The sequence below is a fragment of the Candidatus Nitrosopumilus sp. bin_7KS genome (assembly GCF_054095835.1).
This window is the reverse complement of sequence record NZ_JBSWSO010000010.1, coordinates 1-52,064: the sequence shown is the minus strand read 5'-3', so window position 1 is coordinate 52,064 and position 52,064 is coordinate 1. Positions and strand designations below refer to the sequence as shown.

Annotated in this window: 60 protein-coding genes; 19 read left to right on the top strand and 41 right to left on the bottom strand. The window is 33.1% G+C overall.

Translation table 11 applies throughout. The annotated features are described in order from the left end of the window. Positions 1–179: 179 nt before the first annotated feature. From ACW9W4_RS10470 to ACW9W4_RS10445, 6 genes are all read right to left on the bottom strand, one after another. Entirely contained in the window at positions 180–350 is a 171-nt protein-coding gene (locus ACW9W4_RS10470; protein ID WP_457762401.1) for a hypothetical protein, read from the bottom strand. Positions 351–385: 35 nt separating this feature from the next. Continuing rightward, positions 386–712 (bottom strand): hypothetical protein, encoded by a 327-nt coding sequence (locus ACW9W4_RS10465; protein ID WP_457762400.1) that lies wholly within the window; start codon positions 710–712, stop codon positions 386–388. A gap of 15 nt (positions 713–727) precedes the next feature. After that, complete coding sequence (locus ACW9W4_RS10460) at positions 728–2,683, bottom strand: hypothetical protein (RefSeq protein WP_457762399.1); 1,956 nt, start codon at positions 2,681–2,683, stop codon at positions 728–730. Positions 2,684–2,791: 108 nt separating this feature from the next. Then, entirely contained in the window at positions 2,792–3,133 is a 342-nt protein-coding gene (locus ACW9W4_RS10455; protein WP_457762398.1) for a hypothetical protein, read from the bottom strand. Positions 3,134–3,363: 230 nt separating this feature from the next. Then, entirely contained in the window at positions 3,364–3,984 is a 621-nt protein-coding gene (locus ACW9W4_RS10450) for a transcriptional regulator (RefSeq protein WP_457762397.1), read from the bottom strand. A gap of 51 nt (positions 3,985–4,035) precedes the next feature. Then, a complete protein-coding gene (locus tag ACW9W4_RS10445) occupies positions 4,036–4,641 on the bottom strand; it encodes a response regulator transcription factor (RefSeq protein ID WP_457762396.1) in 606 nt (201 codons plus the stop codon). Positions 4,642–5,138: 497 nt separating this feature from the next. On the opposite strand from ACW9W4_RS10445, the gene ACW9W4_RS10440 reads away from it, so the two are divergent. Continuing rightward, positions 5,139–5,483 (top strand): phosphomannose isomerase type II C-terminal cupin domain, encoded by a 345-nt coding sequence (locus ACW9W4_RS10440; RefSeq protein WP_457762395.1) that lies wholly within the window; start codon positions 5,139–5,141, stop codon positions 5,481–5,483. A gap of 1 nt (position 5,484) precedes the next feature. Here the strand turns inward: ACW9W4_RS10440 and ACW9W4_RS10435 are convergent, their stop codons facing one another. The 14 genes from ACW9W4_RS10435 to ACW9W4_RS10370 form a co-directional block, all read right to left on the bottom strand. After that, positions 5,485–6,630 carry a glycosyltransferase gene (locus ACW9W4_RS10435; RefSeq protein ID WP_457762394.1) on the bottom strand — a complete coding sequence of 382 codons (1,146 nt, stop codon included), beginning with the start codon at positions 6,628–6,630 and terminating at the stop codon, positions 5,485–5,487. Between the two features lie 45 nt (positions 6,631–6,675). Further along, positions 6,676–8,145, bottom strand: a complete 1,470-nt coding sequence (locus ACW9W4_RS10430) for an ArnT family glycosyltransferase (protein ID WP_457762393.1) — start codon at positions 8,143–8,145, stop codon at positions 6,676–6,678. 298 nt (positions 8,146–8,443) lie between these two features. Next, complete coding sequence (locus tag ACW9W4_RS10425; RefSeq protein WP_457762392.1) at positions 8,444–8,596, bottom strand: hypothetical protein; 153 nt, start codon at positions 8,594–8,596, stop codon at positions 8,444–8,446. A gap of 9 nt (positions 8,597–8,605) precedes the next feature. Then, on the bottom strand, positions 8,606–9,433 hold the full coding sequence (locus ACW9W4_RS10420; protein WP_457762391.1) for a hypothetical protein: 828 nt from the start codon (positions 9,431–9,433) through the stop codon (positions 8,606–8,608). After that, positions 9,423–10,367 (bottom strand): hypothetical protein, encoded by a 945-nt coding sequence (locus tag ACW9W4_RS10415; RefSeq protein WP_457762390.1) that lies wholly within the window; start codon positions 10,365–10,367, stop codon positions 9,423–9,425. Before ACW9W4_RS10415 ends, ACW9W4_RS10420 begins: the two co-directional genes overlap by 11 nt. 88 nt (positions 10,368–10,455) lie before the next feature. After that, entirely contained in the window at positions 10,456–11,376 is a 921-nt protein-coding gene (locus ACW9W4_RS10410) for a hypothetical protein (protein ID WP_457762389.1), read from the bottom strand. 3 nt (positions 11,377–11,379) lie between these two features. Continuing rightward, positions 11,380–13,893 carry a serpin family protein gene (locus tag ACW9W4_RS10405; protein ID WP_457762388.1) on the bottom strand — a complete coding sequence of 838 codons (2,514 nt, stop codon included), beginning with the start codon at positions 13,891–13,893 and terminating at the stop codon, positions 11,380–11,382. A gap of 58 nt (positions 13,894–13,951) precedes the next feature. Next, positions 13,952–14,374: a hypothetical protein gene (locus tag ACW9W4_RS10400; protein WP_457762387.1), complete on the bottom strand. Its 423-nt coding sequence runs from the start codon at positions 14,372–14,374 to the stop codon at positions 13,952–13,954. A gap of 51 nt (positions 14,375–14,425) precedes the next feature. Next, on the bottom strand, positions 14,426–16,036 hold the full coding sequence (locus tag ACW9W4_RS10395; RefSeq protein WP_457762386.1) for a hypothetical protein: 1,611 nt from the start codon (positions 16,034–16,036) through the stop codon (positions 14,426–14,428). Further along, positions 16,033–16,524, bottom strand: coding sequence for a hypothetical protein (locus ACW9W4_RS10390; RefSeq protein ID WP_457762385.1), 492 nt, complete (start codon positions 16,522–16,524; stop codon positions 16,033–16,035). Before ACW9W4_RS10390 ends, ACW9W4_RS10395 begins: the two co-directional genes overlap by 4 nt. Then, positions 16,514–16,669: a hypothetical protein gene (locus ACW9W4_RS10385; RefSeq protein WP_457762384.1), complete on the bottom strand. Its 156-nt coding sequence runs from the start codon at positions 16,667–16,669 to the stop codon at positions 16,514–16,516. The genes ACW9W4_RS10390 and ACW9W4_RS10385 overlap by 11 nt, the downstream gene beginning before the upstream one ends. An 84-nt stretch (positions 16,670–16,753) precedes the next feature. After that, complete coding sequence (locus tag ACW9W4_RS10380) at positions 16,754–17,059, bottom strand: hypothetical protein (protein ID WP_457762383.1); 306 nt, start codon at positions 17,057–17,059, stop codon at positions 16,754–16,756. Between the two features lie 3 nt (positions 17,060–17,062). After that, on the bottom strand, positions 17,063–18,553 hold the full coding sequence (locus ACW9W4_RS10375; RefSeq protein WP_457762382.1) for a hypothetical protein: 1,491 nt from the start codon (positions 18,551–18,553) through the stop codon (positions 17,063–17,065). Next, a complete protein-coding gene (locus ACW9W4_RS10370) occupies positions 18,550–18,915 on the bottom strand; it encodes a hypothetical protein (RefSeq protein ID WP_457762381.1) in 366 nt (121 codons plus the stop codon). Before ACW9W4_RS10370 ends, ACW9W4_RS10375 begins: the two co-directional genes overlap by 4 nt. Before the next feature lie 235 nt (positions 18,916–19,150). On the opposite strand from ACW9W4_RS10370, the gene ACW9W4_RS10365 reads away from it, so the two are divergent. Continuing rightward, on the top strand, positions 19,151–20,437 hold the full coding sequence (locus ACW9W4_RS10365) for a hypothetical protein (protein WP_457762380.1): 1,287 nt from the start codon (positions 19,151–19,153) through the stop codon (positions 20,435–20,437). A 349-nt stretch (positions 20,438–20,786) separates the two neighbouring features. Here the strand turns inward: ACW9W4_RS10365 and ACW9W4_RS10360 are convergent, their stop codons facing one another. After that, on the bottom strand, positions 20,787–20,927 hold the full coding sequence (locus tag ACW9W4_RS10360) for a hypothetical protein (RefSeq protein ID WP_457762379.1): 141 nt from the start codon (positions 20,925–20,927) through the stop codon (positions 20,787–20,789). Between the two features lie 528 nt (positions 20,928–21,455). Here ACW9W4_RS10360 and ACW9W4_RS10355 point away from each other — a divergent pair. From ACW9W4_RS10355 to ACW9W4_RS10345, 3 genes are all read left to right on the top strand, one after another. Then, a complete protein-coding gene (locus ACW9W4_RS10355) occupies positions 21,456–22,061 on the top strand; it encodes a response regulator (RefSeq protein ID WP_457762378.1) in 606 nt (201 codons plus the stop codon). A 22-nt stretch (positions 22,062–22,083) separates the two neighbouring features. Beyond that, complete coding sequence (locus ACW9W4_RS10350) at positions 22,084–22,719, top strand: transcriptional regulator (protein ID WP_457762377.1); 636 nt, start codon at positions 22,084–22,086, stop codon at positions 22,717–22,719. 162 nt (positions 22,720–22,881) lie between these two features. After that, the gene (locus ACW9W4_RS10345) at positions 22,882–23,256 is read left to right on the top strand and encodes a response regulator (protein ID WP_457762376.1); all 375 of its coding nucleotides are present in this window, start codon (positions 22,882–22,884) and stop codon (positions 23,254–23,256) included. Here the strand turns inward: ACW9W4_RS10345 and ACW9W4_RS10340 are convergent. The 7 genes from ACW9W4_RS10340 to ACW9W4_RS10310 all read right to left on the bottom strand — a co-directional run bounded on the left by ACW9W4_RS10340 (position 23,241) and on the right by ACW9W4_RS10310 (position 27,986). Further along, entirely contained in the window at positions 23,241–23,660 is a 420-nt protein-coding gene (locus tag ACW9W4_RS10340; protein ID WP_457762375.1) for a hypothetical protein, read from the bottom strand. The two genes, ACW9W4_RS10345 and ACW9W4_RS10340, sit on opposite strands and share 16 nt — an antisense overlap. Next, positions 23,657–23,974 carry a hypothetical protein gene (locus ACW9W4_RS10335; protein WP_457762374.1) on the bottom strand — a complete coding sequence of 106 codons (318 nt, stop codon included), beginning with the start codon at positions 23,972–23,974 and terminating at the stop codon, positions 23,657–23,659. Before ACW9W4_RS10335 ends, ACW9W4_RS10340 begins: the two co-directional genes overlap by 4 nt. Continuing rightward, the gene (locus tag ACW9W4_RS10330; RefSeq protein ID WP_457762373.1) at positions 23,964–24,389 is read right to left on the bottom strand and encodes a hypothetical protein; all 426 of its coding nucleotides are present in this window, start codon (positions 24,387–24,389) and stop codon (positions 23,964–23,966) included. The genes ACW9W4_RS10335 and ACW9W4_RS10330 overlap by 11 nt, the downstream gene beginning before the upstream one ends. Further along, a complete protein-coding gene (locus ACW9W4_RS10325; RefSeq protein WP_457762372.1) occupies positions 24,386–24,646 on the bottom strand; it encodes a hypothetical protein in 261 nt (86 codons plus the stop codon). Before ACW9W4_RS10325 ends, ACW9W4_RS10330 begins: the two co-directional genes overlap by 4 nt. Positions 24,647–24,650: 4 nt before the next feature. Beyond that, entirely contained in the window at positions 24,651–25,358 is a 708-nt protein-coding gene (locus ACW9W4_RS10320) for a cupredoxin domain-containing protein (protein ID WP_457762371.1), read from the bottom strand. Next, complete coding sequence (locus ACW9W4_RS10315; protein WP_457762370.1) at positions 25,355–26,338, bottom strand: hypothetical protein; 984 nt, start codon at positions 26,336–26,338, stop codon at positions 25,355–25,357. Before ACW9W4_RS10315 ends, ACW9W4_RS10320 begins: the two co-directional genes overlap by 4 nt. A 265-nt stretch (positions 26,339–26,603) precedes the next feature. Further along, a complete protein-coding gene (locus ACW9W4_RS10310) occupies positions 26,604–27,986 on the bottom strand; it encodes a hypothetical protein (RefSeq protein WP_457762369.1) in 1,383 nt (460 codons plus the stop codon). Positions 27,987–28,198: 212 nt separating this feature from the next. Here ACW9W4_RS10310 and ACW9W4_RS10305 point away from each other — a divergent pair, with 212 nt between their 5' ends. Next, positions 28,199–28,972: a DUF6775 family putative metallopeptidase gene (locus ACW9W4_RS10305; protein ID WP_457762368.1), complete on the top strand. Its 774-nt coding sequence runs from the start codon at positions 28,199–28,201 to the stop codon at positions 28,970–28,972. On the opposite strand, the gene ACW9W4_RS10300 is transcribed toward ACW9W4_RS10305, so the two are convergent. After that, positions 28,954–29,859: a malate dehydrogenase gene (locus tag ACW9W4_RS10300; RefSeq protein ID WP_457762402.1), complete on the bottom strand. Its 906-nt coding sequence runs from the start codon at positions 29,857–29,859 to the stop codon at positions 28,954–28,956. The genes ACW9W4_RS10305 and ACW9W4_RS10300 overlap by 19 nt on opposite strands. After that, the gene (locus tag ACW9W4_RS10295; RefSeq protein ID WP_457762367.1) at positions 29,853–30,194 is read right to left on the bottom strand and encodes an HPF/RaiA family ribosome-associated protein; all 342 of its coding nucleotides are present in this window, start codon (positions 30,192–30,194) and stop codon (positions 29,853–29,855) included. Before ACW9W4_RS10295 ends, ACW9W4_RS10300 begins: the two co-directional genes overlap by 7 nt. A gap of 111 nt (positions 30,195–30,305) precedes the next feature. Between ACW9W4_RS10295 and ACW9W4_RS10290 the strand changes: the two genes are divergently transcribed. Next, a complete protein-coding gene (locus ACW9W4_RS10290) occupies positions 30,306–31,160 on the top strand; it encodes a CBS domain-containing protein (RefSeq protein ID WP_457762366.1) in 855 nt (284 codons plus the stop codon). Positions 31,161–31,162: 2 nt separating this feature from the next. Here ACW9W4_RS10290 and ACW9W4_RS10285 read toward each other — a convergent pair whose 3' ends face one another. Both ACW9W4_RS10285 and ACW9W4_RS10280 read right to left on the bottom strand, forming a co-directional pair. Next, positions 31,163–31,585, bottom strand: a complete 423-nt coding sequence (locus tag ACW9W4_RS10285; protein ID WP_457762365.1) for a universal stress protein — start codon at positions 31,583–31,585, stop codon at positions 31,163–31,165. Next, on the bottom strand, positions 31,582–32,013 hold the full coding sequence (locus ACW9W4_RS10280; RefSeq protein ID WP_457762364.1) for a universal stress protein: 432 nt from the start codon (positions 32,011–32,013) through the stop codon (positions 31,582–31,584). Before ACW9W4_RS10280 ends, ACW9W4_RS10285 begins: the two co-directional genes overlap by 4 nt. Positions 32,014–32,205: 192 nt before the next feature. Here ACW9W4_RS10280 and ACW9W4_RS10275 point away from each other — a divergent pair, with 192 nt between their 5' ends. The 4 genes from ACW9W4_RS10275 to ACW9W4_RS10260 are packed head-to-tail and all read left to right on the top strand — an operon-like array spanning position 32,206 to position 35,274. Next, positions 32,206–33,498 carry an APC family permease gene (locus ACW9W4_RS10275; protein WP_457762363.1) on the top strand — a complete coding sequence of 431 codons (1,293 nt, stop codon included), beginning with the start codon at positions 32,206–32,208 and terminating at the stop codon, positions 33,496–33,498. A 52-nt stretch (positions 33,499–33,550) separates the two neighbouring features. Further along, positions 33,551–34,552 carry a thioredoxin-disulfide reductase gene (gene trxB / locus ACW9W4_RS10270; protein ID WP_457762362.1) on the top strand — a complete coding sequence of 334 codons (1,002 nt, stop codon included), beginning with the start codon at positions 33,551–33,553 and terminating at the stop codon, positions 34,550–34,552. Then, entirely contained in the window at positions 34,552–34,767 is a 216-nt protein-coding gene (locus tag ACW9W4_RS10265) for a hypothetical protein (protein ID WP_457762361.1), read from the top strand. Before trxB ends, ACW9W4_RS10265 begins: the two co-directional genes overlap by 1 nt. Positions 34,768–34,800: 33 nt before the next feature. Beyond that, the gene (locus ACW9W4_RS10260; protein WP_457762360.1) at positions 34,801–35,274 is read left to right on the top strand and encodes a hypothetical protein; all 474 of its coding nucleotides are present in this window, start codon (positions 34,801–34,803) and stop codon (positions 35,272–35,274) included. Here ACW9W4_RS10260 and ACW9W4_RS10255 read toward each other — a convergent pair whose 3' ends face one another. The 4 genes from ACW9W4_RS10255 to serB all read right to left on the bottom strand — a co-directional run bounded on the left by ACW9W4_RS10255 (position 35,275) and on the right by serB (position 38,012). Next, complete coding sequence (locus tag ACW9W4_RS10255; RefSeq protein ID WP_457762359.1) at positions 35,275–36,267, bottom strand: cysteine synthase family protein; 993 nt, start codon at positions 36,265–36,267, stop codon at positions 35,275–35,277. An 8-nt stretch (positions 36,268–36,275) separates the two neighbouring features. Then, positions 36,276–36,512, bottom strand: a complete 237-nt coding sequence (locus tag ACW9W4_RS10250; RefSeq protein ID WP_457762358.1) for a sulfurtransferase TusA family protein — start codon at positions 36,510–36,512, stop codon at positions 36,276–36,278. A gap of 89 nt (positions 36,513–36,601) precedes the next feature. Beyond that, entirely contained in the window at positions 36,602–37,327 is a 726-nt protein-coding gene (cofE, locus tag ACW9W4_RS10245; RefSeq protein ID WP_457762357.1) for a coenzyme F420-0:L-glutamate ligase, read from the bottom strand. 34 nt (positions 37,328–37,361) lie between these two features. Next, positions 37,362–38,012 carry a phosphoserine phosphatase SerB gene (gene serB, locus ACW9W4_RS10240; protein ID WP_457762356.1) on the bottom strand — a complete coding sequence of 217 codons (651 nt, stop codon included), beginning with the start codon at positions 38,010–38,012 and terminating at the stop codon, positions 37,362–37,364. A 103-nt stretch (positions 38,013–38,115) separates the two neighbouring features. Between serB and ACW9W4_RS10235 the strand changes: the two genes are divergently transcribed. The 3 genes from ACW9W4_RS10235 (at position 38,116) to egtB (ending at position 41,275) form a co-directional block, all read left to right on the top strand. Continuing rightward, positions 38,116–38,406, top strand: coding sequence for a hypothetical protein (locus ACW9W4_RS10235; protein ID WP_457762355.1), 291 nt, complete (start codon positions 38,116–38,118; stop codon positions 38,404–38,406). A gap of 68 nt (positions 38,407–38,474) precedes the next feature. Beyond that, positions 38,475–39,917, top strand: a complete 1,443-nt coding sequence (gene proS / locus ACW9W4_RS10230; RefSeq protein ID WP_457762354.1) for a proline--tRNA ligase — start codon at positions 38,475–38,477, stop codon at positions 39,915–39,917. 47 nt (positions 39,918–39,964) lie between these two features. Continuing rightward, positions 39,965–41,275: an ergothioneine biosynthesis protein EgtB gene (egtB, locus tag ACW9W4_RS10225; RefSeq protein WP_457762353.1), complete on the top strand. Its 1,311-nt coding sequence runs from the start codon at positions 39,965–39,967 to the stop codon at positions 41,273–41,275. Here egtB and egtD read toward each other — a convergent pair. Further along, positions 41,272–42,294: an L-histidine N(alpha)-methyltransferase gene (gene egtD, locus ACW9W4_RS10220; RefSeq protein WP_457762352.1), complete on the bottom strand. Its 1,023-nt coding sequence runs from the start codon at positions 42,292–42,294 to the stop codon at positions 41,272–41,274. The two genes, egtB and egtD, sit on opposite strands and share 4 nt — an antisense overlap. A gap of 95 nt (positions 42,295–42,389) precedes the next feature. On the opposite strand from egtD, the gene ACW9W4_RS10215 reads away from it, so the two are divergent. Then, complete coding sequence (locus ACW9W4_RS10215; protein ID WP_457762351.1) at positions 42,390–43,355, top strand: oligopeptide/dipeptide ABC transporter ATP-binding protein; 966 nt, start codon at positions 42,390–42,392, stop codon at positions 43,353–43,355. Here the strand turns inward: ACW9W4_RS10215 and ACW9W4_RS10210 are convergent. Then, positions 43,352–46,876, bottom strand: a complete 3,525-nt coding sequence (locus ACW9W4_RS10210; RefSeq protein WP_457762350.1) for a chromosome segregation SMC family protein — start codon at positions 46,874–46,876, stop codon at positions 43,352–43,354. The genes ACW9W4_RS10215 and ACW9W4_RS10210 overlap by 4 nt on opposite strands. Positions 46,877–47,057: 181 nt before the next feature. Between ACW9W4_RS10210 and ACW9W4_RS10205 the strand changes: the two genes are divergently transcribed. Further along, complete coding sequence (locus ACW9W4_RS10205; RefSeq protein ID WP_457762349.1) at positions 47,058–47,795, top strand: carbon-nitrogen hydrolase family protein; 738 nt, start codon at positions 47,058–47,060, stop codon at positions 47,793–47,795. Here ACW9W4_RS10205 and ACW9W4_RS10200 read toward each other — a convergent pair whose 3' ends face one another. Then, positions 47,796–48,890, bottom strand: coding sequence for an inositol-3-phosphate synthase (locus ACW9W4_RS10200; protein ID WP_457762348.1), 1,095 nt, complete (start codon positions 48,888–48,890; stop codon positions 47,796–47,798). 106 nt (positions 48,891–48,996) lie between these two features. On the opposite strand from ACW9W4_RS10200, the gene ACW9W4_RS10195 reads away from it, so the two are divergent. The 3 genes from ACW9W4_RS10195 to ACW9W4_RS10185 are packed head-to-tail and all read left to right on the top strand — an operon-like array spanning position 48,997 to position 51,360. Then, complete coding sequence (locus tag ACW9W4_RS10195; RefSeq protein WP_457762347.1) at positions 48,997–49,938, top strand: deoxyhypusine synthase; 942 nt, start codon at positions 48,997–48,999, stop codon at positions 49,936–49,938. 43 nt (positions 49,939–49,981) lie between these two features. Then, positions 49,982–50,695 (top strand): proteasome assembly chaperone family protein, encoded by a 714-nt coding sequence (locus ACW9W4_RS10190; protein WP_457762346.1) that lies wholly within the window; start codon positions 49,982–49,984, stop codon positions 50,693–50,695. A 44-nt stretch (positions 50,696–50,739) separates the two neighbouring features. Next, the gene (locus ACW9W4_RS10185; RefSeq protein ID WP_457762345.1) at positions 50,740–51,360 is read left to right on the top strand and encodes a LysE family transporter; all 621 of its coding nucleotides are present in this window, start codon (positions 50,740–50,742) and stop codon (positions 51,358–51,360) included. On the opposite strand, the gene ACW9W4_RS10180 is transcribed toward ACW9W4_RS10185, so the two are convergent. Next, positions 51,357–51,545, bottom strand: a complete 189-nt coding sequence (locus ACW9W4_RS10180) for a hypothetical protein (RefSeq protein ID WP_457762344.1) — start codon at positions 51,543–51,545, stop codon at positions 51,357–51,359. The genes ACW9W4_RS10185 and ACW9W4_RS10180 overlap by 4 nt on opposite strands. A 31-nt stretch (positions 51,546–51,576) precedes the next feature. Then, positions 51,577–52,064, bottom strand: a 488-nt coding sequence (locus tag ACW9W4_RS10175; RefSeq protein WP_457762343.1) for a DNA-binding protein, incomplete at its 5' end; no start/stop codon positions are given.

Genomic DNA, 52,064 nt, shown 5'->3' with positions numbered 1-52,064 from the left:
GTGATCTAATGAAAAATGAGCCATAACGCCTGCAATTTTTTTCAATTTTGTTTTCATCAAAACTTGACTAATTTTGCCAGCCATAGTAACTAATATGAAAATAGATATTCATAGTGTTCTACACTACCTCAAGGGAAAAGCCCAATGAATATTGGGACAATATTGTATCCCAAAAACATCTAGGAATCATTTTCAGGGTTTTGAGAATTTTTGTTATTTCTTTTGTTAATGATTTTTTTAATTAAAATCATAATTACAATAATTCCAATACCCGCTCCAAGTAGCAAATGAATTGGTTCATAGTTGGACTGGAATTCTGCTGTGAAAAAAAGAGAAATTATATCAATCATTTCTTCACCATTGGTTCATGCATCATTATCTTAAACTAGATTCCAATTCCAACGTCACCCAATATTCTAAAATAATAATCCATGCCATCCTGCGAATATCTGAATTTAGTGTATCCATCAGATGAATCAAGTATTGCATAAAATGACTTTTGATCAGAGCAGTATAATTCGATAATTTTGCAAATAGTCTGCGCGTGAATTCCGGTAATTTGAGATGATTTTGATATTTCTTTTTGTATTAACTCTCGAATTTCTCGGTCTGTCAATAACGAGGTATTTTCTGGTGAAGATATCGCAATAACTACAATTGCAATTATTATTGCAGACGAAATACCTACACCTAATAAAACCTTAGAATTCATATCAATTGTTATCTATCAAGAAAATGCCAACCCCAAGTTAAGTAATTTAGAGGCAGTGATTGGACTTGTACAAATAGGAGAGTTATCAGAGTATTTGAAAAGCAATTCATATCCATCTTTGCAGTAATTATCATCAGAGACATCACCCTCAGGATTTACATTGATTTCAACATCTGCAACTTGGGAAACAGAGTTCATTCCAGTACCTATAGATATGAGTGCCACATATTGTCCAGTTTCTTGTGGAATCCAAGACAGTCCAACATTAAGAGTCTGATTTGAATTTAATGTGCCTGTCACCCATTTTGAAGGCTGGACTGTAATGTTATCATTATTTTTTATTTCAACCATGTATATGAAATTCTGTGAAGCATCATCAAAATTTGTAATGTCTGCTGCAACTTGTAATACTTGTTTTGATTTAATCTCATCAAACTTGTGGCCAAATGAATTAACTAGATCAACATCATCAAGATGTATTTTATTTGAATGTTCATGAAATGATACTTTGACAGGATTTGTTTTCTTTTCTTCAGTTATCAGTATAGGAGAGATCAGTGTTTCATTCAGATAATTCCAATCCACATCAATGCCAGGATTGTTCTCATAGCCTTTGACTATTTTTAATATTGAATTTTTTAGTTCCAGTTCAATGGAGGCCAGTTCATTAATCATCTCACTACTAATTTTTTCTGTGTTAGAATCAGATATTGCCCTTATTTCTGAAATAAGTCTAGTTACATCTTCCTTTGTGAGGGTTTCACCAATTTTGTAGTCTTTGATAATTTCTTGCATTTTTTGTTTTGCAGATAATTTCTCATCCTTGAGTTTATCATCATATTTTGTCTCCAATGTGCTCTTTTTGAGGTCAAATTCGGCATTAATTTGGAGAATTTTTTGATTTATTTCATATATTTCATCATGTGTGATTTTTTGTTTGTCTTTGCCAAGAACATACTCTGTAATGGTATGGACCTCTGCAATATTATCATCAATCATTTCTGTTGCAATAGATTCCAAAACACATTGGTATTTGGATGATTCAATATTGTAAATTACTCGGTAGCCTAAATCACAGTTTGTTCCAGGATTTACTTTTACATTTGAAACAGATGAAATGGCATCAGAGAGATTTTCATCGTGAACTATAATTCCCTTAATTCCATTATGAATCCATTTTTTAACAATAGATTCATCAACACAGGAAAAAGTCTCAGAAGTTACTCTAGATACCAATACCAAGCCATCAGCACATTGTGTATCCATATTTATTTCTGAATTTAGTTTTGATACATCATCTGAATTTGCCAATATGTAATTGGGTTGTAATTTATAATCGCTATACAAGTTACCCAACTTTGATTGTGTTGCAGCTGACATGTGTACTTGTCCTGTAGAGTTGAAGACTTGTTGTTCTGCATAATCTGCCAAATTATGTTTGACATTAAACTGTGAATTCATCTCTATTAATTCAATTTTTGGGGCAGATGCTATTTTGTGATATGCTTTTGTTGCCTCTTGCATTGTTCCGCCATTCATCAAAATGTTATTCATTGCAGTTCTTCCTGCATTTACCTTTTGTTCTTTAAATTCAAACTGATCCCAAAATACGCCTTGTACATAATCAGGTCTATTACTTACAAAATTATTAAATACATTTCTTGAAGAGAATCTTTCCCACTGTCTTTCCCATTCATCAAGATCCTGAGTTAATTGTTTGATTGACATCTCGCGCATTTTTTCTAGATTTTCTTGTGCTTGGTTCATCTCGTATTCTTTTTGTTTTAATTCCTCAATCATTTTTTTAGTCTGTCCTATCTTTTTGAGAATGTCTTGAGCTAAGGGGTTATTTTGAAGATCTTTTGAAAGGCTGGTCTGCTCTCCAGTATTTGCCGAATCTGCAAAAACAGGATTCATGATAAAAAATAGTGCAAAAATAGCTACAATTCCAAGAATAGCCAAACCACCCATGAAGGATCGATCGAATTTATGTATATAACAGGCGCTGATGATTTATCAGTAAAAATTTCAGTTTTACGCATAAGGTGTGAGATGATGAATATAGAAATAATTACAATATCAGTTAAAGTTCAATATCACTTGTTCGGCTGAGATGATTTCATCTTCTGCATAAGCAATTATGTAAAGAAGGGCATTACCATTTGCAAACGATGCAACATCATATAGGATTATTTCATCAATAGTGGTATTTTCTGAAAAATTAGGCATGCAGCTTACACATCCAACTTTATAATTAGACACCGAATCATCATGATTCCAGTTTATTTTTACAGTTGCAGTTTGCCCATCAACATCTAGAACATTTGTAACTATTTCATCAAGAGGTTCTGCAAATGCAGGCTGCATCACAAAAAAGAATGCAAATATAGCACTAATTCCAAAAATCCCCCAACTATTCATAAATTACTGTTTGAGTTTATCTATATAACAAGCACGTATAATTTATCAGTAAAAATTTCAGTTTTATTCATAAGTCTAAAGTAAAAGTCTAGTTTGTATTTTTTACTCAAATTTAATTTCAAAACTATGTTCCAAAATAGATTGGAATTCAGTCAAATCATATTGAAAATTATGTTATAAGAAAAAATAATCGTATATTTCCAGACAAATTATAAATACAGTTTTGTTTCTTATTTGCCGTAAACTGTTTGAAGTACAGTGCTATTTTCAATAACTTCATGTGTAAACTGTACGTTCACAGATACTTTGTTACTGAAATCAATATTCACATTATCAAACAGAGATTTGTATTTGTCAACGGTTCTTCGATTTTCTGTAAATTCATGTCCTGATTGTAGTAACAATCCTTGTTTGATTAAAGAATTGATTTTTCTATATCCTGATGTTTTAGGAATGTCCAATTTCTCTAGAATCTCTGCAATAGTCCATGGCTCTCCAATTGATGCGTTGAGAATCTTGGACATCTCATCATCGCTGAATGCCTTTAGAATGGATTGAGTGAGTGTAGGATCCGCTATTGTAAATCTGTTTTCAGATTTGTCTTTCTTAGATTTAATAGTACAAATCCCTTCAAGGAATTTCTTCTCTAAACCTTTAGCACCTGCCCCAAAAAATTCCCGTAAAACAGTGTCTAGTTTTTTAAAATCATTCATGGATTCCGTAATTGATATGCCATATTTTTCAAACAATCTATTTTGAATACTGCGATATGTTGTATCTCCCAAATGAACACAAATCATCCTTTCAAGGGACGTTGCAAAAAAAGTATCTACATCAGTCACGATATTCATCTCTTAATACTTTCATATTAATATTCATGCAAATCAGGACTGTTTTTTCAGTCAATCTTGTACAATCTCCGACAATTTACGAATATGGCTAGTATCGTTTTGTACAACCAACTCCAGTGCCCTTTGCATTTCATCTTGGTAGGATTGAATATTTTTTTTGGTGTTTACAATGTTGCATTCTTCAATGACAGGCAACTGTTTGAAGTTTCTATATTGAGGGTAGGTCACAGTACACGTGTACGAATTAATGTCATCTTTGAACTTGTATTGAATTTCAAATGGTGCAACAAAATAATTCTCCTCCAGAAAAATATCTGTGATGATCTGTTTTATTTCATGAGTGTCAAATGGCTTGTTAATTATTGGAACATGCAACAAATCAAAAAGATCAGAGTCACCTGCATCCATATTTCCTGTAACTACAACAAGTTTGGCATCAGGGTTCAAGTCCTTGATTGTTTCAACCACATAAGCCCCGTCATATTTTGGCATCTGCAAGTCAGTAAATACGATATCTGGCTTGTATTTTTTATAAAGCGGTGCTGCATCTTTTCCACTGTCAGCAGTTGCAAGGACATTCACATTAATCACACTCAATAATTCACAAAATACATCTACAATATCTTGATCATCATCAATAACAATGCAACTAGTCATTCCAGATATTCCTTGAATTCATTTTCATATTATATTCCCTTCATACTTTATATTATTATATTATTGTACTATTTCCCAATTTTGGGATTTTGTATAAAATCATGTCTGTCTATTTAATTACATTTTGATAAATATCACAATATCATAGAATATTTATTGAAATATTCATTTGATGAAAACCCTTTTTATGAATCTGAGGTGTCGATATCGATAAAAAAGATTGTTTCGTGTAAGGAATGCCTTTCAAGTGATGTTCTTTGTTGGTTTCATACAGAATCATTAAAAGAAAGTATTATCACAGATGTTCAAAACTGGATTAACGATAGTAAAGGGATTCAGAAAAAAGAAGTTTCTTAATTATTCTTTATCGATTATTTTATTTAAAGCGAAAAAGAATGAATCTTCCAAGATGTGGATTTTTAGTAGATTGTATAATCGCAGGATCTACAAAAACAAGATTCAAATGAAATATAACATTAAAAGGAATACGATTTTTGATGGAAATTAGCGATTTAGACAAGAAAATTAACAAGCCGTGGGGGTTTTTCGAGAAATTAACAGATAATGAGAAAACCACAGTCAAGATAATTTCAATTAATGCAGGTAACAGAACCAGTTTGCAGTTTCATGAGCATAGATCTGAAAAATGGTATGTTCTAAGCGGTGAAGGATATGCCATGAATCCAGATAAAAGAAAAATAATACAAGGTGACAAATTATTTGTTTCAAAAACTACCATTCATAGATTAGAAGCGAAAACAGATATGAAAATACTTGAAATATCTTTTGGAGATTTTGATGAATTAGATATCAAACGATTAGAAGACGATTATAATAGATAGACTAACTCCAAACTTTTTCTTGGAATGTCCATTTTTTGTTCAGTATAAAATTACTAAATGCTGCAGTTCCAACTGCCAATACTAATGAAATTGGATATATCACACTCAGCTCATCTACAAGATAATACACCATTCCAAGCTGTACTAACGCACCAATGGAACTAAATCCTGTAAACTTTCCATATTGAATTAAAGTTCTCTTCGTAGAAAAATCTCGATCCTCAAAAGTCCAATACTTGTTTAGAACAAAATTACTGGTAATTGAAAAAATAATTCCCATCATAGTAGCATGAAGATACCACATATCAGCATTCAAAGAAAATACCATTGATGCAAGATAGTTTATTCCAAGTCCTGACGCTCCAACTGTAAAGAATCTTGCAGCCTTTGAGAGAAATCTTACTGATGTGCGTTTTTCTTCTTTTCTTACTTGTCGTCCATACTTGTATAATTTCCAGACTGATTTACAATAATCTAGAATAGTAGATGCTCCAAGTTTGCTGTCCCCATATTGTCTGTCTGTAAACGTATAGGGCACTTCTTGAATTTTTACACCCTTTGTTTTTACCAAAATCTCTAGTAACATCTTGTATCCTATTGCGTCAAATTTCAATCCAGAAATAATATTTTTCCTGAATAAGAAAAATCCAGACATTGGATCTTTTGATGAAATCCCCAATCCTTTCTTTGCAATGCTTGTTGCAACTTTACTCATGAGTTTTCTCTTAAATGGCCAGCCCTGAATAGAGCCGCCCTTTACATATCTCGAGGCAATTACAATGTCACAACGGGTCTGCCTCAACGTATCTATCATTTTGGGTATTATGTGGGGCGGATGAGAAAAGTCTGAATCCATCACTACAATTGTACTGCCAGTTGCCTGCTGAATTCCGCTTAGTATTGCAGAGCTCAAGCCATCTTTTGCCTTTCTTTTGATTACATTAATTGTATGAGTTGTTTTTTCTTTTATTGAATGAAAATAGTCTTCAGCTATCTTTGCTGTCAAATCAGGTGAATTGTCATCCACTACAATTATTTCAGCCGTTAGATTACTCGGAATTGATTTTTGAATGCGCTCTAAAATTTCCTGAATGTTCTTTGATTCATTATATGTTGGTACAATAATAGATATTTCTGCTGACTGCAATAGAATGATTCTCAGCACTTTGGATTAAAATGTTTAATGTGAAATTTAGTTGCCTTCATCCCATTGACCTGCTCTGACATCAATTAAGAATCCTTCCTGATACACTTTCATGCCTGTATGGGGATAAACCAGATCATCATAGTCATTTATTTTTCCCTCAAAATATTTTATTGATTGAGTGTTGTTGTATACTCTTTTGATTTTTTCACCTCTGTTTTGATCCATTACAAAATGTTGATCTGCAATAACTGTGATGTTTTCAGTCTCTATAGGATAGAACAAAACTGATGAGTAATCTAATGGAACGTTATCAACAGTAAATACATCATACAGAATCCACGAATACACAGGTCCTGCCAAGATTGTACTCTGTTCATTTTGATTTTCTAAGACAAATGATAGTGCTTCAAACTGATTATATGATATGTCGTTTGTTATGACAAGCATTGTACTTGTAAATCCAAATGCTAGAATTATTCCAATTATACTATAATGGATGGTTTTAGCTTTCAGGTATCTTATCTTCTTTGGCAAATCCAATAACCAAATGCTTGCAGCAATACACATGATTGGAATGACTGGAATCCAATGAAAGTATTGTTTGAATCCAACTAAAGATAAAAATGAAACAAATGGAACAAACCAAAACAAAACAAATTTGTTTTTTGTAATCGCACCATAAATTATGCCTGCAATACCAATTGTAAACAACACTGGATCAATAAAAAGAAAATATCCAACAATTTCAAAAATACTATTACTTCTTTGACTTTGCCACAATACGTCTTTAATCCACAAATCAAATTGATCTAAAAATATGCTGTTTGCAGGCCACAATAGTGGAATCAACAATACAGGAATTATCCAAATTAGCATGTGTGACAACTTTCTTTCCTTTTGGAAAATTAACCAGATTACAAGAGGGATGAAAACAAATGCCGGAACTTTGGTAAATATTGCCAGCCCTAACATTATTCCTGAAAGTGGAGCAAGCCACAACTTACCTTGCGCTTTTGCAAAATAGATTGCAAGTAAAATTGATGCAAGTAAAAATGGCAATAAAATAGAATCAAGTAAGATTCTATCAAATATCCAAGTGTATGGCATCACTGCAAATAGTGTTGAAGATAATAATGCCACAACACTACCAAATTTCTCTCGGCTAATCTGATATACAAGTAAAGTACTCACAACTGCAATTATTCCCATGAACAGTCTAGGAATGAGGTAAAGATTTTGAAGTGATTCTGGATCAGTTGTTGTGACTGGCGGATAATTTGTAATTTGTAATACTCCTGCTAAAACTATCTGACCAAAATATGGATGATCATAAAGATAACTCTCTTGTGGATTTCCAGTATCCATCATATTCATTGCTCTTCTCATATAGATTCCCTCATCAAAGAAGATGTCAGGAAATCCTACCGGATTTACAAGATGGATTACTGCTGCAAGCATGAAGGGAATTAAAATATAATATTTTCTCTCCATTTTTCTAAATTCTTTTTGATGCATAAATTAGTTGCAATTGATGTCTATTTTTGGTGTTGCGCGGTCTTGTTCTTAATGTAAAATTGCAACAAGGGCAATGTTTCCCGTCCCAAGTCACAAAAATCTCACACACTGTACATCTTTTTTGTCCGGCATGATAACGATTAGCACCGTATGGCTTGATTGCTTTGTGTTGATTACAGATTCCTTTACAAGTCACAATATTATGAAAAAAAATACCATGTATGAACTACCCGTATTTTGAATTAAATAAGTTGGTTTTGCGAGCTTGTTTATTTCAGCGATCCGAACAAAACAGGATCTAGTCCTCAATGGATATTACTTTGCCATCAAGGCACCAACCAGATTCTAGTTTTTCCAAGACATCTGCAAATCCTCCAACAGAAACATTATCTCCAGAACATCCAATGATATATGGAGACGGACTGCCAAACGCATCAAATTTTATCTGCATGTCTAGTTTTCATTTTAATTTCCAATCACATGTATGTTCATCAAAATAATATTCGTTACTTGGTGCAGGACCTGACTTACATTTTGATGGAAATGGTGCAGGTTCTGGTTCAGTCAAAACGGCCCCATCTTGTGCAGAAAGGAGAATTTTGCCGTCAGTTGCGTTGATGTGATATTGATATTCATTGTTTTTTACCAGAAAAACCAACCAGATGTATTGCCCGTCATGGTATTCATTAAAACGATTCATGTGTAGTTCTCTTTCCTCGAGCGTATTAGGATCTATCTCAAATGCAAATCCGTTGTTTCTTATTTTAAGCAGCGTTGCACGTGAATCATATTTTTTTAAATCTTCTTCTATCAGATCTCTTTGCTCTGCCGCGTAGAATATGGCAAGAGATTTTGATATTAGTTTTGGTGAGTGTTCAGGTGTTGGTTCGAATTTAATTTCAGATGGTGGTTCATACATGCCTTGACTTACAGGAGTGAATTCCCATTTCAACATTTCATTAATTACAGTTTTATCAAGTTGTCCAGTTTTTGTGCAATAATCAACTAGTGGAAAAATCTGATTTCCCCAAGGAGGATAGCGTACAGAAAAGTCTTCTTGCAGCGTTATCTTTTCTTTTTGATGTTCCGTAAGCCAATATGCATACCTTTGACAATTATCCAGGGTCAAAACAGGATTTCCAGTACCAATCTCTGCCAAAGGAGAACGTGGTCCAAACACAGGATAATATTTGTCATAATCATACAAGTCGACTTGAGACAAAACCCCAATTGTGATTCCAACAGATATAATTATAATTCCAACAATTATCAAAAGTCTAGTTTTCATTTGCCAATCCCTTACATTCATGCGATGTTATAGTGTTGATAAAATAATCAGAATAGCCTTCATGGTATACTATTTCATACTTCACATAAGGTATCTGTGAAATTATCTTTTTTTCAGGTTCAGAATCTTTGAAGAATTTATGCAAGTCAATTGTAATTTTGTCATCATTTAGTTGTATATCACAAATGCTATAACCTAATCCCAAAATATTTGATTTAATATCTTCAAATAAAGATTGTGTCAATATAATATTTCTAGTCCATTCTCGCTCAACCAGTTTCTGTTTGGTAGATTCCGTTACACATGCAGGAGTATCGTCATGTTTGAAAGCCAATTCAAAATCATCTTTGCAGATTACCTCATCAAAAAATAATCCAGACTCTATCTGCTTTAGTGGGGCAGGATAGGTTACATCAAGCCAGTCAAGGCCTGAATTATCTCGTCCTACCTTGTCCATAAACTCTGACAGACATGCATCATAGACGTATGTGCTGTTGTGCAGTTGCGAGCGTTCAGGCCATGGCTCACCCCACCTCTGCTGTGGAGACAGTGCGCCAATAGTCACTAAAGTTTCAATTACTTGTTTTTGGTCAAATGGGACTGTTTCATCTACATACCTTGCATACAACACATCTCCCTCTAATGCGCGTATTCTTTGACTGAATGATTCATCATATGCATTGAGAAATACTGCAGTCTCAAAGATCCCGGTGTCTGGACCGGTCTCTACTGCATTTGGATTACGGACATCAACATCAGTGTTAGCCCAGAGATATACCGGTACTGATTCTGTTTTTTGCGGGTCTGCATTCATGTCAGGATCAATTACCCTTACTGTTCTAACATCGACGGATGAATAACACCTGTCGGGGAGATGTATCTCGCCCACAGTATAATCATTTGATTGCGCAAAAGCCAGATTGCCAGCAAGCATCAAAGAGAAGACGAGGAAAACCACATGAGGAATCATAATGTATGAAATCCTATTCTATCATTGAAAAGTGCTTCTGATGTTTTGGACTTTATTGAAGCGATTCTGCAACCAAGATCAACTCATCTAACGGCAAGGAAGTCTTTAGCATGTAGTTTATTCCGTTTTCATCAATGAATTTAATTTTCGTTTCAGTGGAAGTTGATTTTTGGATAAATGTTCCATCAGCAAAGTTTGCAGTTTGCATTCCACAGTCAGGACAAGAGTCAACTGCATTTGCCAGAATTTCGTTAACTCTGATCAGTTGTGGTTGTAACGAAGGGTTTGACTCTATTACACTATCATAATCTTCTTGGATTCTCTGCTCTGCAGTCCCAAGGGTTTCCAACTTTTCTGCATCCAAAATATTTCTCTCATCGATTTGATAGATGAAAATTGCGCCATCACTTATCAATTCAGGGATATTCCAGTTTAGAATTTCTTTATGATGATACACAATGTACGATTCAGAAGGGGTGCCTGACTGCGAGCATACATGAGAATACCCGTTAGGCAAATATGCAGGAGTTTTGAAAAATGGTGCAGTTTCTTTGTTTTGTTCAAGTGTCATACAGTTTGCACTAGTCTTTAGTATTGAATCATCTTCTGCAATCCATCCCAAATCAGCATCAATTCCTTTTAAATCAAGAATTTGTTTTGACAAATCTTCGGTATAGGAATAATATTGATACACGTTCCAATGAGAGTGATCATCTTTAGTTTGATCAATCCATGCATGAAAGGTATCATTCAACATGGCTTCAATCATTTCCTGTTTTTTTGTCTCCATCCACTCTCCTCCCTTGTATTCATAGAACTGAATTGATGTTTCAGGTAGGCATGGAGCATGACGATTTTTTTCTTTGTTAAAGCAAGGTGCAACGTCTGCAAATGGGGTTTGAAGTAGAATAAGAAATGATCCAACTGAGAGGATTGTAATTATCCCAATAATTATCAAAAGCCTAGCTTTCATTTTCTACTTTGTAGGATCCATTACTCTGCCCATAAACAAAATATTGTCAGTTTCATTGTCCTGAATTATGAAAATAAAAGGATGATCTGCCCTGAATGTCTGCCCACCAGACTCATCTGTAACTATCACAGTAGCTCCTGCAGCTTCTGTGCCTTTTTCATTTACTTCAACAAACGCTTTGTGGATTGCCTGCGACACGTACAGACTCTTGTAGCCAGTGATTCCGCTAAGATCTGCATGAACTGGATTAAATACAGTAGGCATGCCCATGTCAGGAAGATGTTCTTTTAGATTGTACTCGGTTTCCAAAGTAAACTTTGGGATGTGAATGTTGATTCCCCTGTTTACTGTAGGAAAGTCTGTCCACATCTTTAGGTTATCAACTGTAATGGACTCTTCAACTGCTCTAAGATCATCCATCTCATTTGGCAGAATAACCAATAGGGACAAGGTGCCATTTCTGTATGGCAGTTCTATCATTTCCATTGTTTCAGTAACAGCATAGTTGACTTGCATCTTGTGAGGAAAAGTCATCATTTGTACGTTCACAGAATTGTCCTTGTCCACCATAAATTCAGAGTCGTATGTATCTTCAGAATCAAAGGGATACTCCCATAATCCCTTAAAGTATATTGCATTTGTAATTACCATTTTTGTGTCAGAACCAGTAGAGCCTGGTTTGAGAATATCGGGAATTTTTCCTTGTGTTTTCTCATCAACCCACCCGTTGATTTTGTTTATCCCATCATTTGATGCAAAATTTACAGTGTCAACTGTGCTGTCATAAAATGTTGTTGCAACATCAATGTATTCTGCAAGTGGTTCAAAGTTTTCTGCAAGCCACAATGCATTTGCAATGGACATAGAAGTGTCAGTGTTGCTTTTTTCGTTAATTGATTGGTGTAATGACAGATATCCTGATCTTCTTATCTGTTCATCTTCTGGAAAGCCAAAGACGTTTTGAATTTCTTGGGAAGTATTTTGACGTGCACCTTCATACAGTATGGAAAACGCAGCAGAGATGCTTGTAGGTGAAAAGAAGACATTACTTGTGCTGTCATGCTGTGTGAGGTCTGAGTAAAAGTCAATGGCAAACTGATTGTTTACAGAGGAAATATCCACAGGTTCCAAGTATACGGTTGGCGCTTCTCGATTTACAGAAACAAGAAGAGGTGCATCCCATCCCCTCTCCTTTAGTTTCTCGCGAGTTTCAGTAGTCACGCACATCGGAGTTCCGTCATATTTTTTTATTAAAAGTAGAGTTTCTTTGCATTCTATTTCAGAAATAGGAACACCTGACTTGAATTGCTTTAGCGGTGATTTTATATTTTTCAAAACCATATCACCATGAATGGTTTCAATTATGTTTGTAGTGTCAGCATACAGCAACTCACATTTGTTTCCTTGAACATAGTCTACTGTTTCTTTAAATTCTACCGCATTGTTTTGCAGATTTATTTTCTCAACGGTGTGATAAAACACTCTTGAATATGTATCATGATGATATGAACAGCCACTGGTAATTACATCACCAACATTCACTATGGCAAGAGCAGTCATCTCAGGTTTATCATGTACTGCATATTGAGTATCCATAGTATTATCCAAAGTGATATTGACGGAGCTATTATCACGTATGACTATGTCGTGTATGAAGTTTTGACTGTCTAAATTTGCTCTAAATATTTGAAATCTTACGTCAGAAAAATAACCATGTTTGATTATAGGTTTGCCTGAATTGAAACTCCCATCCAATGGAACTACATTGATAGATATTTTTGCATCAGTATTTGATTCATCATAGAATGTATAATTGCCAACCCTGTCTAGGACTTGGTATCTTATGTCATTAAACGGAATGGAAATTGATTCATAGACTGCATCTTGGTTTGAAATAGTTGTTTTAAAACTGGTGTTGTGCCATCGTATCGTGTTGTTTATTCCAAGAGATACTGTTGTTTCAGTAGGACGGAAAGTCATTTCTTCTCCTGTCTCATCAACGGATGTCAAAAATACAGTTGGTTGAAAAGCAGATTTGTGTGCACACTCATAATTTTGGGAATGTTGGATCTTTATGCATGTATATGGATTGACGGATTCAGTGATTCTATCTTTGCACGATTCATCACAGGTTTGTTTTTCTTGTAACGGTAGTTCTACTGGTTTTTGCGGGGTTTGCGGAACAGTACTGCCAAACAGTTCATAGTAATTCCAAAAATTCAAGTTATTAGGAGCATAGTCATGACCTTGTCCAATCCAATCACGTAAGAGTTCTTCAGAAAACCCATCACTCATCAGGGTTTCAAATTCGTTTGTCTTGTATTCTATCCATTCAGAGCCTTTAAAATAATAAAATTCTGCCCAGTCTGCTCTTCTTTCCTCGTCTGTCTGCATAGTGTCATGACAAGGCAGATCAAGCCAATAAAATGCAGCATCATACGGTGCCCCACAGGATGCAAATGCTGAACTTATTGGAAATATAGAGAGAAAAATAAGAAAAATCACAAAATACTTCATACCGTATGAAACTTTATCCCATCATTGAAAAATGCTTCTGATGTTTTGCATCTAATTTTCATTTTCTTTTTCTCCTAATCAAAACAGATACAATAACAATAACCATGACTGCAAAAATACAGGTAACTGTTATGATAAAATATGGAGGAAATGCAGCATATTTTCCAACTTCGTCATCAAACACAAAAGAATCGTACTGGTTTTGAATTTTGTCTACAGAAAGATAATAAAAATACACATTAGAGTTTTCACGATTGCTTTTCCATTCATTAAAAGTTCCATCACTTATTGCCTGTTTCATTTCAACATATTTTGATTCCATTAATTCTGAGCCTTTGTAATCATAGTACGGTGCCCAATCCTTTTGAAACTCTGTCCTGTTTATTGGAAAATTATCCATGCACGGAGCATCAGACCAGTCTTGGTTTGGCATACATATTCCCTCTGCATGTTGTTGATTGATTATAAACAGTCCAACCATCAACATTCCAATTGAAAGTATAATCAAGAATCTAATTTTCATTTTCTTCTTTTAACAAATAGTAAAACTTGGCTCATAATAATTACCATCATAATAGAATATGCGGGCATACTCTTCTGCATCTAGGCCGAATTTCTCAGTATTTTTTTCAAACAGATAACTCTGATATCGTTGCTGCTCGCTTTCCAAAATTCCCGTACTGTTTCTCACAGACACCTCCCATGTTCCCATCAACTCGATTGCTTGGACAAATTTTGGGATATTACCTGTTTCATTATTCAGTATGGTGATTGCCTTATGATCATAGTCGATATTGGCAGGAAACATCTCTACTGTAAATGGAGTGTCCGCATAATTTTCATTGTATCTTATTGTATAGATTTTATCACCATACAAAACATAGTTGCTTTGCAAATCAGACTCGTAATACTCATCGTGCTGTTGGTCAAACTTTTCTTTGAAAAATATTTTATAATCATTCCACTCTTCGATAAATATTGGCAGGCGTACCCTGTCATTGTATTCAGTTCTAGATGTTGTCGCATCAACCATTTCTTTGAGAACAGGAAGTTGATTCAAATCATCATCTACCAGTTCATAATAAAGCAATTCACCAACACGTTCCTCAATTTTTTCAATGTCTTGTTGCGTTAGTTTTGATACTCCTACTCCTGCACAGCCAGGTATCTCCTTTCCAGTTATCTTTATTGTGTCTGCATTCACAACATCACCCGTAACTGCATCCACTTGGATTTCAAGATGAAAATACATCTTACTAACAGAATAAACCAAACGATTGTCGATTGCTTTTAATTCGACAAATGCAAATTGAGGTTTGCCTATGACAATATCCATATCTCGTAGTTTAGGATCTGCAGAAACAAACTCTACAAGATAGTCATGTGCAATGTTTTTTGCATCATTTGGGCTGTATTTTAGATCATATTCATCCAAGTTATCATACCAATGTGTAATTTCAAGTAGTGTGCTTCTGTCTCTGAATTGAAACCTGTTCATCTCATTTGCTATCTTCATACCATCTTTTGTTTGATGAATTACAATTTTGGTATTGTGATAAGATTCTTCAACTTGCACATACTCAGACCCGTCTGTTTCGTAGCCAATTTTATTCAACAATGATTTGACAAAGTCTTGGGCTTGTTCAGGTGGGATTGTATAGTTTCTATCAAATATGTTATAATCAACATAATGAGACAAACCAGTGTTTCTAGGAGCACTGATGCTAAGTTCCGCTTTGGTTGTCTCGTATCTTACTTTTTTTGAATTTTGATAGACTTTTTTTGCATCAGAATCATCAATTAAGGGCAAAAGTGTATCTACAATTTCATCCTCAGTAAACTCTACAAAAGGTGCGGGTACAAGCAACGTGTTATCAGAATTGTCCTTAGATTCTGGGATGACTAGTGGTACAAACTGACAGCCAGGTACATCAAAGTAGTGGGTTGTATTTTGCCACCTTGAACCATCAATCATAGATACAGAGCCATTGTTTTCATTTTGTTTGCATAGATTCTGTAATGCTTTAAGATACTCAAGACTAGAAGGATCTATATTTTTATCAGAATCATTTGGAAGTGCCATCAGTACGCCTGCAACAATTCCTACAACAATTACAATGATTATCAAAAGCCTAGTTTTCATTTTCTTTTTCTCCAAAGAAGAAACACGACAATTATGATACCTACAGGAATCAAGAAAAACACCATGTGGAAAATTATAGTAAACAATCCATGTAGAGACATTGTAGGAGCAGTGCAAACATTGACTTCGTTTTGTGGCCCATATGCATAAACAAAATAAGTTTCACCTTCTACAAACCCACGATACCCTACAGAAGAATGGGGCTGTGTCATCACACTATTTTCATCTAGTTCCCCTTTCAAAACATAGTGTACTGTAAAGGAAGTGTATTCAGGGGAAGGGCGTATTATTTCAGAGTTATACGGATCCGATACGGGAGGAGATTGCACATGTGCATCAGTTACAGTTCCAAAAAATACTACTGATGCTTCATCATATGCTCTAACATTGTGAATAATAGGAAAAAACCCATCACATGATGCATGTGCATCTGAGAACGGGATTAAAAGTAAAACCAAAGATGAAATTATCAAAAGCTTAGTTTTCATTTTCTGCAAATATTGTCTCCAAAATATTTCCGTCAGAATCTACATGTTCTACATACATAATTTTATCTGCATACCCTATCCAAATCTTACTAGAATCATTTAGTTCATACACATAGATATGAATTCCACTTCCAATGTCATTCACAGGTTTGCCAAATCTGTAAAATATGTTGTCAATATCAGGTGAGTCTGATGCAAACTTTCTAAAATCATCAATTGTGGGAACTATTTAGTCCATGTATGATGATGTAGATAATTGTGATTCCATTTGTCGATAGTTGTCATGGATAAATTCCAAGTCAGGAAAATCTGGACAACTTTTTTCCACATATTCAAACACTGATCTTTTGTGCAAATCTGTTGATTCACGTTCAGCAAGAGACATTTCTGGAGTACGTGACAACTCTCGTATCTCTTTGTAAAGTCTCAGGCATTCTATCTCTGTTTGCTGTGAAAAAGCCAAAATTCCCAAAGAACCTGCAAAAATTGCAATCATTACAACAATCGCAATTGTTATCAAAAGGCTAATCTTCATTTTCTATCTCTCAAAACCAGTAAAAATCCAATTAATTTTTCCATCAACAGTTGTCATCTCAAAGACTCCAACATCAGCACAGTAATCCATCAAAGGAAATACCTGATTTGCCCATGCAGCATCAAAGGTTGTGGTTTCACGTGTGAATAGTTTTGGTCTTTCTTCTTTTGTGTAATTATCTGCAACTCTTTGGCAGTTATCAATGTCTAGTACAGGAAGAAAAGAATCTTTGTAAATCAATGGAGAGCCAGGTGCAGGAAGTATGTTATGATGAACGCCATCAATAATGATGTCTTGTGATGGTTCATAATTTGAACCAAGTTGCCCATATGTTGTATGAGAGTTATCAAATGCACATGCATCAATTTCAAGGTATACCTGCTTTCCATCCTTGATGTCATACCAGTATTGCAAGCGAGGCATGTCAGTCAAGTATAATGAACGCTCCACATGTGTAAAAATTCCTTGATTCAATTCGACCAGTGAAACTGTATCATCATGTCGCTGTTTTAGAGACTCGACAATATCTTTTCTCATTTCATGAGTAACAGGGTAACCGCACAATTCTTCATAGTCATCTGAATCCAAATCTGCAAAATAATTCATAGAAACATGGTCATAATATGTCGAGAAGCCAAAACTCTTCTGCGTGCTTTCAGAATCATATGAAGCTGTGGCCAAATAGCGTCCGCTTTGTTGCCATAAAGGGCCTGTGGCATTTATCGAATGTAGAAAAGTACCGTCTGAAGATATGGGAATCTGAGCAATGTCTATCAAGTCATCATTATAACTGATCTGAATTATAACAGGTATCTCTTCAAGATCATCTTTTTGCGTGGCCCAAATATGTCCAGATATTTTAATTTCATCACCTGTAAAATAGAAATCATCTGGAAAATCAGAATAGCCTAAAATGTCAAAAGATACATGGATTGTTTGTTCTTCATTGGAAGAGTCATGTTTCATTTCAGTAATGTTGTTGCCAACCCAACCTCTTTGGACTAGCTTTTGAACGGTATCATCAAACACACATACGGCTTTACCATAGTTTGGCGTTATTACAAATTTATGATCTGGGCTACATCCGCTTAGTGCAGCGTCAGAATATTCTTTGAAAATAACAAATTCAGTGGTTGCAGGATCTTGGATTGGTTTTCCATCAATCTCATATACATAATGAATGAAAAATTTGCCAGTGTTTTTCAAAAAATATGACTGATTAGTCACAAAATTGGAATTGGCATCTGCTGTACCTGTATGCTTTTTGTCATCCCAGTAATTTCCACTGTCTATATCTTCAAAGACAAACTCTATTGATGCAGATGTAGGAAAATCATATGGGTTTTGTATGTTGGCACCAAGGGATACTGCTGTTCCAACTTGACCATATGAAATGCCATGTGTGTCGTCAATGGGTTGAGCAAATACAGGATTAAAAAGAAAAACTAACCCCATAACAGCAATTAACCCAAATAATGGCACTAAATTATTCATCTTAGTTTCACCATCACTTGTTTTGCTGAGATGATTTCATCTGTATCATCATATGCAATGACATACAGCAGTGCATCACCACTTGTGAAAGCAGTTACATTACTTAGTACCAACAAGTTTTCAATAGTTACATCTGACAAGTTAGGCATGCAACTTACACACCCAACTTCATAGTACGATGCGCCATTATCATTCCATGAAATCTCAACTGTTGCAAATGTGCCATCAAATTCAATCACATCTGCATTAACTTCTTGCAGAGGTTGCGCATGTACAGTGTCAAAGATAGGAACAATCATGATTGCAATCAAACTTGCAATTGTGAAAAGTAAAAACCTAGAATTCATCCCAACCTTGCCCATTCTAAAAACTTCAAGTTTTATCTTTTAAGTATTTCTTATCATTCATACTATATGATGTACTTAAGATTAGATGTAAGATGTTACAATATCGCGTCCCACGATTTTTGAAAATACATATTTTTAACAAAATAACTAACATAAAATAATATTCTATGACTTGATGTATTCCTAAATTTTTCTATTTTTACTGATGAATCATCAGTGTTCATTATATAGTAAAATTCGATCAAGGTTCATGGACGGTCAGGTTATTCTTGGAATTGGTGTTGTATTTGCACTGTTTTTTGTTTTAAATCCTGCTTTTGCACAAGAACCTATCACAAGTGAGCAAATCACCATTTCAGAGGATATCAAAAACAATCCCGTAGCACAAGACATTCTCAAAAAAATAGAGAAAAGTAAGAGATGGATTGCACAATTAGAACAAAGAAACTTTGAAACACTAGAAAAGCAAAAAGAACTAGAGGAAAAAAGAGCAGAAGTTCGACAAATTCTAGATGAGAAATTAAAAAAATGGGAGGAACTTTGGGAATACTATACATTTGATAAAATGTTTGAGAGGGCACTTGAAAATAGCCCTGCAAAAGATACAGACACAATATATGATCATCCACTAAAATTTACTGCATCAAAAATTAATGCTGGACGCGATGCTTTACACAAATCCATACTTGAAGGTAAAGGACCAGAAGAAGCAAGAGATGCTTTTGTCAATGCCGCAAAAATGACCCGAGAAGAAATGCTTGCGGCCAATAGTATCTACAATGTATTGAGTGGCAATGCATACTATAACCAACAGATTCTTTTTAGTTCTGATGGTAATTTTGAGGACAGTGTTTCTGGAGAACAACTACGAAAATACTATCAAGACTATAGAACAAACCCTGCATATCTAAAGGCAAATCCATTTGACAAAGTATCTTGGGAAGATCTTGGCAAGAATAATCCAAATACGGAATGCAGGCAGGGTCAGGTGTTGGTATATAGAACACATGCAGATGACTATGTATGTACTTCTGAATACACTGCTGAAATGTGGGTACGTCACAATATGGGAAATGTAGTTACAGATACATTTTTGGAAACAAAGGATCCAGTGGATGTAAAAAAATTCCAACAAGACAGGATTTTTGAAAAAATAAAAAATCTCAATTCAAAAATCAAATTCATGCAAAAACATTATGATGAAAAACTTTTAGATATGAAAATAAAATATGATTCTCTTTTTGCAAATATAAAATTAGAACAAAACGATGAGGAAAAAGCAATAATTGAGAAATTCAACAATAACGGAGGTATGTCAAAGGAAACATTTAGTCAACAAATCACAGATATTCGAGAAAAATATATGCAACTGAGAAATACCCTTGAATCTGAAAAAGAACATGTTTTACAAATTTTAGAGGATCAGCATCAGACCAGTCTGGATACTTTTGTAAGCACTTATCGCTCTGATTCGGAAGTAAAGATAATCTGGAATTCAGATAAATCCAACTATGAGGCAATAAAAATATCAAATTAAAATACTTGACGTTAATTTGTACAATATCATTACTTGTGATATTATTTTTCGTTGTTTATTATATTCCATTTGTTGTAAATGTTGGTGCATGATGCTCCTTGTAGAGATTCCTAAGTCTCGTTTTTGTTAGTGTTGATTATTTTTAATAAAATATCATCAATAACCAGAATGATATTCTAAAGAGGATTTTTTGAAAAATCATAAGTTGTTTATATATAAAAATCGCATAATCCTTTAAAAAAATAATTCGTTAGAAAGATAGTAAAATTAAATTTTTAATAATTCTGAATCCAACTCTTTGGAACGTTGAATCTCTACATTCAAAACCGAATTAGTTTAGGCAGTATTTCTAAAGAACTTTTCTTAATGCTTCATTCAGTGCTCTAGAATAGCTGTATGACGTTTGCTTTTGTTGTATCATTTTTGCTTGACGTTGTCGTAGTTTTTTATCCAGGTCACCGTCAATCATGATTGTTACACGTTTACTCATACATTATGATGGCAATATTTTAGATATAAATCGATTCCAATAGTTCACATTTTGGGAAATACAAATCATGTTTAATCAGATTGCCATCAAACATAATGAAGTTGAGTAATATGCTAAATAATAAATTGAATTTTAATCACAATTGATCAAAGAAACTAGATATCAGTCAGTTTTTCAAGCGTAGTTAATCAGACATTACGCAAACTTGTCAAATAGTTTCAAAAGTCACCATTTATTGCAGATTTTTAGATTTGTGAATTGTTCTAATGTGTCTTTGTAAATGGCCTTCTCCCGCTAAAAGTTTTTTACAATAAGGGCATTGTAGTCTAGAGACCATCCTTATTTTCATATTTTATATGAAAATAATACTGTTACTGAACTATTTTAGCATCAATTCATTTTGCAATACCGACAACCATCTCGTTAGAAAGTCCCATCATTGGGAATTAATAAGATCATATAATAGTATAAAGTATGAATATCATATATTGGCATCACATATCAGACTAAACAAGAGAGAGATCATAAATGGTTAATTGTGTTGTGATCGATGATGACCAAGACATTCTTAATGTATTTTCTGAATTGTTGAGTCTCATCAAAGTAGATGTACTTGGTTCAGGAAATAACGGTAAAGAGGCAGTAATGTTGTATGAAAAGCATTTGCCAGATGTAGTTTTTACAGATTTGCAGATGCCAGAATATGATGGGATATATGCAGTAGAGAACATCAAAGATAGAAACATTGATGCTAAGATAATAATGGTTACAGGTGAACTTGATGCTGCAAACTCTATTATTCTTAATTCATTGAATGTTCCTGTAATTCAAAAACCATTTAATATTCATAGTATAAAGCAATCAATTACAGATATTTTGTTGGTAGAAAGTACAACACCTTCACCATTTGAAATTCAGTACAAATTCAAGGGGGATATTAATTACTATTCGTGTACGCTAGGATATGAACAGTACAGAAATTTGAAAAAACTTCCAATCATTGAAGAGTGCAACATTGTAAACTATGCTCAAAACAACATCGCACCGCTACAACATAACATAGAAAAAGCATTAGTGTTGGCAGGTGAAAATAAAACGGAATACATTCGAGAGTTATCGGAGGTTGTAAGGTGATTTTTAATTGGGAATTATTAATATGAAAGTAATAACCAATGAAAATATGTCTGGAGTAGACTCCCTTTTTGCAGAATCCTTTGAGAGGATAATCATGGAAAATTTAGGCAAAGAAACGGTTTCAAAAATACAGGACAGATTATTTGAAAAATTTGGAATGTCTCTGACTACTGCCATGGGTGAATTTGAAAATGTTGATTCTATTTTGAGGGAATTTTTTGGAGCAGGTGCAGAAGGACTGGAGAAAAAATTTCTCAACAACATATGTACAATTAAATCAAAACAGGACAAGGCTGAAAAAAGATTTACAATATCAGATGAATTAATCAGTCAGTCAATTCTAAAGGCATTTAGTGATGATGAAATGTCCAAGATCCTTAATGCATCAATTGGGGAGCCGTGGACTATTGCTGAGATCTTGGAAAAACTGAACATCCCAAAGACATCAGGATATAGAAAAATTAACTTTTTAATTGAGAAAGGATTGTTAGTGAAAACAGGATATGAACTTACAGAGAACAGGAGGAAAGTAGAGCAATACAAGTCATTGTTTGACAATGTAAACATTGACTTTAGCAACAGGGTTTCAGTTAATGTTCAGTTTACACAAGAGATTGCCAACAACAGTTCCATTCTTAAAACGGTTTATGGCCAATAACAAAAAGTAAATTACAAATTAAATGACAGAAATTATACAGCAAATACATAATAATTTAAAAATACAAAATAAAGTTATTTAAAAAAGTCTCAGAATTTCAAAAAGAGTAATATTTTCATCTGACATCACATTATATGATATCAAGATAATCATATTTTGGGCATGTTTAGTTGTGTTGTAGTTGATGATGATCAGGATTCATTAGAAGTATTCTGTGAATTATTGGATTTGTTTGGAGTAAATATTTTAGCCAGAGGTAAAAACGGCAAGGAAGCCAAAAAATTATATGAGAAATATCAACCGGATGTGATTTTCATAGATTTGTTAATGCCAAAATATGATGGATTTAATGCAATTGAAAAAATAACGCATATGGACCCAAAGGCCAAGATTGTGATTGTAACAGGAGATCTGAAAATAGGAGAGGCTAGTTTACTTGACACATATGATGTAGAAGCAGTACTCTACAAGCCGTTTGAGACAGATATGTTAAAGCGGGTGATATCATATGTTTTTTCAGTTCAATCTTTAAAATAAACATCACATTCCCATCCCGAAGGATCACAGAGATTAGCATCTTGATTAAAACATGCCGTTCTGTCACTAGTGCAAGGAGGAAGTTTTCCATCGTCAATGCATTGCTCATCACAATTTCTTTCTGGATGTTCTTCCATGCGGGGAGGAAATGGCCACTCAAAATATCCTGTTTCGATGTAACATGGTTTCATCACACCTTCTGTATTTTCAAAAAAACATTCATTATCACTTGGTAAGCTAAGTGGAATCAGGTTAAATGGTGGCAGATTGACACCCGTAATTCTTGATGTGCACATCTCTTGTGAAACAAAATCGCAGTAAACATTGCTTGCAGTTACAGGACCAAGAAATACTCCGAAATATGCACAAACTGCAATAATAGTAATTTTGTATCTAGTTTTCATTTTCTATATTGAAAAGAATGGTCCATTTCATCATGGTTGTCATATAGTGTTCCACATCGCTTGCATCTGTTTTCAGAGTCATCTAGTACATTCATTGGTTTGGCACGATACTCAATTTCTCTTTTTTTCCTAAACAATCTTGGTGGATAATATTTTGGACAAGTACATTTCTTGCACATTCCATTGTCTAGTTGTGTTGGAATAAAAAATCCCCTTTCAAGAACTGCCAACTTTGTCATACTTTTCTGAATTATTGCATGGTCTTGTTGAGTATGACCACACTCGCAATTTTTTCCAGAATCACTAGTTTTCATTTTTCCTCTTTTTTATTTTCATGATAACATATGCTGCAACGATAAATGCAAATAATGCCAGTCCAGACCACCCAAACAGATTTGTAAAATTACCCAGAGTCTCACCTGTTTGCAAAGACTGGCGAGTAAATGTAGAATCATCTACTCTGAAAAAATTTTTATTTTCAATGCATAAACCGTCTTTAAGTATATTCTCTGCTTTACAAATGTCAATTTTCTTAACAACACAGAATCCATTTTTTTCAAATGATGGTGATTCACATGGAGGAGAGTCTCTTGTGGAGCACTGGACATGGTCAGTTACAAAAACACCAGTGTAACAAGAAGGAATCGCAAAATAATCCTCAGAGAAGGATTCTTGAATTTGAGAGAAACCAATAGCTGCAAATACTAAAATCAAAAACATGGTTTTCATTTTCTCTTTCTCCCAACAATAAAATTAATTCCAACTATGACCAATCCTGTAATCCCAAATATTTCTAAAACTGTAACGTACATTAGACCATAATCATAGTCAAGTGACGGTATTAGATTAGGAACGTTAGGATCACGATCATATGCTCCTGTCATATACCAAATCTCTTTTTGTATTGGCTCCATTTTAGAGACTGTTACTAGTGATGCAATCAACATGATGGTAAATACAAGCATTATCAAAAATATAGTTTTCATTTTCTTATCCTGTTAATGGTGTTATTGGTCCTCCAAATTCTATTGTAATTTTTACATCAAACGGGATCATTTCGGTGTATCGTTTCATTAAGAACGAATGTGCATCAGGATTTTCTTCCAAGTATTTTTTATCAATATCAATTCCTAGAGAATTTTCCGCATTGCCAATACCCAACCCAACTATAGGATAGTTATCACGATCTTGCTCTACAATAGCTCTTGCAATCTCTAGTTTTGTGTAATAGGGAAGCAAATCTGTATCATCAGAGACAAGGGCTAGTCTTCCATGACCTCGATCATTTGAATTCTGTACAAAATACTTGTAAAATCCAGTTTGGTTGAATATGATTTGTTTTTGCGTGTCTGGCTCTATTGTGTCAATTAACCACTTGTTCTCTTTTTCATAAACCTTAGCAGGAAAACCGGATTCATTAATCCAAGTTACAGTATTGTTTTTTTCGAGAAAAATAACGGATGTGGATGGGAGTGGAGTAGTTCTTATTTTATTTGGTGAATGTATAGAAGAAATCAAAATGGTGTTTGGTTCCAGATAACTAATGTCTGGAAAGCATTCATGCCCTCGTTGAATAAAATTTTTCCCGCACAAAAGAGATTTTGGATCAGACTCAGATTCTAATGCGATAAGACTGTATCCAATAACAGAAACAGTAATGATAACAAGTATTATAATTATCAAGAATCTAGTTTTCATTTTCTTTTCCTAAAAATGATAAATACAGACGCAATTCCCCCAAAGATTCCAAGCGGAATTAGAAGATACAAAATTCCGTTCATATCAAAAGTTTTTACAGGCTTGCATAAATCGGGCAACACCGAAGTTGCATTTTCTGCACTACATATTTTCTCCAAGCTGTCTCTATTCACATCTATCTCTCCGGTTGATTTTTCAATGAGTTGTTGATTATATACAAAAAAACAATTCTCAAAATAAGGACTATTCAGTATACTGACTATGGCTTTATGCTCTGGACTTTCAATAATCACAATACCTGTTTGAGGGTTCGTAGATAACGTTGCATCAGTAGAAACAGTATAGTTTAAGCTAGTATCCCTTAACTTGTTAAACACATAGACATTGTCTGCAAATAGTTTTTCTGCATGCTTCAAATCTTCATCAAAATTGCACGAATAATCGTATTTTGTTTTGTCATTTATGAGATTGTTTAGAAAATCATTTCCGCGGTTAATTTTAGTATAAAGATCCATTTTGGAATATATTTTTTTTAACTCAAAATTTGAAACTAGATCATACAGACTAAACACATTGTGTCCTGTTACCTTGCCATCTATGTAATCATCTAGAAATTTTATGATCTCTTTTGATGAGATATAGTTGCTTACACAAAGATCTCTGAAGTAATGATCATCTTGCTTGTCTGCAAACAAGACATATTCTTCTCCTAGTCGATAATAGTCATCCCAAGACAAATCGGCCTTTACTGTAAACTGATCTTGTGGCTCTCCTTTGTAGACGGTAATTGTCTCAAAGACCAAAGTGGTTTGTTTGGTGATTAATGGTGGATTAAATTTTTCAATTAGTTTTCCATGCAATAGTAAATCATGTCTTTTGTATACCTCATCAAAGGGGGGAATCCCACAGGATAAAGCAAATGTTTGAGGAGGTGCAATTAAAACAATAGAGACAATAAGAAAGATTACAAAATACTTCACAATATATGAAATCTATTCCAGTCATTGAAAAATGCTTCTGATGCTTTGTATCTAATTTTCATTTTTTCCAAACTATATGAAACCAAACAATTCCATTATCCTAATTGACGTGTTGTCACAAAATTGTTTTTGACCATTAGAACTGCAATGCCATATATAACCATCATCTATCTTGAGATACTCCCCATAATAGTACAAATTCATAAAAAAATTTGCTGTAAAAAACGCCACAACTACAATTGAGATTGCAATGATTATCAAAATCCTAGTTTTCATTTTCCATTCCACAATAGTATTCTTCTAAGGACATCCTTTCATAGCCAGAATCTCCTACAACAAGATATCTTCCAGTTTTATCACATGCAGGAAATGGTTCAAAATCAGCATCATCCCAAAATTTCAGAATTGGAAAATACGAAGAGGTCGGTTCAGGACAAGGATACACAATTTTGTTTTCGTAAATTAGTTCATCTGTTTTCAAGTCATACCCTGTTTCATTCTTTAGATAATACACCTCTAGTTTAGGAGACGTACATGTAGATGCATACCCTGTTTCAATAACAGTAAAGGTCGGACGTTCTCCGAATTCTAAGTGTCTATCAAAGTCTTTAATTCTGATGTTTAGTGAGGGAATTTTATTAGAAGATTCTTCATATCTGATCTTGATGTATTCTTTTTTCTCATCATAACTTAATTCCTCAGAGTCAACTGCTTGCATTATGTTATTTATTCCCAATTCTTTTGCTTTTTTTATAATTTCTTTTTCAGGATTTTCCATAGTTACCATGTTCCATCTTGATTTTGTAAATGATGTTTCAAGAGTACATCTCTCAAAGTCTTCTGAATTCATTCCAAAAGGCAACTCTACATTATCTATTACAAATTCTTCTTCAGAGGAAGCTATGTTGGAATGGGTCAGTAAGATTATCTTCATTTCATTAGTGCAAACATCGGCAAATGGCAGATGCTTTACATCTCCATCATAATCAATTGCATATCCACCTACATCTTCAGTTAACAGCCAATTTCGTTTTATGAGGTCTATGACACTGTTAGGCTTTACACATGCAGGGGAACCATCATATTTTTGGAGTAAGACCAATTCATCTTTGCACTGTATATTTTCAGTAATTATTCCAAGATGGTTTTGTTTCAACGGTGGATAAATTTTTGGAAAACCATCAGGAATTTTATCAAACTTGTATGTACCAGTACCAAATCTAGGAGTAGAAGGAAGCAATTCGACTTCATCAGAGGGTATTGGCGCATAAAATCTCCATGAGATAATATCACTGTCTTTGAATATTTGGTATGGTTGTTCGACTCCATTTATCAGTACCAACATAGACTCAGGAGTTTTTGCATAATTTGTCGCAAGTAACTCTGAAAATGTTTGCTCATTCAGGGTTATTGTATAAGTGTCAATAAAATCCTCAGATGTGGATGTTGAAAAAATCAAAGAGTTGGCTTTATTGTCATATGTCACATCAGTAAAGTGATTGGTGTTTGATTGAGATAGAACAGAGTATTGTTTTGACTCTATAGTCAATGAAAGGTGGTAAAATTCAACGCCTCCTAGATATTGAGCAAATGCAACTGAAGGAATCAAAAATCCAATCAACAAAATAAAAATCACAAAATACTTCATAATGTATGAAAATCAATCTAAGTCATTGAAAAGTTCTTCTGATGTTTTGCATCATATTTAGTAGTATTTTTTATAAAATATTTGCATGAAGATAGTAATTTTGAAAATATCCATTTTTTGTAAAATTGTAAGTAGTTTATATATAAAAATCGCCTAATCCTTTAAAAAAATAATTCGTTAGAAAGATAAGCAATTAAGATAATATTTCATTAGTGAAAATTTCTAAGATTATTCTATACAATGAGCCTACAGTTCCAGAAATTCAAATTGAAAAAATTAAAGAATTCATCACAGATACATGTCAAATCAAAGTTGAGATAAACGATAATTTTTTTAAAAGTTTAGAAGATGAGATATTTGAAAAAATAGCATCGACACGAATTTTTGATTTAAAAAATCAATTCAAAAAACATATTCCGACACAAGAAGAAATTCAAATTGAAAAAGAAAATCAAGATACAACTGAACAAGATACAATGACATTGTACGATGGATTTGAACTACAGAATATTATTGTAGAGAATATTTCAATTACTGACAACATATTACACATAGTTTTTACAAACAAACTTACTGCAACATTTGATAATGATGATTTCAGATATCATGCTAGAGCACTAATCAGTTCCAACCCTACAATAATTTCAACAACTGGAATGATAGAGGCACCTGCAAAACCCAAGCAATACTATTTAGATTTAATGACAAATTTTTCAGAAGCAAAGATAGAAGAAATCAAAGAAAAATACAAAGGGCAATTTTTAGAATATCACGATCCAAGATTAAGCGATATTGTAGAAGGGTATGTGCTACAAGCCATCATGTATTATAGTACAGGGGACGCATTTTGTGAAAATAAAGAATGCAGATTATTCAATTCCCATTGGCAAAAGGAACTATTCTATTCACAATTAGAAAATAAAAAACTATGTGACAATCATCAAGAGAAACTCAAGGAGATAAGAAATCAAGCACGAATAGATTGAATATCATTACGAATCTTCTCAGATGATTTTTTTAGAGAAGATGATTCCGTATCGTCAAGTTTCACTATCTGTATTTTACATACACCATTTTGATCAATTCTTACAGGTACTCCCATAGCAACATCATTTTCACCATACTCACCTTCAAGAACTACTGATGCAGGGATTGTGATTTCTTTTTTGTGTAAAATAGAATCAATAACATCAAAGGTATTTTTTGCAATACCAAATTGAGATCGACTCTTAAAACTTCTCAATTTCTTCCAGTAATTTCGAACATCTTCAGTGATGTCATCCCTACTATCAATCATTGAAAAAAGAGGATTACCGCCAACTGTAACACCAGAGAAAACAGGAACCATAGAATCACCATGTTCTCCCAAAACAAGAGCGTTAGAAACAGAAGATTGTGGAACAGATAGTTTTTCAGATATCAGATAACGAAATCGACTTGTATCAAGACTAGATGCAATGCCAATGACTTTGAATCTAGAAATTCTACTTATTTTTTGGAAAAAATAAGTCAAAACATCAAGAGGATTAGACACTATCAAAACTATTGCAGATGGGCAATACTGTTTAATTTTTTGTGCAATATCTTCGATCATTTTTACCTGAGATTGGATATTTTCAGTTCTATTTTTCATGTAAACACCAACACTTGCAGTAATCACAACAATTTCAGAGCCTGATATTTGAGAATAGTCATCAGTTCCCTTAACAGTAAATTTAGAGTTTGCAGGAATTGCACTTGCAACATCTAATGCCTCACCAATTGCCTTTCTTTTATCACGGTTTACAAGCAGAACATCATCTAATCCATGTGATACACAAAGAAATCCTATAGATGTGCCAACACGACCACTACCAACAATAGAAATCAAAATTCTTTTTTACGAATACTGTCTCTTTGTCTTTTATTGTCATTTTTTTGTAATTCACCCTCTAATTTTCTAGATAAATCATCAGCAATTTTTAAAATATCCCAACCAGATTCAGTATAAATTAATCTATCATTAGATGTTTTTACAGTAGCTGTAACTTCATAATGAGTTCTAGTACCTTCAGGGTTTTGAGATTCAACTGCAATTTTTGCTTCAATGATATGAGGCAATACTTGTTGAACTTTCTCTAAAGCGTCACCGAATTTTGATAAAAGTACTTGATTTGCAGGTTCGTCTTTAGGTAAACCAATAACAAACAAAGGTACTTTTTCTGCCATGTTCCAGTAAAACAAACTAGAAGTAAATATCTATCTAATAATCACCAAATCTGATTTTCAGTATTGGTATTATTAGGAGAAATAATTAATCAATCATAGATTAGAATCATAATGAATGTTAGAGACTTGCAATTATCGGAGTTTATTACAAAACCAATTACGGTTTCACCTAGTACAACATTACTAAAAACAAGAGAAATCTTATTACAGAAAAAAGTAAAACGAGTAATTATAACCGATAAAAAATTTCCAATAGGAGTAATCACTGAAAAAGATATTGCAAAAAAAATTTATGAACTAGGAACAAAGCCAATAAAATCAGTAAAAGCTAAAGATTTCAAATTAAAAACATTGTATACGTTAAGCAAAGAGAATTCTATAAAAGAATGTGCAAAATTAATGAAGAAACATAGAATAAGTTTAGTCATCATACTAAACAAAGATAAAACACTAGCAGGAATTGTAACTGAAACAGATCTCACTACAGCAGTTCTCACAAAAGGATCAGATTCAATATTAGTTTCAAAAATAATGAAGTCAAATGTCATCACTGCAGCACCAAGTGATCCAATATTATTTGTAGAAAGTTTGTTATTAAAATACGGAATTTCTAGAATCGTCATTAAAAGAAATCAAAAACCAGTAGGAGTAATAACATTCAGGGATTTTGTGCCTGCAAAAATCCCACAATGGATTGCAGAATCAGCAGATCCTAAAGAAGTTCAAGAATATAAATTCAAAAAAGGATTGGCTGAGACTCACGCCAATCAAATGAGCTATCTATTCCCATTTCATGCAACAGACATCATGTCCACAAACCCAATCACAGTCAATAAAGATGATGAAGTTAAAGTTGCCATAACTAAAATGATAAAATACAACATCAGTGGCCTCCCAGTTCTAAATAATTCAAGACTGGTAGGAATAATTACAAAGTCAGATATTGTAAGCACCTTAGCAAGTTAGGTCTATTTTACTATCAAAACAGAGCAAGAAGATGATTGTGAAATTTTATTTGAAACACTTCCAAGTAATAGTCTAGATACAGAACCTAACCCTTTATTTCCAACAACTATAAGATCACATTTCTCTTTTTTTACAATTTTTTCAATTTCATTTACAATATTTCCTTCTTTTAAGAAAATTTTTGCAGTGATTCCTTTTTTCAATAGTTTCTTATTTGCTTTTTCTAATACATTAGTTCCAAACTTTCGAAGAAGCTCAAGGTATTCTTTTCTATCAAGAAAATTAATCGGGATTGATTTTTCTACAACATATATTAAAATTAGAACCGAACCTAACGCACCAACTAATTCACTTGCACGGTCTAAAGACTTTTCAGAATATATTGAGCCATCAATTGGAACAAGAATACTTTTGAAACTATTCATTTCACTACCAATACAGGTTTTTTTGACTTGTGCAAAACATAATTTGAAACACTTCCCAAGAAAAGCTCTTTGGCAGAACTTCTTCCACGAGCTCCAACTACAACCATATCAATTTTGTTTTTAATGTTGTTTGCAAATCTTACAATGTCATATCCAGGATCACCAGCAATGGCCTTTCCGGTTAAATCAATTCCCTTCTTTGCAGCTCGGACTTTGGCATCACCAAGTAATTTATTTATTTCAGTCATTGAATTAAAATCCAAAAATCCTAGAGGATGAATTGCATATATTCCAGGCACAGTTTTTACAGCTAAAGCAACAATAGTCCCTTGAGACTGTCGGGCAAGATGTATCGCCATATCTAAACCACGAATTGAATTTTTTGAACCATCAAGTGGGACTAAAATGTTCTTTGTTTTAATTACCATATTTGAAATGGATTAACATTCAATTTTAAAGGCCATACAGATTGTCTATTATGATTTTCAACTTTGACATTACAAGTGACTGTCAAATATATAATTTGACATAATTAATTTGTAAAATGAGTAATTCAAAAAGAGAACTATTGTGAGACCTAGAAAATATTCAATTTTATGGTGTCTCAGGGTTAGTAACATATGTCTGAATTAAAGCGTCACATGGGTCTGTTCCAACTTACAATGTATGGAACTGGTTTAATTCTAGGTGCAGGAATTTATGTTCTAATAGGTGAAGCCGCGGGTTTTGCAGGAAATGCCGTATGGATTTCATTTGCATTAGGGTCTGTTGTCGCATTGTTTGCAGGATTTAGTTATGCTGAGCTATCATCAGTATTTCCAAAGGCAGCTGCAGAATATGTTTTCATTAAAAATGCTTTCAAAAATAATTTTTTTGCATTCATAATTGGATGGTTGACAGCAATCACATCTATAATTACAGCTGCAACAGTCGCATTAGGATTCGGAGGATATTTCGCTGAATTTGTAAATATTCCAATAGTTATTTCAGCAATTGGTTTGTTAGTGATTCTCTCAATAGTAAATTTCATAGGAATTAGAGAATCTGCTTGGACTAATACTATTTTTACAGTAATTGAAGCAACAGGATTGATACTAATCATTGTAATTGGATTTACATTTGCTAGTCCAGAGCCTATAGATTATTCTGAAAGTCCATCAGGATTAACTGGAATTGCCATTGCATTTGTATTGATATTTTTTGCATTTATTGGATTTGAAGATATGGCAAATATGGCTGAAGAAGTAAAAAAACCAAGAAAAACACTCCCCAGAGCAATAATTCTGTCAGTTTTAATATCAGGTATAATTTACATTCTAGTTTCTTTAGCTGTAGTTCGAGTTGTAAATTGGGAGGAACTTGCCAATTCAGCTGCACCGTTAGCATTAGTAGCAGAAAGAGGTTTAGGTTCAGAAGCGCACATCATACTTTCATCTATAGCACTTTTTGCCATAACCAATACAGTTTTGATCACACTTGTTGCAGGTTCTAGAATTTTTTATGGCATGGCAAAAGAAAAAGTATTCCCATCCATTCTAAAAAAAGTTCATTTTAAAACAAAAACACCTTGGATAGCTGTAATTGTAATCATGATTACGGCCATATCGTTTACATTTATTGGAGATATTGTAATTATTGCAAACATTACAGTTTTTGCAATTGTGATTACTTTTGCTGCAGTAAATCTAGCAGTGATCGTTTTACGTTACACAGAACCAGATATTGAACGAAAATTCAAAGTCCCCATCAATATTGGAAAATTTCCAATTCTTCCATTACTGGGATTGATAGTTTCAGGATATATGGCATTACAGTTTGAAATAGAAGTAGTACTTGTAGGAGTAGCAATTATCGGAATTGGAATCATATTCTATGTTTTAAAAAATAAATTAAAAAGAATGAAATCCATATAATTTAAAAGAGATATTCACTTAAATTATTGAAATTAAGACCATTAACATTATGATGTCAGGAGGAGACGCAGGGTCAGCAGTTCTTGAAACAAGAGACGATGAAATCAAAATATCAGATAAAACTAAAACAAAATACGATGTAATCATTATTGGTGCAGGTCCATCTGGATATACTGCAGGAATTTATTGTTCTAGAGCAGGTTATGACACTTTGATTTTATCAGGATTACTTCCGGGAGGACAACTAGTCAATACAACAGAAGTTGAAAACTATCCTGGATTTGAAAAAGGGATTATGGGTCCTGATTTGATGATTGATATGAGAAAACAATCACAAAGAATGGGAACTGCAATCATTGATGATGTAGTAGTTGACGTAGACTTTAGACGTAAACCATTCAAAGTTCTAACAGCATCAGAGGAATTTGAAGGTCGTGCTGTAATCATTGCAACCGGTGCTAATCCAAGAAAATTAGGTGTTGAAGGTGAAGAAACTTTCAGTGGAAAAGGAGTATCATATTGTGCAACATGTGATGGTCCTTTCTTTAGAAATCAAGAAATTCTTGTTGTAGGAGGGGGAGATTCTGCAATTGAAGAAGCAACATTCCTTACAAAATTTGCATCAAATGTTCATCTAATACATAGAAGAGAAGAACTGCGGGCAAGTAAAATCATGCAAGAAAGAGCATTTAACAATGAAAAAATAAAATTCCATTTTGATTCAGCAGTTACTGCCATCAAAGGTGATCAAAAAATACAACATGCAGTTTTGAAAAACCTAAAAACAAATGAAGAAACTACACTTGATGCAGGAGGATTATTTGTTGCAATTGGTCATGTGCCAAATACACAACTATTCAAAGGTCAAATTGATTTAGATGATGAAGGATACATCGTATTAAAGAATAAAACACATACCAACATGGAAGGGATTTTTGCTGCAGGCGATGTACATGATAGAAGTTATCGACAAGCAATTACTGCAGCAGGTTTTGGATGTATGGCAGCAATTGATGTGGACAAATATCTCACTGAAAGTGCAGATAAGCAGTAATGAAAAATGCTCAATGTAAAAAATGCCTGAATAAATTTCATCAGAAAGATATCTACACTATTCAACAATTTCAATATAGGAAATTACCCTCATACAAATGGTCTGTAAAATATTTCGAGGGATTAGGAATTACAGAGTGGGATTCATTCTGTGAAGTATGTATGTTAGAATATACAAAAGAATCTGAGAAAAAATGGAATGAATCAAAAATCTAAACTCTTTATTGAGAGAGCGCAAACTATTGAATAATGAGTCAAGATCCAGAGAATCTAAAAAAAATAGCTAAAGAACACAGCGACAAACTAGCTAAATTAGGAATGGATTTGGGGGAAATTCAATTCAGTTATAGAATTGAAGAAAAAGTAACTAAAGAGTATTGGAATCAAAGAATGAAGGATTTTAAAAAATATAATGAAAAAGGTTTAGAATATTACAATCAAGTTCATGCAATGATGGACTTGGTAAACAAGGAAGAATCACAACGATTTCTTTTACGCATTAGTAAATTCAGACAATTAAGTACAACACTATCTGAAACTATGGAGAAAATTAAAGAAAACCCAACAATAATTGATTCAAAAGATAAACAACAAAGCCCATGGAGTAAGGAAATTAAAAATCAAATCACAGAACAAAGTAACGAATGTTTACGACATGAGATGGACATGAATGGATCATTTAGAGAATTTTATGAAAAACATTTGAAAAGTATTCTTGAATAACTAGTATGCCAATTCAGACATGTGTTTTGCATCTTTAAGGCAATCATCAAACTCTTCCTCAGTCATAACATTTTGAGTTGCGTAAACACTTTTGAATTTCCTACCATCATCAGCAAAAATTCCTACAACACATGCATCTCCATCAATAGGATATTTTTTCATGCATGCATAAACTGCAGCAGAAGATGGACTAATCAAGAGTTTGTCTTTAGCAAACACGTCTTTTACAACTGAAAATGCCTCATCATTATCAGCAGATACCCAATCATCAACAACATTTTCTCTTTTTAAGAATAAATCAGGTTTTGCAGATTCTTCAAAATTTCTCCATCCTTGAATTAAGTGATTTTGTTGCGGTTGACATCCAATTATTTTAACATCAGGATTTTTTTCTTTCAAATATGCACCTATTCCGGTAATTGTACCTCCAGTACCAACACCAGTAAAGAAATGAGTTACCTTACCTTCAGTTTGCTTCCAAATTTCAGGTCCAGTTCCAACATAATGTCCTTTGAAATTTGCTTCATTCGCATATTGATTTGGAGAATAATACGTATCAGGTCTAGATGATGCAATCGATGTAGCAAGTGCAATGCTTTGATCAGTTCCAGCACCTACTTTGGGACATAAATCATCACTGGTTTCAAACACTTTGGCCCCTAGTTTTCTTATGATATCTTTAGTTTCATTACTTGCTTTTTCAGGAATTACAATCTCAACTTTATAGCCCAAGATATTTGCAATTCCTGTCAATGCAATTCCAGTATTACCAGAGGTGGGTTCGATGATGATGCTTTTCCCTTTTGTTAAAATTCCTTTTTCTTCACCATCTTTAATCATGTAATATGCTGCCCTGTCTTTAACAGACCCAAATGGATTATGACCCTCTAATTTTGCAAAATATTCAACGTTATCATGAGAAAGAGAATCCAAATGTACCAGAGGGGTATTACCTACACGATTCAAAACATCTGTATCAGTAACAGTAGTCATGATTGGGATTATTTCACCTTTTTAATTTTGAATGTAATAGTTTCACCGTCTTTGGACATGTCTAATAATTCATGGCCATTTCTTGTAACCCATCTTGAAATATCATCTTCAGCTGCTGGATCATCAGCAGATACAACAATTATTTCACCGACTTGCATTCTTTCAATTTCAATTTTGGTTCTAAATACAGGTTCAGGACAAAACAATCCTGTTGCATCTAGTTTTTTTTCAGTAGATTCAGACATTACTAATCCCTAAAGACCAAATTGTCATATTAAAAGCTATACGAGTTTATCTTGTCCTATTTCACAGTAGAATTAAATTTTGAAAAAAATTATCTAAAAAGGTCTTCATGTTCAGGGCGAATTAATTCATTAATTGTATGATCTTCAATCTTAAATGAATAGTCACGAATTATCGCAAAGGGGCATTTCAAAGATTTACCCATAACTAATTCTGATGCAGATGTAATCTCATCAGCAATAGCTATTGCAGTTACTCGTAAAATTTTATTAAAAGAATCCAAAGTTCCCTCATAATCTAAAATAGGATTTAATCCAGATACTCCAATTGCATGATTAGTTTGTCCCATTCTAAAAGGTCGACCAAACGTATCAGAAATTATTACTGCTACATTTTTGTTTGATTGCTCGAGAATTTTTTTTCTAATTTGTTGTGCAGAATTATCAGAGTTCACAGGTAACAAAGTTGCATATCCTTCTTGGATATTACTTTCATCAATTCCAGCATTTGCGCAAATAAATCCCTGATTAGTTTCAACTATCAATATCCCATTTTTCATTCTTACAATTCGTTTTGATTCAGATAAAATTAATTCAATAATTTTAGGATCTTTCTGATATTGAGAACTAATACCCTCAGCCAATAACGAAGGAGTCACAGTGGACAAATCTATCAAACGCCCTTCTTGTTTAGAGATTATTTTTTGTGCAATTACTAAAATGTCACCATCATTTAATTTTTCAGATTTTAAAATGATGTCAGAGATATCATCAGATGGTTCGATCTCTTTTTCAACATAAATAGGAATGATTTGCAAGCAATGTATCTCAAGTAAAGGACTAAAAAATTGTTTATGCAGGAGTTGCAGCTTCTAATTCAAGTTTGTAGTGTTTGTTGATAATATCAATAATTTTTGATAGATCTTTTTCTTCTAAAGTTGTAGTAGCCAAGTCTTTGACAATATCTTGGGCACGATATGCAATTCCCAATCCACAAACATCAAATAACTTTATGTCATTTGCACCATCTACGACACAAACTATATTTTCTTTTTTCTCACCCCATTCTTCAATTTTTATTTTTGCAGATTTTGATTTATCAGAATCAACATTAATTGTCACACCATCCAGTTTACCATCTTTGAAAATTAATTCATTTGAAAAAATATAATCAAGATCCAATTCTTTTTTCAATCTATGCATCATCAGGGAAAAACCACCAGATACGGCCATTATTTTCCATCCTGCTGCTTTTAATGCCATACATGCCTCTTTTGCACCAGTCATGATGGGTAATGCATCAGATACTTCTTGACAAGTTTGTTCATCAAGACCCTTCAAAGCTGCAACTCTAGTTCGTAATCCCTCTTCCCAGTTAATTTTTCCTTGAATTCCTTGTTTTGTGATTTCCCAAATTTCAGATTCTTTGTTAAGTTTTTCTGCAAGAATTGGGAGATATTCTTCATCATACAAAACTCCCTCAACATCAAAAATAGCTAACAATAGTAATCTGATTTTGAAAAAAATCGCTAATTATATTAAAGTTTAAACTTTTTTCAGATCTAAAAAACGCTAGTAATAAATCACCGAGCATATCATACTAAGTATGGCAGAAGAGCTAGAACGCAAATATGATGTAAAAATTGAAACAACCGAAGATAAAGTAAAATTCCCTGCCGAACTCAAAGAAAAATTAAAAGACTTAGGTTTGATGGATGATAAAGGAAAATTGAAACTCAAAGGAGTTAGTCCAAAAATGCTCAAAAGAATGAAACAAGAATTTGTAAAGTGCCCAGTTTTAAAAGAAGATATCCAATTTGTTCAATGTTTCGTTTGTCCGAATTTCCAAAGTAGAGTCATGGGCGAAGTATTATGCAAAGGCGACCCACTAAAATAACAAATTAGTTTTAAAACAAAAATCATCACGAAAGGCTCATTAGTTAAATTAATTCAATAAATCTTAGTTTGGGTAAAGAAGACGTAGGAATCACAGTTTCAAAGAAAGATGATTTTAGTGAATGGTACACACAAGTAGTTCTAAAGGCCAAACTTGCAGATTATGCTCCCGTTAAAGGATTAATTGTACTCAGACCAGACGGTTATTCAATTTGGGAATCATTAAGAAGTACTTTTGATAAAAAATTTTCAAGAAATGGTATTAGGAATGGATTTTTACCAATCTTAATTCCAGAATCACTATTAGGTAAAGAACAGAAACATTTTGCAGGATTCAATCCAGAAGTATTTTGGGTAACTCATTCAGGAACTAATGAAATTGGAGACAGACTGGCATTAAGACCAACATCTGAGACATTGGCATATACCATGTATGCAAAATGGATCCAAAGTTGGAGGGATTTACCATTAAAAATAAATTTTTGGAACACCGCATTAAGAGCCGAAATTAAAGCAACAAAACCATTCCTCAGAACTTCAGAATTTTTGTGGCAAGAAGGACATACTGTACACAGTACTCAAGAAGAAGCAGAGAAAGAAGTAATGAAAATTTTAGATATTTACAAAAATACAGTTGAAGAAGAACTGGCAATTCCAGTGACAACAGGTAAAAAAAGTGAGAAAGAGAAATTTGTCGGAGCAGTATACACTACTACAATGGAATCAATCATGCCAGATGGGAAAGCATTACAGATGGGCACATCTCATTTCTTAGGTCAAAACTTTTCAAAACCATTTGAAGTTAAATTTGCAGATAAAGATAATGTAGAACATTTTGCATGGCAAACATCTTGGGGAGTGTCTTGGAGATTAATTGGAGCCATGATCATGGCACATGGTGATGATAAAGGATTAGTTTTACCACCAAAGGTAGCTCCAATGCAAGTAGTTATCGTTCCAATTTACAGAAACGATGAAGGAAAAGAAACAATACTTCCAAAAGTAGAAGAAATCAAAAAAGAATTAGAATCAAAAGATATCAGAGTACACGTAGATGAAAGAGAAGGACTATCTCCAGGTTACAAATTCAACGATTGGGAACTAAAAGGAGTTCCATTAAGAATAGAAATAGGACCCAAAGATATTGAAAAAAATAGCATGGTAGTTGCAAAAAGATACAATCTTGAAAAAATCAGTTTGAGTTTTACAGAAATTGAGAAAATCCCCACAATATTAGATGAAATTCAAGTAGAGATGCTAAAAAAAGCCAGAGAAGAAGCTAAAAGTAACTCTTTAGAAATTTCAGATTACTCTGATTTTAAATCAAAAATTGAGAAAGGAGGTTTCTTCAATTCACCTTGGTGCGGAAAATTAGAATGTGAAGAGAAAATTAAAGAAGAAACAGGAGCAGAAATCAGAGTTATTCCATTTGGAAGTGAAAATACAAATCAAAAATGCATCTACTGTCAAGAACAAAGTATAGCAGTTCCAATCTTTGCTAGAGGATATTAAAAAAATACCCACAAATATAATAATAGAAAAAAGATTATTTCTTAATATTGACATCCAACCCAGAATTACAGTCAGAGAATTCATTACTATTACAGTTTAAAGAAACACGCAGTAGAACGCTAGAACTTGTAAAAACATTAGAAAAAGATGATTTTGTAGTTCAAACTGCATTTTTTATGAGTCCACCAAAATGGCACATCGGACATGTGAGTTGGATTTATGAAACAATAATGAACAAAATTGATAAAAATTATGAATTTTACTCTAAAGAATTTTCAGAATATCTAAATTCCTATTATCAGCAATTTGGGGTACCTCATGACAAAGGTTTGAGAGGAGTTGTTTCAAGACCAACGACTGATCAAATTTTTCAATATTTTAATACAATAAATCAAAAAGTAGAGAAATTTATCCAAACCCAAACGCTTAGTGAGGAAGATGTCAAACTTATCACTACAGGATTTCATCATGAATGTCAACATCAAGAACTTCTAGTGTATGATTTACAACATTTACTTGCAGAACAATACAGACCTGTAAAGAAAAATAAAATTGTAAAACAACCAAGCGTTGATAGAAAATCAATTCAAATTAATGGTGGATTATATGTCATGGGAAATATAGGGAAAGAGTTTTGCTACGACATTGAATTACCTGAACACAAAGTTTACCTTAATGATTACAAAATAGATGAATTTCCAGTAACAAACAAGCAATATCTAGAATTCATGGAATCTGGAGGATATGAGACCTACAAATATTGGTTATCAGACGGATGGGAAAAAGTCAAAGAAAATAAATGGAAATCTCCAATGTATTGGGAAAAAATTGATGGTAAATGGCATACAAGAGACTTTTTAGGAATTAGAGAAATCAATCCAAACGAGCCAGTGTGCCATGTAAGTTTCTACGAAGCAGATGCATATTGTAAGTGGGCAGGAAAAAGACTCCCAACAGAGGCTGAATGGGAAAAAGCTGCTTGTTGGAATGAGGACAAGCAAGAGAAAACCATATTCCCATGGGGAAATGAAAATCCAACAAATGAAAAATGTAATTTACTTGAATCATATCATTGGGGATGTTCGGAAATTGGGACATACCCAAATGGAACTAGTCATTCAGGATGTCAACAAATGATTGGAGATGTTTGGGAATGGACATCATCAGAGTATACAGGATATCCAGGATTCAAGTCAGGATTTGACGAATACAATGACAAATGGTTTACAAATCAAAAAGTTTTGAGAGGAGGTTCGTTTGCAACACCAAAGATGTCAATTAGAGGGAGTTACAGAAATTTCTTTAGACTAGATGAAAGATGGTTATTTTCAGGTTTTAGATGTGCTGAAAATATTTAATTTTTTGATACTAGAGTTAATGAAAAATTAGTATTCTCATCTAACCAAGTATGATTGATTTTGAATCCAGTACTTTCAAAAAGAGTTTTAATTTGATCTAGAGTAAATTTATGAGAATGTTCAGTATGAATCAACTCATTTTTTTTCAAATTTAATAAAAGACCAGATTTTGAAATAATTACAGATTGATTCACTAAAGATTTTAAATACATTTCAATTCGCTGATCCTCTTTATTGTATATAGAATAATGTGAAAAATTATTTAGATTAAAATCGGCATCAAGCTCGTCATTTATTCTAGATAGAACATTGAGATTAAATTCAGCAGTAATACCTTGTGTATCATTATATGCGGATTCTAAAATTTGTGAATCCTTTACCAGATCCAAACCAATTAAAAATAAATCACCAGATTTCATTGTAGAGTTTATTTTTTCTAAAAAGATTTTACCATCAGCAGGAGAGAAATTGCCAAAGCTAGAACCTAAAAATAGAATTAAATTATTTTTATCATCATAATTTTTTAAAAATTCCAATCCACCCTCATAAGTGTCAATAATTCCAGTAATTCGAAGATTATCATAATCTTGTAAAAGTTGTTCTGAACTTTCAGTTAGTATTTCAGAGATATCAATTGGGAAATATTCTGTTGTTTGTTGCATTTGAGTGAAAATATCAAGTAATAATCTAGTTTTCACGGATGCCCCACTACCAAGTTCAACTAATCTAAAGGAATCATCAATAAATGAAGGTAATTCGGTCTTTAACTTCTTCAAAATGGTAATTTCAGTTCTTGTGGGATAGTATTCAGGAAGGGTACAAATTTTTTCAAACAAGTCAGAGCCTTTTTTGTCATAAAAAAATTTAGGCACAATAAATTTAGATGTCCTATTCAAGCTTGAAGATATTTCTTCAGCAAATGTTTTCTCTATTTTACTAGCATGAGGTTTAAAATATTGAAGTTTAGAATCGATTACATATTTTTTATAATCAGGATGTTTTTGGATTGATTTATTCAAGTATTAAACCGGTCTTTGTTTAACATAAATGCTTTATCACAAATTTTACGCATGAAAAATATTTCTTGATATACTTCTTTATTCGACAATAACTATTGGGTGAAATTCTCAGAGTAGAGCATTTGAAAAAATATTTTACAAAAAAAGGCATATTTGGGAAAAAATCAGTAACTGTGAGAGCTACTGATGATGTATCATTTTCATTAAATAAAGGCGAAGTTTTTGTATTAGCAGGAGAATCAGGTTCTGGAAAATCAACCATTGCAAAATTAATTCTTAAATCAATCCAGTTAAATTCAGGAAAAATATTTTTTGAAGATCAGGAAATTGATGATAAAAAAGAAAATTTAGCAAAAATTAGAATGAATTGTCAAATGATACACCAAGATCCATATGACTCTATCAACCCCAGAATGAAGATTGGCGACATCATATCTGAACCACTTGAAATTCACAAAATTGGAAACAAAGAGGATAGAACCAAAAGAGTAATCGAAGTACTACATGAAGTAAAATTAGAACCAGCGGAAGATATTGCAAAAAGATATCCACACATGTTGTCGGGTGGACAAAGACAGAGAGTGGTACTGGCAAGAGCTTTGGCACTAAAACCCAAAATAATTCTGGCAGATGAACCAGTTTCCATGCTAGATGTATCAATTAGAGCTGAAATGTTAGAATTGATGCAAGAATTACAAAGAAAATACAACATTTCATTTATCTACATTACACATGACTTAGCTACTGCCAGATATTTTGGTCAAAGGATAGGAATTTTGTATATGGGGAAAATTGTTGAAATTGGACCAATTAATCAAGTGTTGGTAAAACCAAGGCACCCTTACACTCAAGCATTAATGGATGCCATTTCAGAGCCTGATCCTGACAATTTACACAGGGAGAAAAAAATCAGAATCAATGACCCGTTAGATATTGATGTGTATCAAGGATGTAGATTCAGAGCAAGATGTCCATATGCCATTGAAAAATGCATAGAAGAACCAGGATTAGAAGAAAATAATGCAGGTCATTACTCGGCCTGTTTTGTAAAACTAGACTAGGAAGTTTTCATTGAAGGGATTCGTTTATCTTTGTAAGTAACAACATTGGATACCCCATTCTTTGGAAATACTCCGTAGATCAATTTTGCTTTCTGAATTACAGAATCTTTGAGGGACACCATAATGAATTGACTTTCCTTTGATCTTTCTTCTAAAATTTTTGCCAGTCTTTCTGAATTTGGTGCATCAAGGTGAGCATCAACTTCATCAAAGAGATAGAATGGAGATGGTTTTAGTTTTTGTAATGCTAGAACAAATACAATTGCAGCTAGTGTTTTCTCACCACCACTAATTGACGTAGACTCTCTTTTGGGTTTATTTGGGAATTGAATTAGATATGAAATTCCAGAATTGAATATATCATCTTCATTTTGTAATTCCAACCATGCATTACCATCAGTCATTTTATTAAAAATTAAACGAATTTCTTTATCGACTTTATCAAATGCATCTAAGAATGTTTGTCGTTTATCTTTTTCAATATCTTCAATGAATTTAACAATAGAATTCCTTTCAGCTTCAAGTGAATTCTTTCTTGTAGACATTGAACGATATCCATAAGATACCTCAAGGTATGTTTCAGGGGCTTTGGCATTTAATGCATTTAGCGAAGATAGTTCAGTATTCAATCCATGCACAATTGATTCAACATCAAATGTTTCCATGTCTTTATCAAATCCAAACGTAGATAGAATTTGTTGTAGTTTAACCTCATTTTCAACTAAATCTTTAAGATCACGAGTAAGTGAGTCTGTTTGACGCTCTATAGTATTGATTTGTTTTGTCAATTCTCTATCTTGTTCAGTTAATACTTTGAGTTTATCATCAAACTCTTTTAGATGGCCAATAGATGAACCAGACGTAGAAATTAATTCTTGTTCTTTTTCACGCAAAGATACAAGAACTTGGTTCTTAGATTCTTTCTGAATTTCCAAGTCGTGTATTTTTGTTTCAAGTTCTTTGTATTCTAGATTTAATGAATTTGTTTCATCATCAAGTCGATTAGATTGAGATTTTTCTCTATTGTATTGAGTTTGTAAAGTTGTTTGTTGTGAAGATTTATCACGGTATTCATTCATTATTGTGGTGTATAATTTTTCAATATCAGACTTTTTAATATTAATCCTAGATAATTCAGAAGCAATTCTATCTTGCTCTCCACTTGCATAATTTTCCTCAACAATAGTTATTCGTTCTTGTAGTGACTCTACATGAGATTCACAAGTATTTACTTCAGATTCAATTATATTATTTCTCGAAGTAAGTTCTGAAATTCTTTTTGAAAGTTGTTCCTTCATACTATGTGCAGAAGTGAGTCTAGATTTCAAATTTGAATAATTTTCAGTTGTAGATGTTAGTGAATTTTCAGACATGGAAAGTCGGTCATCATAAGATTGGATAGAATCCTCTAATTTTTTTAATGAATGTTTTTTCTTTAACATGTATTTTTTAATTATACTAATTGACTGGAATAATCCATCAATATCACTACTCATGGAGATAAGTTTTGTGAGTTTAGATATTTTTGAATTAATATCAATGATTACAGTGCCATTTTTTTCTTCAAAGAATTCACCATCAAGTGTTACCGATTTGTAGCCCTTTTGAGAGACATTGTAGGCAGATTCCCTATTCTCAGTAAGCACAATATTGCCAAACAGGAAAGTTTTGAGGGAAGCATAGGCAGGATCACATGTAACATAGTTAGCAAGTATGCCCATCACACCAGGTTCATTTGGTAAAGATAGTTTGAATTGTGGAATTGCATCTAGTGGAATTATTTTTAGTTTTGGAAGTTTTTTACTTCGAGCAACTTCAGCAATTCCAAGTAAAGTTGCAAAGTCTTTTACAACAATTGCCTTAATCCAATCAGAACTTACTGCTAAAACCGAGCGCTCATATTTTTTATCCCATGAAATCATTTCATAGACTAATCCATCAATACCAAGTTTGTCTGCATCCTCTTTTAATTTAGCAACAGTATAATCTTCATGCATGAAGCCTTGTACAGTTTTAATTTTTGATTCATATTGATTTGCAGCTTTATTTGATTTCTCTAAAATAAATTCCAACTCATCCATATCATTATGTATTTTTGATTTTCTATCATGAAGTTTTTGAATTCTTGATTTTAATTCAGTAATAGATGCATTGTGATTATTCAACATAGATTCCAGTTTGGATTGGTAACCAGTTAATGAAACAATATCATTTTCTAATTCAGAAAGTTTAGCAGTATTTACGTCAATTTTAATTTTTGATTCATCTTTCTCATGTAAAACTTTGGATAGTTTTAGTTGTACATTATTGAGTTGACTTGTAAGAGATTTAATTTTATTGTCAATTTCAGATTTTTTAGCTGCTGCTTCTGATTGTTCTGTAAGTATTTTATTTCTTTGAGAGTCAATAATTTGTAAATCATCATTGATTTTATTTTTCTTTAAATCTGTTTCATCTATAGATATTTTTATTTTTTGAAGTTGTGTATCAATATCTGTTCTAGCTTGATTGATTTCATCAATTTCAGTTTGTATTTCAGGTAATCTTAAATTAATTTGCTCTAATCGTTTCTTTGATGCAGAAATTGCACTATTGTCTATCTCATATTGTTCCATTGCAGAACTAATTTCAACATCAAGAGTAGCTTTTGCTTGACTGTAATCATTAGCTTCTGCCATTAACTTTGTCTTTTCAGTTTCTAAAGTAGTGATTTCTTCTCTCAAAGCATTTCTTTGAGTGCTAAAAGTAGCGATTTCAGCATTTAATGCATTCAAATTAGATTCTTTTGCCAATTTTTGGCTTGAAATTACCTTCATTTTATTTGCTGCAGCAATGGCTTTGTAACGATTTAACTCACGTTCTAAAATATCATGACGTAATTTTTGATTTCTTTCTTCCTCTAATTCATCTATTCTTTTTTTAATTTCACCCATTTTGGCAAGAGCAATTTCTAAACGTCTATCTGCCTCATCTAATTGTTTTATAGATTCTATTTTTTTATCATCAAAGTATGATAGACCAATTAAATCTTCAATTGTTTTTCTTTTTTCTTCTGAAGTGAATTCAGATATTCTAGTTACAGTTCCTTGTTGGACAGCATTGAGTTGACCCAAACCGGCATTTGCCATATCAAGTAAATCAAGAATATGACTTCGATTTGTTTTCTTTTTGTTTAGATAGTATGTGTTTTCACCGTTGGCGTCCATTTCTCTTGTAATTTCAACTGCATCAGAATCTACTGGAATTTTTCTATCAGAGTTATCAAAATGAACACTTGTTCTTGCCATTTTTGGTCCATGTCTTGCTCCTTCAATATCATGAATTAGAGATCGCAGTTTATCCACTCTCATAACTTTTGGTTTATTTTCACCCATTGCAAAAATTATGGCATCCAAGATGTTACTTTTACCAGAGCCGTTTGGACCTGAAATTGAAACTAATCCTGGTTCAAACTGTACAGTAGTATTCTTAAACCCAAATGATTTGAAACCGAAGATCTCAACTTTTTTAACATGAACCAATGATAATAATTTCTCATTACGTAGGATAATCGATGCTTAACAAGTTTAGTTGACAGAATTGATTAATTTTTCTTGTTGTGTTATGATATTTTTCGTAGCGGTTGAAAAGAAAATAATAATTTTTTAATTATTGATCGCATAATTACGCCTACTATAATTACTAAGAAATAATTCTAAAAATATGGTTAAGCTTGGGTTAATCCAGACCACATCACAAAGTACTAATCAAAAAGGAATTTCTCATGCAGTAAAAATTCTTAAAAAATTAGGAAGGAGTAACACTGACATCGTGTGCCTGCCAGAACAATGGCTGAAAAATAATGAGATCAGTGATTTTGAGTTAGAGTTTTCAGAATTTAAAAAAATAGCAAAGGAATTCAGTATGACCATAATTCCAGGAGCATTTTATGAAATTACAAAGAAAAAAACATCCATCGTATCTCCAGTGATTGGACCAAAAGGGGAATCCATAGGCAAACAAGAGAAAATCCATCCTTTTGACTATGAAAAAAATAGTGTAAAACCAGGAAATGAGGCTAAAATCTTCAATACTGCCTGCAAATTTGGGGTGATAATTTGTTATGATATGGTATTTCCAAAGGTAGCAAATACGCTGGTAAAAAAAGGAGCCCAAGTTTTGTTTTCACCTAGCAGAATAGTCAGAAGAGGAATTGAGCCTTGGCAAATGTATGTTCAAGTCAGAGCATTAGAGAACAGAATTCCAATCTTAGCAGCAAATGTTGAGAATAAGAGATTCGGAGGAAACAGTCTCATCATAGATTTGAATGAAAATAACAAAGTAGTCACAACTAAAGTTATGAAATTAAATGGAGAATGCGGAGTTAGTAAAGAATTTGATTTGAATAAATATGAAAAGAGTAGAAAGATAAGATTTTCAGATTCTAATAATTTTCAGTGATTAGTTGCCTGCAACAAACTTTTCACATGCATCTTTTGCTAAAACATCAGAAGTTTGTTCTATAGGGTGTTTCATCAAGTATGCACTGGCAGGTTTGATTGGGCCACCAACTCCTCTATCAAGAGCAATTCTTGCTAATCGAATGGCATCAATTACAATACCTGCAGAATTGGCTTTATCATCAACTTCTAAACGAACTTCCATATTATATGGAATGTTTGCCCATTGTCTACCTTCAATTCTCATAAACATGAGTTTAGTATTACCTAGAAATGGAATAAAGTCTGAAGGACCAACATAGATTTGATCATCATCTAATCTTTCCTTAAGTTGACTTTGGACGCTTTCAGTCTTAGAGATTCTCTTAGATGCCAATCGGTCTTGTTCCTTCATGTTTAAGAAATCAGTGTTACCTCCAACATTGATTTGGTATGTTTTTTCAATTTTTGTTCCTCTATCACTACAAAGTTTAGCCAAAGTTCTATGTACAATAGTTGCACCAACTTGACCTTTGATGTCATCACCAATGCAAGGAACATTTGCATCCTCAAACTTTTTTGCCCATTTCTCATCTGATGCAATAAAAGATGGAATGCAATTTACAAATGCAGTTTTTGTATCTAAACAAATCTGAGCCCAAAATTCAGTTACTTTATCAGAGCCGACTGGTAGATAAGATACAATAATTTCAACTCCTTTTTCTTTGATAATTTTTTTTACCTCTTCAGCAATTTGTTCAGTTGTTTTTGTGCTAACAATAGGTTTAATTCGATTTTCTACCCAAACACCTACTCCATCCAAAATAGGACTTTCATAGACCAGTGCCTCATTTTTAGGCAAGTCATCTTTAGCAATCCAATCAACCATGTTAGGATATTCATAAATTGCTTCATGCAATAATTTGCCAACTTTATTTTCGCCAACATCAAATCCACAAACAAAGTCAATATCATGAATTCCATATCCTGCTAGTTTATCGTGAATAATACCAGTTACTTCTTGGGAAGGGTTTTTTCTATAATATTCAATTCCTTGAATTAAACCTGAAAAACAATTACCAATACCTACTAAACCAACTTTAATTCTATCAGCCATTTGAATTTCATTGTCGAAGGGGAGGTTTAAAGTTTCCCCAGATAATTGAAAAATCTCAATCATTAAAGGCAGGATTTTATATTCGGTACCGACATAGAATATAATCATGATAGATCCAGGCCGTCCAGTAAAAGATATTCAAATTAATTCAAGCATGTCAATTGAAAAAATTTTTGAAGAGTTGTCTCAATCAGGAGGATTTGAATCAGTGAACCTATCAAGCGGGTTAGAGATTTTAACAGAAATGATTTCAGATAAACAATGTTTAAGATTTATTTCATTTGTCGGTGCAGTAGTATCTACAGGGTTAAGAGGAATAATCAAAGATATGATAAAAAACAAATGGTTTGATGTTGCAATTACAACATGCGGTGCATTAGATCATGATATTGCCAGACACTTTTCACATTACAAAGAAGGTTCATTTACAATGGATGATATGGAACTGGCAAATCAAAACATTCACAGATTAGGAAACGTCCTAGTACCAATGGATAGTTACGGACCACTGATTGAAGAAAAAATGCAGTCATTCTTAGAAGAAGAATATCAAAATGAAATCAAAGAGATGAGCACATCTGAAATTTGTAAAATGATTGGAAAGCATCTTGGCGAAGACTCTTTTCTATACTGGGCATACAAAAACGATATTGATGTAGTAGTTCCAGGAATTATGGATGGGGCAGTAGGAAGTCAAATTTGGTTATTTACACAAAAACATGCAGATTTCAAATTAAACATGATTGGAGATGCAAATTTACTATCAGGATTAATTTTCAAAGCTGAGAAATCAGGAGCATTCATGATTGGAGGTGGAATTTCAAAACATCATACATTATGGTGGAACCAATACAGAGAAGGATTAGATTATGCATTTTACATCACTACTGCTCAAGAATTTGATGGAAGTCTGAGTGGCGCACTTGTACGAGAAGCAATTTCATGGGGAAAAGTTACACAAATAGCAAAACAATCAACACTTCATGCAGAAGTAACAACAATTTTACCATTCATTTATGCAGCATTACTTTCAAAATTACAAAAATAAAATTAGATAAAAGCTATTATTTGATCAATACAGAAAATATTCATTGATTCCAAAAATTAGAATTAGAGAAATTAAAAAATTAAATTTAGAAGAAGGGTATTTGATAGATGGATTTCCTTCAGTAGGATTCACCAGTGCAATTGCAACTGAATCAATGATCAACACATCACAATTTGAACTGGGAGGAGTAATGGACTCAGAAGCATTTCCTCCAATTAGTGTAATTAAAAATGGAAAACCAAATTTCCCAACAAGGATTTTTGTAAATGAGAAATTAAAAGTAGGAATATTTTTGTCATATTTGACTCTAGAGCAGTCATTACATAGGATTACAGCAAAAACAATGCTGTCATGGGCAAAAAAACATAAAATAAAATTAATTGTCAGCAGTGTTGCAATCAAGTCAGTAAACGATGATGAAGAGATGATAGGTATTGGAAGTACAGAATCTGCAAGAACCAAAATAAAAGAAGCAGGTCTCAAAGTTTTAGATCATGGTACAATTCCAGGCATCCCAGGGATTTTACTAAATGAAGGAAGAATGTCAGATCAAGATGTTATCGTAATAATTTTTCATACAAATGGAAAAGGGCCAGACTTCAAATCAAGTGCAAATCTATGTATGGCAATGTCAAAATTAATTCCAGGTGCATCTTGTGACATATCATCACTACAAAAAGAAGCAGAGAAAGCTGAAGGTATCATTAAGGAAGCTCAAGAAGAGTCAAAAAATCTCAAAGACTCCATGTACAGATAAAAAATCACACCAAGTTTATTTCAGAAATAAATAATTGAAAAAGAATGATTCAGATTTTTGAATTTGCAATTATTGTAATCATTATTTCGGCATCAGGAGTCATGGCCCCAGGGCCATTATTTACTGCAAATGTATCATATGGATTACGAGAAGGAACCAAATCAGGTGTTAAAATGGCAATAGGCCATACAATTGTAGAATTCCCTCTAGTCATCCTATTAGGAATAGGAGTTTTTTCTTTAGAATCATTTCCAGAATTTAGAACTATAATTTCCATTGTAGGGGCGATTACACTTTTTATTTTTGCATTTGTTCAAATTAAAAATACGTTACAAAATAACAAAAACATTTCATCAATTCCAAAACACGGGCCATTATTTACTGGAATTGTATTTAGCGCACTAAATCCATTTTTTATTATTTGGTGGTTAACGATAGGATTCAAACTAATTTCAGATGCAATGTTAATTTGGGCATTTTCAGGCATACTAATAGTATTTTTTCTGCACATATGGATGGATTATGTGTGGTTAGGAGGGATTTCATTGTTAGCATCCAAAAGCTCACAAATATTATCAAATAGAAACTACAAAGTCATAATGATTGGGTTGAGTTTATTGTTAGTATATTTTGGAATCACATTTTTACTAGACGCATCATATTAACCACAATCTAAAATCTCTATTTCGGATGTACACATGTCATTATAAGAATAAATTTGTTCAAGAATATTTTCACATTGTTCGGGATCTAAAGATTGTTCATAAGATAGAATCTCATTTGTGATTATCAAATAATCTACATTACATGAATCACCAATAAAACTAATCACTAGAACAATAAATAACACAACAAATAGAATTAATGTTAGAAATTTTAATCTAGTTTTTTGAAATATCAATTTCCATGTTGGAAACATTACGTTGTTTTCCATCTTGTGAAGTTAAAGAATCAGATGAAATTCTAACATCACTAATTACATAGCCAACTGAATCCATTCGTTTTACAATCATTTGGGAAACATCAACAGCCTGTGTAATTCTTTTACCTCTTGCTTTGATAGTAACAGTAGGTCTAGTTGAAAGTTGTGTTAATGTTGCAGAAACATAAGTCATGATTGGTTTTGTACCAATAAAAATAACATCGCGTTCCTCTGTACTGTGAGGAGAATCTGAAAAGTGTTTAGGATTAGGTGTTTTATGTTCAATATTATTTGATTCAGATTTGTCATCAGGTTCTGGTGTTGGTTCAGGTTCTGGTGTTGGTTCAGGTTCTGGTGTTGGTTCAGGTTCTGGTGTTGGTTCAGGTTCTGGTGTTGGTTCAGGTTCTGGTGTTGGTTCAGGTTCTGGTGTTGGTTCAGGTTCTGGTG

Bases quoted from the DNA above. Each gene is read 5' to 3' on its own strand.
- ACW9W4_RS10195 (WP_457762347.1), top strand. From the start codon at position 48,997: ATGATAGATCCAGGCCGTCCAGTAAAAGATATTCAAATTAATTCAAGC.
- ACW9W4_RS10350 (WP_457762377.1), top strand. From the start codon at position 22,084: ATGAAAGTAATAACCAATGAAAATATGTCTGGAGTAGACTCCCTTTTT.
- ACW9W4_RS10465 (WP_457762400.1), bottom strand. From the start codon at position 712: ATGAATTCTAAGGTTTTATTAGGTGTAGGTATTTCGTCTGCAATAATA.
- ACW9W4_RS10450 (WP_457762397.1), bottom strand. From the start codon at position 3,984: ATGAATATCGTGACTGATGTAGATACTTTTTTTGCAACGTCCCTTGAA.
- trxB (WP_457762362.1), top strand. From the start codon at position 33,551: ATGTCAGGAGGAGACGCAGGGTCAGCAGTTCTTGAAACAAGAGACGAT.
- ACW9W4_RS10200 (WP_457762348.1), bottom strand. From the start codon at position 48,890: ATGGCTGATAGAATTAAAGTTGGTTTAGTAGGTATTGGTAATTGTTTT.
- ACW9W4_RS10310 (WP_457762369.1), bottom strand. From the start codon at position 27,986: ATGAAGTATTTTGTGATTTTTATTTTGTTGATTGGATTTTTGATTCCT.
- ACW9W4_RS10275 (WP_457762363.1), top strand. From the start codon at position 32,206: ATGTCTGAATTAAAGCGTCACATGGGTCTGTTCCAACTTACAATGTAT.
- ACW9W4_RS10460 (WP_457762399.1), bottom strand. From the start codon at position 2,683: ATGGGTGGTTTGGCTATTCTTGGAATTGTAGCTATTTTTGCACTATTT.
- ACW9W4_RS10280 (WP_457762364.1), bottom strand. From the start codon at position 32,013: ATGGTAATTAAAACAAAGAACATTTTAGTCCCACTTGATGGTTCAAAA.
- ACW9W4_RS10425 (WP_457762392.1), bottom strand. From the start codon at position 8,596: ATGCAGATAAAATTTGATGCGTTTGGCAGTCCGTCTCCATATATCATT.
- ACW9W4_RS10325 (WP_457762372.1), bottom strand. From the start codon at position 24,646: ATGAAAACTATATTTTTGATAATGCTTGTATTTACCATCATGTTGATT.
- ACW9W4_RS10260 (WP_457762360.1), top strand. From the start codon at position 34,801: ATGAGTCAAGATCCAGAGAATCTAAAAAAAATAGCTAAAGAACACAGC.
- ACW9W4_RS10235 (WP_457762355.1), top strand. From the start codon at position 38,116: ATGGCAGAAGAGCTAGAACGCAAATATGATGTAAAAATTGAAACAACC.
- ACW9W4_RS10360 (WP_457762379.1), bottom strand. From the start codon at position 20,927: ATGAGTAAACGTGTAACAATCATGATTGACGGTGACCTGGATAAAAAA.
- ACW9W4_RS10395 (WP_457762386.1), bottom strand. From the start codon at position 16,036: ATGAAAACTAGGCTTTTGATAATCATTGTAATTGTTGTAGGAATTGTT.
- ACW9W4_RS10440 (WP_457762395.1), top strand. From the start codon at position 5,139: ATGGAAATTAGCGATTTAGACAAGAAAATTAACAAGCCGTGGGGGTTT.
- ACW9W4_RS10295 (WP_457762367.1), bottom strand. From the start codon at position 30,194: ATGGCAGAAAAAGTACCTTTGTTTGTTATTGGTTTACCTAAAGACGAA.
- ACW9W4_RS10320 (WP_457762371.1), bottom strand. From the start codon at position 25,358: ATGAAAACTAGATTCTTGATAATTATAATACTTGTTATCATTACTGTT.
- ACW9W4_RS10375 (WP_457762382.1), bottom strand. From the start codon at position 18,553: ATGAATAATTTAGTGCCATTATTTGGGTTAATTGCTGTTATGGGGTTA.
- ACW9W4_RS10285 (WP_457762365.1), bottom strand. From the start codon at position 31,585: ATGAATAGTTTCAAAAGTATTCTTGTTCCAATTGATGGCTCAATATAT.
- ACW9W4_RS10420 (WP_457762391.1), bottom strand. From the start codon at position 9,433: ATGAAAACTAGACTTTTGATAATTGTTGGAATTATAATTATATCTGTT.
- ACW9W4_RS10365 (WP_457762380.1), top strand. From the start codon at position 19,151: ATGGACGGTCAGGTTATTCTTGGAATTGGTGTTGTATTTGCACTGTTT.
- ACW9W4_RS10265 (WP_457762361.1), top strand. From the start codon at position 34,552: ATGAAAAATGCTCAATGTAAAAAATGCCTGAATAAATTTCATCAGAAA.
- ACW9W4_RS10250 (WP_457762358.1), bottom strand. From the start codon at position 36,512: ATGTCTGAATCTACTGAAAAAAAACTAGATGCAACAGGATTGTTTTGT.
- ACW9W4_RS10455 (WP_457762398.1), bottom strand. From the start codon at position 3,133: ATGAATAGTTGGGGGATTTTTGGAATTAGTGCTATATTTGCATTCTTT.
- ACW9W4_RS10340 (WP_457762375.1), bottom strand. From the start codon at position 23,660: ATGAAAACTAGATACAAAATTACTATTATTGCAGTTTGTGCATATTTC.
- ACW9W4_RS10345 (WP_457762376.1), top strand. From the start codon at position 22,882: ATGTTTAGTTGTGTTGTAGTTGATGATGATCAGGATTCATTAGAAGTA.
- ACW9W4_RS10380 (WP_457762383.1), bottom strand. From the start codon at position 17,059: ATGAAGATTAGCCTTTTGATAACAATTGCGATTGTTGTAATGATTGCA.
- ACW9W4_RS10405 (WP_457762388.1), bottom strand. From the start codon at position 13,893: ATGAAGTATTTTGTGATTTTTCTTATTTTTCTCTCTATATTTCCAATA.
- ACW9W4_RS10470 (WP_457762401.1), bottom strand. From the start codon at position 350: ATGATTGATATAATTTCTCTTTTTTTCACAGCAGAATTCCAGTCCAAC.
- ACW9W4_RS10430 (WP_457762393.1), bottom strand. From the start codon at position 8,145: ATGCATCAAAAAGAATTTAGAAAAATGGAGAGAAAATATTATATTTTA.
- ACW9W4_RS10415 (WP_457762390.1), bottom strand. From the start codon at position 10,367: ATGCTTGCTGGCAATCTGGCTTTTGCGCAATCAAATGATTATACTGTG.
- ACW9W4_RS10390 (WP_457762385.1), bottom strand. From the start codon at position 16,524: ATGAAAACTAAGCTTTTGATAATTTCATCTTTGGTTTTACTTTTAATC.
- ACW9W4_RS10355 (WP_457762378.1), top strand. From the start codon at position 21,456: ATGGTTAATTGTGTTGTGATCGATGATGACCAAGACATTCTTAATGTA.
- ACW9W4_RS10335 (WP_457762374.1), bottom strand. From the start codon at position 23,974: ATGAAAACTAGTGATTCTGGAAAAAATTGCGAGTGTGGTCATACTCAA.
- ACW9W4_RS10185 (WP_457762345.1), top strand. From the start codon at position 50,740: ATGATTCAGATTTTTGAATTTGCAATTATTGTAATCATTATTTCGGCA.
- ACW9W4_RS10410 (WP_457762389.1), bottom strand. From the start codon at position 11,376: ATGAAAGCTAGGCTTTTGATAATTATTGGGATAATTACAATCCTCTCA.
- ACW9W4_RS10290 (WP_457762366.1), top strand. From the start codon at position 30,306: ATGAATGTTAGAGACTTGCAATTATCGGAGTTTATTACAAAACCAATT.
- ACW9W4_RS10370 (WP_457762381.1), bottom strand. From the start codon at position 18,915: ATGGGCAAGGTTGGGATGAATTCTAGGTTTTTACTTTTCACAATTGCA.
- ACW9W4_RS10445 (WP_457762396.1), bottom strand. From the start codon at position 4,641: ATGACTAGTTGCATTGTTATTGATGATGATCAAGATATTGTAGATGTA.
- ACW9W4_RS10400 (WP_457762387.1), bottom strand. From the start codon at position 14,374: ATGGTTGGACTGTTTATAATCAATCAACAACATGCAGAGGGAATATGT.
- ACW9W4_RS10255 (WP_457762359.1), bottom strand. From the start codon at position 36,267: ATGACTACTGTTACTGATACAGATGTTTTGAATCGTGTAGGTAATACC.
- ACW9W4_RS10330 (WP_457762373.1), bottom strand. From the start codon at position 24,389: ATGAAAACCATGTTTTTGATTTTAGTATTTGCAGCTATTGGTTTCTCT.
- ACW9W4_RS10205 (WP_457762349.1), top strand. From the start codon at position 47,058: ATGGTTAAGCTTGGGTTAATCCAGACCACATCACAAAGTACTAATCAA.